The following is a 57671-nucleotide window of genomic DNA, read 5'->3' as shown; positions in this document are numbered from 1 at the left end:
TAACATTCGCACTCGGAGGAAACACCCATGGCCTTCACCGTCACCCGCCGCCTGATCGTCGCCGGCGCCCTGATGACCGCCGCGGTTGGCCTGACCGCCACGGCTCACGCCCAGAGCGTCGAGGACATCAAGGGCAAGGGCAAGCTGACCATCGGCATGCTGGTCGATTTCCCGCCCTTCGGCATCACCAGCTCGGACGGCAAGCCGGACGGCTATGACGCCGACGTCGCCAAGCTGATGGCCAAGCACATGGGCGTGCCGGTGGACATCGTGCCGGTGACCGGTCCGAACCGCATCCCCTACCTGCTGACCGGCAAGGTCGACGTTCTGGTCGCCTCGCTCGGCATCACGCCGGAGCGCGCCAAGCAGGTCGCCTTCTCCGAGCCCTATGCCGCCATCGAGATCGGGCTGCTCGCCCCGCAGAAGTCGACGGTCGCGAAGGCCGAGGATCTGTCGGGCAAGAGCGTCGGCGTCGCCCGCGCCAGCACGCAAGACCAGTCGCTGACCGCGGTGGCGCCGAAGGATGCCCGCGTCATGCGCTTCGACGACGACGCCAGCGCCGTGCAGGCCCTGCTGTCCGGTCAGGTCGATGCCCTGGGCGTCAGCAACGTGGTGGCCCAGCAGATCAAGACGATGGCGCCCCAGGCCAATTACGAGATGAAGTTCGTCCTGAAGAGCCAGGTCCAGGGCGTGGCCCTGCGACAGGGCCAGGACAAGCTGATGGGCTGGGTCAACGGCTTCCTCGACACCGTGAAGAAGAACGGCGAGCTGAACGCCATCCACCAGAAGTGGCTGGGCACCGACCTGCCGGCGGCGGTCACCGCCAGCAAGTCCTAAGACGAGCGTAACGCAAACCCCGGTGGAGGACAGGACCATGGCACTGGCGACCGAACCGACGCGCAACGGCACAGCGCCTGCGATGAGCGCGGATGTCGTCATCCGCATGGAGGGCGTCCAGAAATGGTACGATCAGTTCCAGGTGCTCAAGGACATCGACCTGGAAGTCCACCGGGGCGAGCGCATCGTCATCTGCGGCCCGTCCGGATCGGGCAAATCGACCCTGATCCGCTGCATCAACCAGCTGGAACGCCACCAGAAGGGCCGGATCACCGTCAACGGCGTCGAACTCGGCCCGCACCACCGCCAGCTCGACATGGTCCGGCGCGAGGTCGGCATGGTGTTCCAGAGCTTCAACCTGTTCCCGCATTTGACCGTGCTGGAGAACTGCATGTTGGCGCCGTTGAAGGTGCGCGGCACCACCAAGGCCGAGGCGAAGGCCACCGCCATGCGCTATCTGGAGCGGGTGCGCATCCCCGAACAGGCCGACAAATACCCCGGCCAGCTGTCGGGCGGCCAGCAGCAGCGCGTCGCCATCGCGCGGTCGCTCTGCATGAACCCGAAGGTGATGCTGTTCGACGAGCCGACATCGGCGCTGGATCCGGAGATGGTCAAGGAGGTGCTGGACACCATGATCGGTCTGGCGGAAGACGGCATGACCATGCTGTGCGTGACGCACGAGATGGGCTTCGCCAAATCGGTCGCCCACCGCGTCATCTTCATGGACCGCGGCGAGATCGTCGAGCAGAACACGCCGGAGGAGTTCTTCACCGCCCCGAAATCGGAGCGGACGCGGAGCTTCCTCGGCCAGATCCTCACGCACTGAGCACCCGCCGTTCCACCAAGGACACATTGCGATGAAGCCCGAAATTCTTCTCATCGAACCCATGATGCCCGCCATCGAGCAGGCTCTGGATGCGGCCTACACCGTCCACCGCCTGTCCGCCGCCCCGGACCGCGACCGGCTGATCGCCGAGGTCGCCGGCCGGGTGCGCGCCGTCGTCACCGGCGGCGGGACCGGGGTTAAGAACGCGGTGGTCGATGCGCTGCCCAATCTCGGGATCGTCGCCATCAACGGCGTCGGCACCGATGCGGTCGATCTGGAACATTGCCGCGGCCGCGGCGTGCGCGTCAGCAACACGCCGGACGTGCTGACCGACGATGTGGCCGATCTCGCCATCGGTCTGATGATCGCCGGGTCGCGCCGGATGATGGTGGGCGACCGCTTCGTCCGCGCCGGGCAATGGCCGACGGGCAAGCTGCCGCTCGCCCGCAAGGTCAGCGGCAAGCGGCTGGGCGTGCTGGGCCTGGGCCGCATCGGCGAGGCCATCGCCAAGCGCGCCGAAGCCTTCGGCATGACCATCGCCTACACCAACCGTAAGCCGCGCGACGGCGTGTCCTACCGCTTCGTCGCCTCGCCGGTCGATCTGGCGCGGGAGAGCGACATCCTGATGGTCGCGGCCTCGGCCGGGGCGGACGCCCGCAACATGGTCGGCCGCGCCGTGCTAGACGCGCTGGGGCCGGACGGGCTGCTGGTCAACGTCGCCCGCGGCAGCGTGGTGGACGAGCCGGAGCTGCTGGCGGCCTTGACCGAGGGCCGGATCGGCGGCGCCGCGCTGGACGTTTTCGCCGACGAGCCGAACGTGCCGGAGGGCTTCTACGGCCTCGACAATGTCGTGCTCCAGCCGCATCAGGCCAGCGCCACGGTCGAGACGCGCATGGCGATGGGCCAGCTGGTCCTCGACAATCTGGAGGCTTTCTTCGCCGGCCGGCCGCCGCCGACCGCCGTGGTGTGAGGCGCCCCCGCCGTGGCCAAGCCGCGCGATAGAGAAAAGCCGGGCAGCCGGAATCCGGGAAGCGTCACCCTGACCGAGGTCGCCGGCCATGCCGGGGTGTCGCGCTCGACCGTGTCGCTGGTGCTGCGCGGCAGCCCGCTGGTGGCGGCGGAAACGCGCGAGCGGGTCCAGGCCGCCATGGCGGCGCTCGGCTACATCTACAACCGCGGCGCCGCCAACCTGCGCGCCGCCCGCACCCAGACGGTCGGGCTGCTGGTCTGCGAACTGAACAACCCCTTCTATGCCGAGCTGACGGCGGGGGTCGACGACGTGCTGGACACCGAGGGCTTCGTCGCCTTCATCGCCAACACCGCCGAGCAGACCGACCGGCAGGACCGCTTCCTGCAACGGATGCGGGAGCACAATGTCGACGGGGTGATCCTCTGCCCGGCCGCCGGGACGGACGGCGAGCTGCTCGACCGGCTGGACGGCTGGCGGCTGCCCTGCGTGCAGGCGCTGCGCTTCGTCTCCGACAGCCTGGAGTCCGGCCGGGGGCGGGACTATGCCGGGGTCGATTATCAGGCGGGCATCGAGACGGTCATCGATCATCTCGTCGCGCTGGGCCATCGGCGGATCGCCTTCGTCGGCGGCACCTTGGACCATTCCGCCTACGCCGGGCGGCATGCCGGCTTCACCGCGGCGATGCGGCGGCACGGGCTGGCCGACGACCTGGTGCTGCGCTGCCCGCTGACCCGGCGGTCGGGTGCCGGGATCGCCGACGATCTGCTGAATAGGCCGCAGACACCCACGGCGGCGCTCTGCTACAACGACGTGGTGGCGCTCGGGCTGATGCTGGGTCTGGAGGCGCGCGGTCTCAGGGCCGGGCGCGATCTGGCCGTCACCGGCTTCGACGACGTGCCGGAAGCGGCGCTCAGCCGGCCGGCGCTGACCACCGTCGCCACCTCCGCAAGGCAGATCGGTCAGGAGGCCGCCCGGCTGCTGCTGCGCCGGATCGCCGATCCGCAGGGTCCGCCCGAGCGGATCATCCTGCCGGGCCGGCTGGTCGTCCGCCAATCCTGCGGCTCTCCCTCCTCTTCCCTCCATCACAGAGATTTGTCATGACCGATACCGTCGAGGCCCTGATCGAGGCGCGCGAGACCCGCCAGTGGCTGACCGGGCTGGACAACCGCCCCGCCAGCGAAGCGGAGGCCTACGAGATCCAGGACGCCGTCGCCCGCCGCCTGGGCCCCGTCACCGCCTGGAAGGTTGGCGCCGCCACGCCCGACGCCGAGCCGTTCCGCGCGCCGATCAACGCCGCCACCGTCTTCGAAGGCACCGATCACCTGCCGGCCAATCTGTTCCAGGTCATCGGCGTCGAGGCGGAGATCGCCTACCGCTTCGCCCGCGACCTGCCGGTGCGCGAGCAGCCCTACAGCCGGGACGAGGTTCTGTCCGCCGTCGCCTCGGTCCATCCCGCCTGGGAGATCGTCGACACCCGCTTCGCCGGTTTCGGCAGCCAGGACCGGCTGAGCCACATGGCCGACCAGTTCAACCACGGCGCCCTGATCGTCGGGCCGGCCATCGCCGACTGGCGCGCGCTCGATCCGGTGACGGAGACGGTGACGCTGGAGATCGATGGCGAGACCAAGGTCGATGTCGTCGGCGGCAACAGCGCCGGCGATCCGGTCCGCCTGCTGGTGTGGATGGCCAATGTCGGCGCCCGCAGCTTCGGCGGCCTGCATGAGGGCGAGGTGGTGACCACCGGCTCCTGCACCGGCACCATCTTCGTCGAGCCGGGCAGCAAGTCGGTCGCCCGCTACGGCACCATGGGCACCATCACGCTGAAGGTCGATTGAGGGGTATAAAGCCCTCTCCCGCCTCTCGCACAAACTTCGTTTGTGCTGACGGCGTCAGGCGGATCGAAGATCCGCTGAGAGCCCCGGGAGAGGGAGGGGACCCACGAAGTGGGGAGGGTGAGGGGTTGGTCAAGAATCAAGGAGCGCATGGTTCCTTGGATCGCCCCTCACCCTTCCCACCGCTTCGCGGCGGGCCCCTTCCCTCTCCCGGGACGGGAGAGGGAGCCGCCACTCACGGCAGCAGATGCCCCAGCCGCTGGCCGAGTGCGGTCAGGCCGCTGGAAGCCGGGACGTCGGCGCCGGCGACCAGATCGACCTGCCGGCGGACGGCGCCGTCATAGTCGATGCGCAGCCGGCCGACCACGTCGCCGCGATGGACCGGGCTCGGCAGCGGCTCGGCCAGGGTGGCGACGACATGCAGGCTGTTGCGGTCGGCCGGCGCCATGGTGACGGTGACGTCGTCGGCGACCGTCACCGGAACGCTGTCCTCCTCGCCCATCCACACCGGGGCCTGCTCCACCAGTTCGCCCTTGCGCAGCAGAGGGTAGAGCTTGAAGCTGTTCCACGCCCAGTCGAGCAGCCGGGTCGGTTCGTCGTTGCGGGCCTGCGGGCTGGGCAGGCCGTTGACCACTAGAACCAGCCGGCGCCCGTTGCGCTCCCCCGACGCGGTCAGGCCATAGCCGCCGACCTCGGTGTGGCCGGTCTTGATGCCGTCGACGCTGACGGGGTGGTAGAGCAGCGGGTTGCGGTTGCCCTGGCGGATGCCGTTCCAGGTGAAGTTCCGCTCCGACTCATAATGGTAGAATTGCGGAAAGTCGCGGATCAGGTGGGTGGCGAGGGTCGCCAGATCGCGGGCGGTGGTGTAGTGGCCCGGATCCGGCCAGCCGCTGGCGTTCATGAAATGGCTGTCGGCCATCCCCAGTTCGCGCGCCTTGGCGTTCATCATCGAGGCGAAGGCGGATTCGCTGCCGGCCAGCCCTTCCGCCAGCGCCACGGCGGCGTCGTTGCCGCTGTCGATCAGCAGGCCGCGCAGCAGATCCTCCACCCGCACCGTGCTGCCCAGCTTCAGGAACATGCGCGAGCCGCCCATCTTCCAGGCGGTCTGGCTGACCGGGACGCTGGTGTCGAGCGTCGTCCGGCCATGGACCAGCGCGTCGTAGGTCAGATAGGCCGTCATCATCTTGGTCATCGAGGACGGCGCCATGCGGGTCGTCCCGTTCTTGTCCAGCAGCACCTCACCGCTGGAGAGGTCGACCAGATAGGCCTGCTTGGCCGCCGTGTCCGGCTGGGACAGCGCGAGCGCCGGGGCGGACAGCAGGATGGCGGCCACGAGCGACAGGCAGCCGGCCAGAGTGCGGAGCAGCGGCCGCGGATTGACGACGATCACCCTTGTGGATCCCCTGAGGCGGACGGATGGGTCTTGTGACGGCCGTTTCCATGGACCATCGCCGCGCCCTCTGCATCACTTATTTTCGTGGGGGATTGCAGGTCTGTCCGGCGTAATCCCACACACCTGTCCTCAGGCCGGATCCAGCAGCCGCGGCCCGGCGCCGGCGTCGCCAAGCTCGTCCCACGGGTTGCGCAGGGGGCAGTCGCGGATCGACAGGCAGCCGCAGCCGATGCAGCCGTCCAGATTGTCGCGCAGCCTGGTCAGCTTGGCGATACGGTCATCCAACTCCTCCCGCCAGCGCTCCGACATGCGGCGCCAGTCGGCGGTGGTCCGGGTGCGGTCCTCCGGCAGGGCGTTCAGCGCGTCGGCGATGGAGGCCAGCGAGATGCCAAGCCGCTGCGCCACCTTGACCACCGCCACGCGGCGCAGCACGTCGCGGGAGAAGCGGCGCTGGTTGCCGGGATTGCGCCAGCTCCGGATCAGCCCCTGCGCCTCGTAGAAATGGATGGTCGAGACCGCCACGCCGGACCGGCGCGCCACCTCCCCCACCGTCAGGTCCTTGTCGTATTCCTCCGGCGACAGCATTGCGGTCCTCCCCTTTCCTGCAACCCTCCGTCCCGCCAGTCTGGCGGCTTTTCCGCTTGACCTCAAGTTCTGTTGAGGTTTTAGCCTGCCCCGACTTTGCCGCTTGAATGGGCAAAGTGCCGGTTGGGCAATCAAAATTTTGGGCCAGGGGAATGGGGACCGAATGACCAGGGGAAAGCTTGCCGCCCTGCGCGAGCGCTTGGCGGGCTTGGGTGCGGTGGTGTTCCGGCCGATCCTGCCCGGCGCCACGCTGCGCGACCGCCTGATCGCCTGCTGCGGCGCGCTGCTGGGCATCGCCGCGACGGGGCTGCTCTGCCGCAACATGCTGACCTACATGTCGAGCGCGCCGGTCCTGGTGGCGCCGATGGGGGCGTCGGCGGTGCTGCTGTTCGCCGTGCCGGCCAGCCCGCTGGCCCAGCCCTGGTCGATCGTCGGCGGCAACACGCTGTCGGCCATCGTCGGGGTGCTGGTCGCCGCCGTCATTCCCGACCCGATGCTGGCCGGGGCCGCCGCGGTGGCGCTGGCCATCGCCACCATGTCGCTGACCCGCTGCCTGCACCCGCCCGGCGGCGCCGCCGCGCTGACCGCGGTGCTGGGCGGGCCGGCGGTGACCGAGATGGGCATCAAGTTCGCCTTCTTCCCGGTCGCGGTGAATTCCATCCTGCTGCTGACCGCCGGGCTGATGTTCCACCGGCTGTCCGGCCACCGCTATCCGCACAAGGCGGTCAACACCCACCGCACCAACGATCCGCCGCCGCAGCTGCGCCCCGGCCTGACCCAGGGCGATGTCGACGGCGCGCTGCGCACGCTGGCCGAGACGCTCGACGTCAGCCGCGACGACCTGGGCGCCCTGCTGGTCAATGCCGAGCTGCACGCGCTGGAGCGGCTGCATGCCGACATCACCTGCCGCGAGATCATGTCGCGCGACCTCGTCACCGTCACGCCGGACACCCATCCCCAGCTGGCCCGCGCCCGGCTGCTGGAGCACGGCTTCCGCACCCTGCCGGTGGTCGATGCGCAGAATGCCGTGGTCGGCATCGTCGGGCACGAGCAGCTGTCGCATGGCGATGCCCTGCACCACGGATCGCGGGTCGCCACGGTGATGGCGCCGGCAGTGACCGAGCTGCCCGACACCCCGGTCTTCGGCCTGCTCGGCCGGCTGTCCGACGGCCGCACCCACGATGTGGTGATCGTCGACCAGAACCGGCGCGTGCTGGGGATGATCACCCAGACCGACCTGCTGGTGGTGCTGGCCCGAACCGCGCTCGCCCGCGCGGTGCAGACCGGGGTCGATGGGCTGAACGATGCCTTGCCCCGCGGTTACCTGCGCGATGTGACGGCGGGCCGGGCGTAACGGCCCGGCTGCGGGGGATCGGCGGCGATTCTTGAACTCTGGTGACGGGAGTCCGGAAGGCGTAGTCCGAAGGGTGGAGGCGTCACCAGAGTTCAAGAATCGGAGCGGTGCGCGTCACCAAAGTTCAAGAATCGGGGCGGCATCAGGCGATGCGCGCGACCACCCGCTCGTTGATCGGCGGACGCGACGGGTGGAGGATCAGCCCTTCGCCCGATTCCTCGACACGGGCGTCCGGATAGGCGGCCATGGCGTATTTCAGATTCGGGATGAACTTGGTCTTGAACTGGCGCACCAGGGCATAGCCGGCGCCGAACTGGCCGTGCAGCGCCGCCCAGGTGATCGGCGTCGGCTTGTCCAGCGAATGCAGGCGGTAGGCCAGCCAGATATAGACGTCGAGCGCCATCGACTTGCCGCTGATCGCCTTCAGCGCCTCTTCCGCCACCGGAACCGGGTGCTCGCGCAAGGCCTTGAAGAAGCTGTCGCTGAGCCGCACCGTCTCGGTGAACAGGGTGCCCTGGCGGTCGTCGGGCCGGCGCAGCTGGATGGCGTCGGCGACGATCGATTCCTTGCTCTGCCGCCGTCCGCCGTCGGCGTCGGTGAAAAAGGTCAGGTGGCAGGCCGACAGGCGCGCGGCCTGATCCTCCACGTCGCGATAGGCCTTGCCGCAGATCGGGATGTCCATGCGCTTCAGCCAGTCATGCATGGAGCCGCCAAGCTCGACCTCCGGATTCCCGGTCTGAATCGCACGGGTCTGGAGATAGAGCAGAATCATGCGCGCCCGGCTGCCGTAAGGAACGCCGATTCGGCGGGTGACGCCGTTGCGGTCCTCGATCACGCCGGGCTGGATGACCAGCTTCACCTTGTGGCCGGGCCGTTCCCAATGCTGGTCGTCGGGAAGCTGGCGGTGCGGCAGCGCGGTCTGGCAGAATCCGGCATAGGTGATGCCGAGCTTGCCGTTTTCCGCGGCCTGGACCGCCGCGGCGATGTCGATCAGCGGCCGTTCCTCGTCCGAAACGAGGGCCAGCGCGCCGTCGCGTCCGTGAGTCTCGATCAAACGATGAATGCTGCCCATGCCGACCTCCAGCTTTTGGCCAGCGTGACCGTCCTGTGACGGGCCGATGACCGAACCTGCCAGATACAACACCCCGGATCGCGCCGAAGGCAATTTGAACCTTGGTGACGCAGGCTATTTGGAACCTATTTGGAATCAACTATTAGATTCGTCACCAAAGTTCAGGGGATAAGTCCGAGTCGCGTCACCACAGTTCAAGCCAGGCGTCACCAGAGTTCATGGGGAAGACTGAGGCGCCTGTGGACGAATCGCGGCAGGGAACGGGCCGTTCGTTTGAACCTTGGTGACGCTGACCTTGTCGATTCGAGACCGGAGTCGGCCTTCGCTGCCTGTGGAGCGTCACCAAAGTTCAAGGATTCCAGGGAGCTGGTATGGGTGGAGTGACGGGCTGCGCGCCCTTTGCCCGGTCCGTTGCCTGTTGAAGGTCATGCGCTTTCCGTCATGCCCGCGAAGGCGGGGATCCGGGCGGATTCTCGTCAAGTGGTTGATTTGAATAGAAACATGCCTTTGCGGGGCTGGCGGAGGAGGTGAGGCGACGTTCGCTCCACCACCCGTCATCGGGTTCCACAGTCCGGGCGTCACCAAAGTTCAAACGCCCGGTCGAGTCGAATCCATGTCGAGTCGAGGCCCGGAGCGTCACCAAAGTTCAAACCCTGCAAGCGCCCAGCGTCACCAAAGTTCAGGAGTCACGCCGAGTCGGTCCGGCTGTCGGCGTCACCAAAGTTCAAACCCGGACCGGTCCCCCTTGCCCCGGAAGCGTCACCAAGGTTCAGGACTCCGGCTGCCAGGGAACAGGCCGGCCACGGCGGAGTTTCCTTGCCCTGGGGCCTGACTGGCCGGAGGGGGCGACAGGATGCGGGATACCATGGCTGAAACATCCGGGGCTGAAACATCCGGGGCCGAAACATCCGGGGCGGCATCGGCGGGGGACAGGGAAGACGGGGAGTCGGGGAAGGTCGTCCTTGCCGCCATCGCGGCCAATCTGGCGATCACCGTCACCAAATTCGTCGCGGCGCTGATCACCGGCAGCGCGTCGATGCTGAGCGAGGCGGTCCATTCCCTGGTCGATACCGGGAACGAGGCGCTGATGCTGGTCGGGCTGAAGCGGTCCAAGAAGCCGCCCGACGAGCGCCACCCGTTCGGTTACGCGCGCGAGCTATATTTCTGGACCTTCGTCGTGGCGCTGGTGATCTTCGCCGGCGGTGCGGTGGTCTCCATCTATGAAGGGGTGGAGAAGATCCTCCATCCGCAGCCGGTGGAGTCCGCCTGGATCAACTTCGTCGTGCTGGGCGTCGCCTTCGTGATGGAGGCGATCAGCTGGGTGGTGGCGCTGCGCGCCTTCAACGCCGACCGAGGCGAGGCCGGCGTGTTCGAGACCGTCCACGCCAGCAAGGACCCGACCGTCTTCATCGTCCTGTTCGAGGACAGCGCCGCCCTGGTCGGGCTGGTCATCGCCGCCGCCTGCCTGTCGGCCGATCTGCTGCTGGACCAGCCGGTCTATGACGGCGTCGGGTCGATCCTGATCGGGCTGGTTCTGGCCGCCACCGCCGCCTTCCTCGCCTATGAGACGAAGAGCCTGCTGATCGGCGAGGCCGCCCGCCCCGACCTCGTGCATGGGGTGCGTGCCCTGGTGCGGGAGGAGGAGGCGGTCGACCATGTGAACGAGGTGCTGACCATCCATCTCGGCCCCAAGGTGGTGATCGTCAATCTCAGCCTGGATGTGCGCGACGAGGTCAGCGCCGGTCAGGTGGAGCGGACGCTGGCCCGCATCGAGCGCCGGGTGAAGGAGCGTTTCCCAGAGATCCGCCGCGTCTTCACCGAGGTGCGGGCGGCCGGCGACCGTCCAAGCCTTGCAGACGGCTGAACCTTGCAATAGGCCGAACCGACACCACATGCCGGGCAGAGCGCAATCAGGATGGAGCAGCCCTGCCCGGCAGGCAGGGACCCGATGAACACTTCGCCAAGCGGCCCCAGACGGCCGCGGGGGATCGGATCTCCGGTCGCCCGCGGCGCACCCATATCTTACTGCATGAGCGATCCGGTCGTTCCCGTGCTGCCCGTCTTGGTGCATGGCCCGACCGATGCCTGACGCGCATTACGCTGCCGGCTCTTCTTACCGTCACCTGTTCTGTCGAACGCGGGGTGCCCCAGGCGCCGGCCGCGTGACGACTCATGCCCATTTTTCCAAGGAATCCTTCGATGCTCTCGTTTGAGATCGCCATCATCGTTGCGTTGACGCTCCTCAACGGGGTGTTCGCCATGTCCGAACTGGCCGTCGTCTCCTCGCGCAAGGCCCGGCTCCAGCATCTGGCCGACCAGGGCGACCGCGGCGCGCGGACGGCGCTGCGGCTGATCGAGGAGCCGAGCCGCTTCCTCAGCACCGTCCAGATCGGCATCACCCTGGTCGGCGTCGTCGCCGGCGCCTATGGCGGCGCCACGCTGGGCGACCGGCTGGGCCAGTGGCTGGACGGCTTCCCTGCCCTGGCCGGCAAGGGCGAGATCCTCGGCGTCGGCGGCGTGCTGGTCGTCATCACCTATCTGTCCATCGTGCTGGGCGAGCTGATTCCGAAGCGCATCGCCCTGAAGAACCCGGAGCGGATCGCCGCCCTCATCGCCCCGCCGATGCGCGCGCTGTCCCGCATCGCCGGCCCCTTTGTCTGGCTGCTCGGCGCCTCCACCGACCTGCTGCTGCGGCTGCTCGGCCTGCATGGCGCGCGCGAGGAGACGGTCACCGAGGAGGAAGTCCGCTCGATGATATCCGAAGGCACCGAAAGCGGCGTCTTCGCCCCGGCCGAGAAGGAGATGATCGACGGCGTGCTGCGGCTGGCCGACCGCACGGTGCGCAGCATCATGATCCCCCGCCCGGACGTCGCCTGGCTCGATCCGGGCAAGCCGCAGGCCGAACTGCTGGAGGCGATCCGCAGCTTCGGCCATTCCCGCTATCCGGTGTGCCGCGGCACGCTCGACGAGCTGGTCGGCGTCGTCCACACCCGCGACCTGCTGGGCATGGTCGTCGAGGGCCGCCCCTTCGACCTGGAGGCCGGGGCCGCCAAGCCGCTGGTGGTGCATGACGGCACGCCGATCCTGAAGCTGCTCGACCTGATGAAGAACTCCGGCCACCATCTGGCGATGGTCGTCGACGAGTATGGCAGCATCGAGGGGTTGGTCACCCTGACCGACATCCTGGAGATCATCGCCGGCGACCTGCCGGAGGCCGGCGAGGCGGTGGAGACCGCGGCGATCCGGCGCGAGGACGGCTCCTGGCTGGTCGAGGGCTGGATGCCGGTGGACGAGTTCGAGGACACCGTCGGCTTGCGCGGCTTGCGCGATGCCGGCGACTTCCACACGCTGGCGGGTCTGGTGCTGCACCGGCTGGGCCATGTGCCGCAGGCCGGCGAGTGGTTCGAGTGGAACGGCGTCCGCTTCGAGGTGGTCGACATGGACGGCCGCCGCATCGACAAGGTGCTGGTGATGCCCAGGGGCGAGCAGCCGGCCGACACGGAGGAGTGAGTCCAGTCGCCGACCGAGGGAGCGGGGGTGCATTTGTTGTTGCAACTCCGCACGGGCTCCATTGACAAAGTTCCGGCAACTTGCTCAGACTCCGCCCGGCCGCCGATGGGGGGCAGAGTCCAAAGCGGAATCACGGGAGTGCGGTCGATGGGTGGCGGGGGCGACGAGATGCGCCAGTTGCGCGAGCGCCGCGGCGAGAACCAGACGCAGTTCGCCGATTGGCTGAACGGGCAGCTCGGCCGCAGCTATACCAAGGCGCGGATCAGCCGCTGGGAAAGCGGGGCGGAACGCATCCCGCAGCAGCTCGTCGATTTCCTGACCCGCCACAAGGCGGACGGCCGGCCGCGCTCCGCCACATATCTGGCGGTGGCCAACCAGAAGGGCGGCGTCGGCAAGACCGCCACCGCCGTCAACCTCGCCTATGCCCTGACCGAGGGCGGGGCGCGGGTGCTGCTGATCGACTGCGATTCCCAGAGTAACGCCACCGTCCATGTCGGCATCGGCAACGCCGCCATCGTCGCCTTGGAGCAGCAGCGCAAGACACTCTATTATGTTCTGCGCTCGGAAGAGCCGCTGACCTCGGTGATCATGCCGACGACGGAGAGCGGGCTGGACCTGGCGCCGGCCGGGCTGTCGCTGGCCGATGCCGACGTGGAGCTGGCGGCCGATTCCACCGGCGGGCTGATCCTGCGCGAGAAGCTGGACGAGGTGCGCCACTCCTACGATTTCGTGGTGATGGACTGCGCGCCCAACCTGGGGCTGGTCACCGCCAACGCCCTGTCTGCGGCGGAGCTGGTGGTGGTGCCGGTGCAGACGGAGGCGCTGGCCCTGCTGGGCGTCAAGCGGCTGGTCGACACCATCGGCCGCATCCGCCGCCGGGTGAACCCGTCCCTGCGCATCGCCGGCATCATCCCGACCATGTACAACGACCGGCTGACCCAGGACCGCGCGACGTTGCAGGAACTGCACGAATCCTACGCCGGTCAGGTGCCGGTCTTCGATCCCATCCCGCGCGCCACCGTCTATGGCAAGGCGGCGGCGGCCGGCATGATCACGCTGGCCGGCGATCCCAAGGCGCCGGGGGCCGAGACCTTCCGCGAGGTGGCGCGCCAGATCCGCGCCTATGCCCAGAACCGGGAGACGACCCATGTCGCGTAAGTTCGAACGCAAGACCCGCGAGCTGCTGGGCACTGCGACCGAGCCTGCGGGCGCCGCGATGGGGGGTATGGCCGGCGGGCTGACGGTGGGCAGCGACCGGCTGTTCGGCACCTCGGCCGGCTTCCCGCATGTGGTGGAACTGGACCTTGCCCGCGTCCACCGCAATCCCGACCAGCCCCGCCGCCATTTCGACGAGGCGGAGCTGCGCGGCCTCGCCTCCTCCATCGAGCGGCACGGGCTGCAGAACCCGGTCTTGGTCCGTCCCCTGCCCCAGGGCGAGTATCTGCTGATCGGCGGCGAGCGGCGGGTTCGTGCGCACGAGATGCTGGGCCGCAAGACGGTCTTCGCCATCCTGACCTCCGGCGATCCGGACGAGATCGGGCTGATCGACAATGTCCAGCGCGTCGATCTGAACGCGGTGGAATATGCGGCGGCGCTCGCCCGGCTGATCGACAAGCACGGCTATACCCATGACGAGCTGGCCGCCGTCGTCGGGCGCGACCGCACCGACGTGACCAAGCTGCTGGCGATCATGGGGCTGCCGGATGAGATCCGGGAGGAGTATGCGACCGGGTTCGCCCATGTCTCCCGCTCGGTGATGATCGAGATCGCCGCCGCCCCCGCCGGGTTGCAGGCCGGGCTGTGGAAGCGGGCCAAGGAGGGCGCCAGCGTCAAGGCGGTGCGGCAGGCCAAGCGCGACCATGCCCAGGGCGGCGGCGCGGACGACACGCCGGCGCAGGAGCCGGATGCGAAGGAGGCGGTGCGGGCCTTGCAGGCCAGCGTGAAGCGCATTCTGCGCGACGTGGCGGTGGTGCGTGAACAGCGCCGCCATCTCGACCCCGACAACCGCGACCGGCTGGTCCGGCTGCGGGCCGAGATCGACGCCATTCTGGACGAGGGCGTCTAGAGTGTGATCGGTTCAAGCGGAATCGCTTGAAGCGTGAATCACACGGAAAGCCAAAAGCTTAGAATCTGTCTGACGCTCAATGAAGCATCAGACAGATTCTAAACGCCCTCCCCCATCAGCGACTTGGGTTCCAGGAAGGCGTCGAGGCCGAAGCTGCCATATTCGCGGCCGATGCCGGATTGCTTGAAGCCGCCGAAGGGCGCCTTCGGATCGTGGGCGAGGCTGTTGATCAGCACCCGGCCGGCGACGATGCGGTCGGCCACCCGGCGGGCGCGGGCGGTGTCGCCCGCCAGCACATAGGCCTGAAGGCCGTAGATTGTGTCGTTGGCGATGGCAACCGCCTCCTCCTCGTCGCCGTAAGGGATGATGGAGAGGACGGGGCCGAAGATCTCCTCGCGCGCGATGGTCATGTCGTTGCGGACGCCGGTGAACAGGGTCGGCCGTACGAACCAGCCGCCGGAAAACTCCCCTTGCCCCTCCGGCCGCCCTTCCCCGCCGGCCAGCAGGATGGCGCCCTCCCCCACCCCGATGCGGATGTAGCGCTGAACCCGGTCCCACTGGGTCCGGCTGACCATCGGACCGACGGTGGTTGCCGGATCGCGCGGGTCGCCGGTGCGCACCGCCTCGACCGCCGCCTTGGTCAGCGCCTCGATCTCGGCGAGGCGGCTGCGCGGAGCCAGCAGGCGGGTGCCGGCGATGCAGGCCTGTCCGCTGTTCATGAAGGCGGCGCTGACCGCCAGCGGGATCGCCCGCGACAGGTCGGCATCGTCGAGGATGATCGTCGGCGACTTGCCGCCCAGCTCCAGCGTCACCCGCTTCAGCGTGTCGGCCGCCGCGCGCAAGATCGCCTTGCCGGTGGCGGTGGAGCCGGTGAAGGAGATCTTGGCGACGTCCGCATGGCTGGAGATCGCCGCCCCCACCCGGTCGCCGCGTCCGGTCACGATGTTGACCAGGCCGGGCGGCAGGCCGGCGGCATGCAGCGCCTCGGTGACGATCTGCGTCTGGCGGGCGCTCATCTCGCTGGGCTTGATCACCGCGGTGCAGCCGGCGGCGATGGCGGTGGCGAGCTTGCCGCAGATGAAGCCGGCATTGCTGTTCCACGGCGTGATCAGCCCGGCGACGCCGAGCGGCTCCATGCTGACCTCGGCCGTGCCCATCCGGCGGACGAAGGGATGATCGGCCAGCAGCGCGGCGGTCTCGCGGAAGGCGTTCACCGGGTGGTCGACCATGAAGCCGGCGCGCGAGGCCGGGGCGCCATACTCCTCGATCACGGCGTCGAGCAGCTCGTCGCGCCGGGCGGCCACGGCATCGCCCATCCGATGCAGCAGGGCGATGCGCTCCGCCTTGGCCGTCCGGGAGAAGGCGGGAAAGGCGCGTTTGGCGGCGGCGATGGCGGCGTGCGCATCCTCCTCGTCGGCAAGGCGGACGCGGCCGGTGACGGCGCCAGTCGCCGGATTGTGCAGGTCGAACAGCTCCGTCCCATGCGGGGTGACGAAGTGGCCGTCGATATAGATGCTGTCGATCTGGTGCATCGGGCTCTCCCGGAACGGTGAATGGGGGGTGGCCATTCAGGTGGCACAGGGGCGGCCGGGTGATAAGGTGGACAATCCCGCATGCATCGGTGAACGGATCGGGACAATGAGTGTGACCGGACTGACGGAGCTGGAAGCCGTGCAGGCCGTTGCCCGGCATCGCGGTTTCCGTGCCGCGGCGGCCGAGCTGGGGATGTCGCGCTCGGCGCTCAGCCATGCCATCGCGGCGCTGGAGGAGCGGCTGGGGGTGCGGCTGTTCCACCGCACGACGCGCAGCGTGGCGCTGACCCAGGCGGGCGAGCAGTTCGTCGCCGACACCGCCCCTGCCCTGCGCGACATCCGCGCCGCCATCGACCGGCTGTCCGACCATCGGTTGGGGCCCGCCGGAACGCTGCGCATCAACAGCTCGGCCGGGGCGGCGCGGATGATCATGAAGCCGGTCATCTTGGAATATCTGCGCCGCTATCCCGAGATGACGGTCGATCTCGTCACCGAAGGGAAGCTGGTCGACATCGTGCTGGAAGGCTTCGATGCCGGGGTGCGGCTGGCCGAGCAGGTGCCGCAGGACATGATCGCCATCCCGCTCGGCCCCGACCTGCGCTTCGCGGTCGTCGGCACGCCAGAGTATTTCGCCGGCCGCGCTTTGCCGGAGACGCCGGCCGACCTCGTCGGGCACCGCTGCATCCGCAGCCGCCTGCCGAGCGGCGCCCTCTATCGCTGGGAGTTCGAGCGGCATGGCGAGGCGGTCGCCATCGACGGCACCGGGCCGTTGATCCTGGACGATGCCGACCTGATGCTCGACGCGGTGCGCGGCGGGCTCGGGCTCGGCTATCTGGCGGAATGGCATGTCGCCGACGACATCGCCGCCGGCCGCCTGCTGCGCGTGCTGGAGGACTGGACGCAGCCGTTTCCGGGCTTGTGTCTTTACTACTCAGGCCGGCGCCATCTGCCGCCGGGGCTGCGGGCGCTGGTGGATCTGGTGCGGGAGCTTGGCGGGCGGCGGTAGGGAGCGATGTGGACCCATGTGGGACGTCCCACAATCCCCTCTCCCTCGACCCGGTGGGACGCGCGGCAAAGGCAGCGGAGATGTCACTCTCCCGGTCGGTGTTGACCCTCCCCGCGCCGCTGCCGCGCACACCGCGCTAGCCTGCCGGGCGCCGTCCAGCCAGCGTCGGCTCTCTTTGGCCGCCACCGGCTTGCTCCGACGCTCCGTGCGCCGGCCAGCCTTACGCCGGAGAAAACACCCATGGATCCGCAATCGACGGCCGCCAGTTTCGACAAGACGGGACGGAAGATACTGAACCGTCCCTGGTTTGGCGGAGGATCTTTAGCTTGAGTTACGCCACCATGGCGACGTCCTTGGTTTGAGTATAGTCGCGCGTTTCGGCCTCGGCAGGAGGAATGTTACCGATGGGTTCGAGCAGGCGCCGGTCGTTGAACCATTCGACCCACTCCATGGTGGTGAACTCGACGGCCTCCAGGGTGCGCCACAGTCCGCGGCGCCGGATCACCTCGGTCTTGTAGAAACCCAGGGCGGTTCATGATGTTCAATCAAAAATAATAAGTGATTCTCGCAATTTTGCGACATTGGGGGAAATGATTTTGGCGATGATGTGTTTAGGTTGATCGCAGACAGGCTTGTTCGATGCGTTGATCCCCCTCAGGCATGCTCGTCGCGTCCGCTGGCGATGTGGGGCGTCCCACATTCGCTGCGGCTTTTCCGTCCCATGGCCTTTCTCCCCCCTGCCTTGCTCCCTACTGCCACCCCGCCCGTGTGTGATGGTCGATCCGTTCCCCAGGGATTCGACGAGAATGATCGACAACGCCTCCGACATCGTCGCCACGCGACTGCGTGCCGATGAACGCCCTCCGTGTTCGGCACGAGAGCAGTGGGCTGGGGGAGGGGCTCGTGCGTCAGCGAGAGGGCACCGACTCCATCCTATGCAGGAAAGAGCTTTCCATTCCAGTTTGCCGTAGATGATCGATGATGGATATGGCCGTTGGGCGATCCATTTGCTTGAGCATGGCGGAAAACAGGAGTGCGTATTCATTTTCGATGCGGGTCGCAAACACACCTGGATCGTCGGTGTTGATTGAGAACAGTCCGGCATCGTGATCGCAACGCAAATGCCGCAGCAACGGATGCTCCTCCATCGAGCCTACGGCGCCGGTGGCCAGATTGCTGGTTGGATTGGCTTCGATGACGATCCCCCTGGCGCGCAGATCGCGCACCACCGCGTCCTGCAAGCAGGTGGTGACCTCGTGGAGATCGTCCAGAATGTTTGCCCGCTCGGCGTCGGCCCAGTCATGCCGCCTACCTCTGACACCAGGATCGTACAGGTGACTTGCGAAGAGCCGGTCCTCGCGGGACGTCGCCGCACCGATGCTCGCCGGGGGCAGGCCGTACCGCCGCTTCTGGAGGCCGCTGAGCAGAGGGATATCCACCGGCGTGTCGTAGATCAGTTCCGACAGGCGGCAGATCGCGTTTTCGACCTTGATCGTCGCGGCATGGTCCAGGCAGCCGAAGCTTTGCCCCCGATGATACAGCCAGACGAGATTATCGAGCAGAATGCCGTTCATGATGTGCAGCGGCGCCCCGCGCTTACCCGCGGCTCCCTTGGCGTCGGCTCCGATGGCAAGGCCGTGGCCAAGCCGATCCCCGCTTTCCAGCAGGAAGCGGCCGACGCAGTCCATATGCCGAAGACCATCGACGATATGATAATAGTCCTCGCCGACATGATAGGTCTGTCCCAGAACCGGGAGTTCGAGGGGATGGCGGTGCGCGCCGCGTTCTCTCAGGCGTTCCCAATGTTCAAGCCGGATCATGCCCTTCTCCGACAGAATATCCTGTCCGCGAAGCTGCCTGAGGAATGGCGAGAAAATCTCGGGAGGGCAGCCACGCTCCATATTGGCGACGTCGATGCCGACGATGTGGCGGGCGAGGTCCCAATGCTGGAGGCGGAAGAGGTGAAGCACCGCGCTGTGGCGGTCCAGAAGACGCCGTAAGCCCGAAAACAGAGGGCCGTCCTTCGTTTCCTCCGGCTTCCGGATGAAATGAACGACGAACCCGATGCGAAGGCGTCCCTCCGCGCATCTCCGCTTCAGATCGGGATAATCATTCAGCAGTTTTTCCCAAAGGGAAAAGGCAGTGAAGTAATCACGCACATGTTTTTTTGGCGCGATCCGCAATTCTATGTGTTGCAGGTCGGATGGTTCGGTGGCGAAGTCGACGAGCCGCCGCATGCGCTCCAGGCGCGCTCGCTTGCAGCGTTTCTCCGCCCTGGCTTCGGTCAGGGATTCTCCGCGGTCGAGATATTGGCGGAACCGGCTGAGGCCCGCTCCCGATCCTGAAAACTGCTGCTGCTCGCTATGGAAAAGGTTCTTGGCGAACAGGTAGGTGTCCCAGAGGCGCAGTTCCTCGTCGCTGAAGAAGTCCTCCCGCACCTGGCGCCAGACCGTGAGCAGGAAGTACCGCTCATTCAGGAGATAAGTCGTGCCGGCCGCCCCCTGAGCCGGGGATGCGACATGCATCTTCACCCGGTCGATCAGATCCTTCCGGCATTGCACCGCTTGCTCGACGATCCGCCTCTCGAAGCGCCGCCGTTCCAGCCGCTCGGGATTGTTGACGATGGCCTGCATGTCGCGGTGGGAATAGCGGGGGATCGCCTCGATGCGGTCATGACCGTGCATCAGGCGCGCCCACAACAGGGGAATGGGATCGCTGGCCTCGAAATGCACATGGGTATCGGCGACCCCGCGCCGCAGGATACGCTCAAGATCATTGTCCTGGGCCGTGGGGAACACCCCCCAGCCCCGGAGCGATTCCAGGATCCGGCCGGGTTCGAGCGTGTCCGGCACCTGATCCAGCAGCGCGTAGGTCAGCAGCGCGTCATGATCGAGCCGGGCCGTCGCCATGCGCCAGGCGTGGAAGCTGTCGATGGCGATCCGGGGACGGCCCTGGAGAAAGGAAACCTTGATCTCCCCGGTCTTCAGCACCGCTCGATACCAGTCCGACAGGGTGGCGTGGCTCGCGGCAAAGTACTGCACGGACCCCTGCAGATCGTGCAGGTGCCTGCGCCTGTCGCGGTAAAGGAGATAGTCGGCGAAATCATCGAGCCACTGGCTTTTGCCCCGTGGCAGGCGGATCACCCCTTTTTCAAGGCGTGCCCGCCATGTGATGAGTTCGACCGCGATCTCAAGGTTGGTTAAGCCGCGCATAAATCGCCTCTGCGCTTTCGCGGCTCATGCGTGTCAGTTTGCTGAGCGTGTCAATGAATCTCTGCCCGTCCGCGTAAACGGTCTGCACGGGGATTTCGCTTTTGGACTCAGGATTGGAAGGGATCATCTCAATTGTCTTTTCAATATCCGCCTTGATGTCATTGAGGCGATCTTCCGCAAAATCTGGAAAATGCCATTGCCGGAGATCGGCCTTTTCCAGATAGCGCTCAGGCGCGTTCTCAGGCTCCGTATTTTCCGGTTCGGTTTTTGCGGAATGGTGGGAGTCCGGGCGCGTCGCGGATGGCTTACCCACCCGTCCATCCGCGCTGTCTCCGCTGTCCGCTTCGTTCAAGATCTCCGTCAGCAGCGCAAGCGCATGTTCAAGCGCCCCCCGGATCGTTGTCCATGACGCTTCCCGGTTATGGTCGCCTCCGCGATCGCAGCCGAGCCGCCACATCGGCTCCACCACCGGGGTCAGGCTCCAGGCCAGCAGGATGGCCGTGCGCCGGCTGCGCTTGCGGATGATGGTGTCCGTATGCTGCGCAAGTCGGGCGAGACGTCTGGATTCCTCTTCACGGAAGCTGAAACCCAAATCCGGGATGAATTCCTGCACTTTGATGGATTTGTAGTCGGTGCCCAGAAGACCGAGATGAACCGCCAGGATCCAGACGGTCCGGAAGAAATTGCGTTCCTGCTCCTCGGCATCCAGCGCCGTCCACGTGTCGAGATATTCATTGAAGCGGGTGAATTCGGTTCCTTGATATATTCTTTCTATCTTCGACCACTCAAGTGTTCCCCATCCTTCCGGAAACATGCTCTTCAAGCTTTCCAAGAGAGTCTGCCCCTCTTTTGGGCGAATCAGGGCAAAGAGTGCGAGATGGAGTGGGATGAAATTTTCACTCTTGCTGAAGTTTACTTCATCTTCGTCCAGATCGGACCTGAGCCGATGCGAAACACCTGTGCTGGATGAAGCCAGGAAGTCCATTGCCTGGTTCAGAGTAGACAGTTCGATTGAATAGCCGCTACGGTCATTCGGCACTTTGCTGATCTGTATCCGAGGGGTGGCTTCCGCCAGATCCCGGCGAATTTTCGCTGCCAGCATGTCGAGATGCCGGAACTGGTAGATATACAGACAGGATCGCGGCAGCAGCCCGTCACGGAAATGGCCGTTGATGCCCAACTCCGGTGTGGGCAAGAGGTTCTTGCCGGTTTTTTCGAGGGGAATGTCGATTTCCAGCGGCAACCAGCGCTGCAATGCCGGCACCTTGCGGCAATCGAGCTGAGTCATCGCGATCTTCACATCGAGCCAGAAGTCGATCAGATGCTCGGTGAAGGCATCCATGCGGGTGCCCGGCTGCCGTGAATTATCCCACTCCCATTGGGTTTCGCTTTGCCGCGCCACTTCGAACAAGTCATGGGAGTTCGCGCGGAGTTGATGAATCGACCAAGCCTTGTGATAGGTCAGCAGAACATCGAGGATCGGATTGTGTTCCGTGCACGGCAAGGCGACCTTCGCGCCGAGCCGGGTGAACTGGTCGTGGAACAGGCCGTTGAGGAATTGGACATAGCCCCGAACCGTGTCGGTGACCAGGGCACTGTGCGGCGCGTTCAGCAGCCACCATGCGATGCCTTCATCCCAGGCCGATTTCGTCACCTCTCTCGGATCCCTCTCCTTTCTCCGGTGAGCGAAGAAATGCATCACGCACAATTGCGTGAAGCTGAGCCCGAGTAGCCTGTCCAGTTGGACGCGGTCGCGCAAATCCAGATGAGACCTCAGGCCTGGCGGAAAGACCTTGTCGATCTTGGCGAGAACCATCTGACGACAGTCGTTGTAGAACGACTGTACATTCGTGCTCCGCCGGCCGGAGCCATACTGCCAATCATTGTCGAGCCAGCCCAGCGCCTTCGTCAGGCGCGGATTGGCCACCAACGCCTCCTGGACCATGCCTTCGACGAGCCGGTCGAGATCGGCGGCGACGATGGTCACGGTGCGGGGATGCACCATGTATTGGCGGATATCCTCGACGACCCGCTGCCCGGCCTCGGGCTGCAAATCCATGTCGTCGAAAACCAGCACCAGGATCTCATATCCCAGCGTATCCAGAAACCGGTCGACGAAGCCCAGCCAGGCGTCGATGCGCATGTGGGCGTGCAGATTGAATTTGGCCCGGTTCTTGGCGTAGTCATCGAAATCCAGCGCATCCTGCGCAAGAGCCTTCATACCTTCGCGACGGGAGAAGGTCCAACCGACCAGAACTTCGTCCCGGAACTCCTGTTGCGTCGCCTCCAGATTCTTCCTGTCGTCCGACTCCCCGGGGATACGGGTGATTTCCTTTATGAGGCGGTCCTGCACCGCGGCGAACACAGCTTCCATCGGCGATTCGTGCGCTTCGAGATTGTTCGGAAGCGCCACGCGCAGCAGCAGGGCGGTGCGCGGCGGCTGAGCACCGCCACGTCGATCGCTTTCTTCCAGCGTGAAGATTTGCCTCTCGATGCAGCCGACGAGGTAATTCAGGACCGTGGTCTTGCCGCTTCCCCGCCCACCATTGATCAGAAAACAGTTGTGTGGCCGGCTGTGCGGCATGCCGGACGAGCGCCACCTTGCGGTGCGCTCCATACGGCCGGCCCGATAATCTTCACCGTTCGGCGAATGGGTCGTGCGCCCGTTCAGCCGTGTCGTTCGGTAACGCTCCTCGTCCGTTTTGCGGGGCGAGGAGCGGTCCAGCTCCGACTCTCCGGCGATGGTCTGGATGCTGCCAAGAATCCGTCTTACCGCATCCCTCTGGGACTCGAACAGGCGATCGGCGTCAATGGATGGTACGGCTGCCCTGGAAAGCTGACCAACATGCTTGAGGAACTCGAAAGCCTTACCATCATCCACGACCATTATCGGCACCATATGTGACTGGCGGTTGACGGAATGATGCATAAATCGTTCTGGATTGTAAACCTCGTGAGCGGCACCGCGCATAGCGCGAGATGAGGCAGATTCATTCTGCGGACCGAAGAAGCGCCACGACCGCCCGTCCGAAGAGAGCGCACAATAAAAAAGCTGCGGGGGAGACCCGCAGCTTTGTAGAAAGCGATGGACTTGAGGGCTTACCTGATCTTGGCCTGTAGAACGATGTCGGCCAGCTTGCTGCCCTTCAGCGCGTCTGCGCGCGAACAGACACCGAGTTCGATCTGGTTCGACGTTTTTTCCGCTGCCGGCCTTGAATTGTCCAGAACCACGAGGCCGACGTCATGATTCCTGTCGACGAAGGGCATCACCACGTCCTGATAGCCGACCCCGGTCCGGCCAAACCACTTGTCGGTCACCACGACATCAGGCTTGAACCGCTTGATCGCCTCGCCGACCACCTCCGGCGACGTCATCGCCCGCACGCGGATACGGCCGTCACGGCCCAGTTTTTCCGCCATGTTACCGGCGGCGGTGCTGTTTTCGCTGACGATCAGTACGGATGCCGTATGCGATTGGGCCGTGGACAGGGAACGACGACCGTATCCTTCGATGACCCGCATTGGGTGGCTGCCTGAACTTCTGGTTTCCGGAGTCTGGAAGGTGGCGATAGACGACTTTGACATCATACCGTCCTTCCCACATGTGACTGATCACCCGCAAGGACGCATAACCCTGCGAGCCAGCCGCATGAATGGCGGCTTGGATACACCAGGATGTGGCCTTGTTCAACTGAAATGAACAAGGGGGGCTTGCGGGCTAACCCTATCAAGGCAGGATCAGCCGGAAAGCGCCAAGATGGGGGCCTGCCGCCAGTGGCTGGTGGTGGATGCGCCGGAGATCTCTGCCCTGTCCCGTTTATCGTCACCCGCATACATTTCCCCCCGGCGGATGGATGACTGTTCCTACAATATGTTGTGTGCACGCGGTGGCACAACGCAAAAAACCTATCCCGCCGAAATTTTGCGCGATTGAGTCAAAAGAACAAAATAATTTGTCTAAATTTATAAATGCCTCTTTGGCTTAATGAACAATTCCGCTGTGATCAGGTAAGCGCGGATCATTGTCAACAACAGCATGGCAATTTCGGCATACTGGTGGATGAGGGGTGGGACGATGCCGGCCCGATCCCAGGGGGGAAGGGGTGGTGCGGCCCGGCGGGTCGCCCATTCCGCCGCGTCAGGCATCGATACAGCGCTCTGGTTCCACCAGCAGCCACGCCGCCTGGATCAGCGTGTCAGCGTCACCCCGCGGGCGCCTGAATGGCACTGAGCCACTGCGCCGTTGGCTCGTCGACGATGCGCTCCTCCACATCGTTCGGTTCCGGTTCGGCTGGCGGGGCGGTAGAACCGCCTTTTTCTGCAAGTAAGAATCGCTTGCATAGACAGGGGCGGTACTGCGTTTTTCCGGCGGATGGGCAGCAACCGCCACAGGTGCGCGGCAGGGTGGAGGTGGGGGAAGCACAACATCGTCCGCGGATGTTGCTTGCACCGTCCTTCAGCTGGACTGACCGTTAGCTTGCTAAAAATAACATTGCAAATAAGAATTAATCTCATTATGTAGGGCGCGGAACTCGACATTCTCGGGGCGCCAATCCCAAAAACGATTATCGCGCCCGCGCCCCTCGCCTGAGGGGGCTTCGGCCGCGACCAATACGATGCTCTCCGGGCAGGGCGGGGAGACAGGGGCATGGCCAACAAATCCGCGAATTGACATCAGCACAGTGACGTATGGGGGAGCATCGGAATGACGATTGACAGGCAGCCCGGACGCCGTGCGGGACAGAACAGGGGGCGCGTCCGCCTGCTGGCGTCGGTTGCGGCGGCAGCCCTGCTGCTGCCGGCCCTGGCCTTGGCGCAGGCGACGACGAGCACGGGGGATGCTGCCCCGTCGGGGGCGACGTCGTCGGGGGCGATGACGTCCGGGGCGATGACGCTGCCGACCATCGACGTTGGCGCCGACCGTCAGCGCGACGCCAACCCGCCGACCACCGTCGGCTCCAAGCTGCCGCTCGCCCCGCGCGAGGTGCCGCAGACCGTCACCACGGTCCCGCGCGAGCGTATCGAGGAACAGAAGCTCATCACGCTCGAAGATGCGATGAAGCAGACGCCGGGCGTCACGGTGGAGCCGATCGACGGCAACCGCCTGCAATTCTATTCGCGCGGCTTCGAGATGACGAACCTGCAGTTCGACGGCGTGCCGACCACGCTGGACAGCCGCATCTTCGCCTCGCCCGATCTGGCGATGTATGAGCGGGTGGAGGTGCTGAAGGGACCGGCCGGGCTGCTGAACGGCATGGGCGGTCCCGGCGGCGCCATCAATCTCGTCCGCAAGACGCCGAAGAAGACGCTGGAAGGCTATGGCGAGCTGACCGCCGGCTCCTATGCCAACTACCGCGGCGAAGGCGACATCACCGGGCCGCTGAACCAGTCCGGCAGCCTGCGCGGACGCTTCGTCGGCGCCTATCAGGACCGCAACGGCTTCCAGGACTGGACGACGCAGGACCGGGCGGTCGCCTATGGCAGCATCGCCGCCGACCTGACGCCCGACACCACCCTGACCGCCGGCGCCTGGTACCAGCGCATGAGCTACAAGGGCGCCTGGAACCTGCCGGGCTATGCCACGGTGGTGAACGGACAGCCGCAGTTCCGGCTGCTCGACGTCGACCGCTCGACCTCGCTTGGCGAGGAATGGAACCGCGACATCTTCACCAGCAAGGGCGGTTTCGCCGATCTGGAGCACAAGTTCGACAATGGATGGGCGGTGAAGCTGGCCACCCATTACATCGACAATGAGATGGACCGGAAGATGGCCTACGCCTACTCCCCGGTCACGCCGGGGGTCAACCGGACGACGCTCTACGCCCAGAAGGTCCGTTACGATCAGGATCAGATCGGCGCCGACCTGTCGGCCAGCGGCAATTTCGGGCTGTTCGGCCAGACCCACGAGGCGGCGGTCGGCGCCAATTACGAGCGCTGGACCTTCCGCCACCGCGCGGCCAACCCGGTCGGCAGCTGGTCGGTGACGCAGAACATCTTCGCCCCCAACGCGTCGGTCGCCGAGCCGGCCTGGCGCGACTGGCAGCGGGACACCAAGACCACCACCGACAGCTGGGGCACCTACGGCGTCCTGCGCCTGAAGCTGGCCGATCCGCTGAAGCTGATCGTCGGCGGGCGGATGAACTGGTGGCAGACCAAGGTCGATGCCGACGCGCTGGCCCGCACCGCGGAGAGCAGCGCCTCCGTCCGCGGCAAGGTCACGCCCTATGCCGGCCTCGTCTACGAGGTGAATCCCACCTACGCGCTCTACACCAGCGTGACGCAGATGTACCAGCCGCAATCCTTCGTCGATGCGTCCGGCAAGGTGCTGGAGCCGCTGAAGGGCCGGCAGTACGAGGCCGGCGTCAAGGCCGATTACTTCGGCGGCCGCCTGCACGCCACCGCGTCGGTCTTCCACATCGAGGAGGAGAACCGGCCGCAGGCCGACCCGCGCTATCCCAACCAGTCGATCTACATTTCCGGCGGCAAGGCGCAGAGCCGCGGCTTCGAGCTGGACGTCTCCGGCGAGATCCTGCCGGGCTGGGACGCCTATGCCGGCTACACCTTCACCCGCGCCAAGAGCCTGGACAGCAGCGCCAACTCCGGCAGCGCCTTCACCGCCATCGCGCCGATGCACCAGTTCAAGCTGTGGACCAACTACCGCCTGCCCGAGAGCATCGACGACCGTCTGAGCGTCGGCGGCGGCATCAACGCCCAGACCTCGATGTACAACGAGTTCCCGTCGCTGGGCGGCGCCCGCCTGACCCAGGGCGGCTATGCGACGGTGGACGCCCGCGTCGGCTATGACGTGACCGAGAAGGTGACGGCGGCGGTGAACGTCAAGAACCTGTTCGACCGCACCTATTACCAGCGCATCAACAACGTGCAGTCGGGCAACATCTACGGCGAACCGCGCACCGTGATGCTGACCCTGCGGGCCAAGCTGTAACGGCGGCTTTGCGGGGGTGGGGGCCGGCCGGGCTCCACCCCCGCAAGTCTCCGAGAAATCGCTTGTCCATCGCGGCGGGCGGGCGCAAAGCTCAGGTCTTCCGCCGGCCCTACCCCTTTCGAGGGGAGGGGCCGGCTCCGACCTTTGCCCCGACCTTTTCCCAAGTGCCACCGCGATGATGACCCTGTTCCGCCGTGCCGTCCTGCCGCTCGGGCTGGCGGCAGCCCTGCTGTGCCTGCCGGCTTCCGTCATGGCGGGCCAGCGCAGCTATGCCGCCACCCATGGGGCGGCGCCCTTCGTGACCCGGCATCTGATCCCCGGATCGGACATCGACCTCGCCCAGGTCGACCTGACGCTGCCGACGGCAAAGGTGGTGGCGTTGACCATCGACGACGGGCCGGACGGCCATGACCCCCACATCCTCGACATCCTGCGGGCGCATGGGGCGAAGGCGACCTTCTTCTACATCGGCGCCAAGATCCCGGAGCATCACGACATCGCCAGGATGGTCGCCACCTCCGGCAACGAGGTCGGCAGCCACACCCAGACCCATCCGATGACCACCGACCTGAAGCCGGCCGAGCGCGAGTGGAACCTGGCGCAGGCGGAAAAGGCGCTGGCGTCGGTCGGGGTGACGGCGACATGGTTCCGGCCGCCCTATGGCGACGTGGACGATGCGCTGGCCGCACTGGCGCGCCGCCACGGCATGGCGACGGTGCTGTGGACCGCCGACAGCCAGGACTGGAAGGACACCGGCCCCGACATCATCCGCCAGCGCATTGTCGAGCGGCTGGCGCCCGGCGCCGTCGTGCTGATGCACAGCACCAAGGCGGCGACCGTCGCGGCGCTGCCGGCGATCCTGGAGGAAGGGGAGAGGCGGGGCCTGCGCTTCGTCACCATGAGCGACTGGGACGCGGCGATGCGGCAGTCGGTGACCCCGGAGCTGGCGCTGCTGCACCCGGCCCCGCGGCGGCGCTGAGCGGCAGGGGCGAAGAGCAGGGGCGGGCGGCACGGCGATCTGGATTTCCCCTGATTTGCCGCCTGCCGCCGGCGTCAGGTAGACTTGGATCGGCGGTGAGCCCGGTAGGCAGGGGGAATTGGGCATGGCGGCAAGGCTTGCGGTTGGCGTGGTCATGGCCCTGGCGCTGGGGTGCGCCCCGGTCGCCGCCTTCGCCGCCGATCCTCTGGAATCGTTCAACCGGACCATGTTCGCGGTCAACAAAGGGTTGGTCGACTGGGTCGTCAATCCGGCCGTCGACCGCATCGGGCCATGGGTACCCGCCCCGGTCTCGGCCGGCCTGTCGAACGCCTATGCGAACCTGACCGAGATCGAGATGGTTCTCGACAACGGCTTGCAGGGCAAGGCGGGCGGTGCCGCCGCCTCGGCGGCGCGCTTCGGGATCAATACGACGCTCGGCGTCGGCGGCCTGTTCGATGTCGCCACGCGGCTCGGCCTGGAGCGCCGGGAGGAGAATTTCGGCGCGTCGCTCTGCAAGACCGGCCTTGCGCCCGGATCGTACCTCGTGCTGCCTTTCGTCGGCCCCACCAACACGGTGGCGGCGGTGGCCCTGACGGCGGGCATCGCCGCGGAGGTCTATGCGCTCAGCTTCATCTCGACGACGCTGGCGGCCGTCGATTTCGTGGTCATCGACCTGGGCGGCTCGGCATCGGCCCTGCGGCATGCCAAGAACATTCCGGCGGCGGGCGAAGACCTCTATGCCGTCCAGCGCGACGAATACCGGCAGTACATCGAGACGGGATGCGGTCCGGCCCGTCCGGCCCAGGCCCGTCCGGCAATGAAGGCGGAGCTGTAGGAGACGGAACAAGGCTGTGCCCCCAGCGATGCCCCCAGAGATGCAAGGATGTCCCATCGGCGGACGGAGCCTGCGGGTGTAAGATGGCGCGGAGCAGCGCCGGTCCCGTAAGGCCGCTGCCGGGAAAACCGCCATGCCTGTCGAGCCCTTCACCCTGGTCCTCTCGCTGCTCCAGCAGATGTGCGTCTATCTGGTGATCGCCTATCTGCTGAGCCGGACGCCGCTGTTCCTGCCCTTGACCCATGTGACGGTGCGCTGGCCGCACAAGCTGGCCTGCTACGTGATCTTCTCGATCTTCTGCATCATGGGGACCTATTTCGGCCTGCACATCGACGACAGCATCGCCAACACCCGCGCCATCGGCGCCGTGCTGGGCGGCATCTTCGGCGGGCCGTCGGTGGGGCTGGCGGTCGGGCTGACCGGCGGGATGCACCGCTATTCGCTGGGCGGCATGTCGGCGCTGGCCTGCGCCATCTCCACCATGGCGGAGGGGCTGATCGGCGGGCTGGTCCACCGCCACATGGTGCGCCAGGGCCGGATCGAGCCGCTGTTCAACCCGCTGCGCGTCGGCGCCGTCACCTTCGTGGCGGAGGTGGTGCAGATGCTGATCATCCTGGCGGTGGCCCGGCCCTTCGAGGCGGCGATGCATCTGGTGGAGGTGGTGGCGGCCCCGATGATCGTCGCCAATACCCTCGGTGCGGCGCTGTTCATGCGCATCCTGCTGGAGCGCCGCGTGCTGGACGAAAAGCAGTCCAGCGCCTTTTCCGCCAAGGCGCTGAAGATCGCCGCGCGCTGCGACGGCGTGCTGCGCGGCGGCTTCAACAGCGAGAACAGCACCCGCGTCGCCCGCATCATCTTCGAGGAGACCGGCGTCGGCGCCGTCGCCATCACCGACCGGGAAAAGCTGCTGGCCTTCATCGGCATGGGCGACGACCACCATCTGCCGGGCACGCCGATCAGCTCAAGGCAGACGCATCAGGCCATCGCCAGCAACCAGGTGATCTATGCCGACGGCAACGAGGTGGCCTATCGCTGCTCGATCAGCCCGTCTTGCCGGCTGGGGGCGGCGCTGGTCATCCCGCTGGTCGGCGAGGATGGCGGGGTGATCGGCACCATCAAGCTGTACGAGCCGAAGACCAAGATCTTCTCCACCATCAACCGCACGCTGGGCGAGGGGGTGGCGCGGCTGCTGTCGAACCAGATCCTGGCCGGCCGCTACGAACAGCAGAAGGCGCTGCTGGCGCAGTCGGAGATCAAGCTGCTGCATGCCCAGGTGAACCCGCATTTCCTGTTCAACGCGCTCAACACCATCTCCGCCGTCATCCGCAACGATCCGGAGCGGGCGCGGCAGCTGGTGCAGAACCTGTCGACCTTCTTCCGCAAGAACCTGAAGCGCCCCAGCCAGATGGCGACGCTTGCCGACGAGGTCGAGCATGTCAGCGCCTATCTCCAGATCGAGCTGGCCCGCTTCACCGGGCGGCTGGCGGTCGAGATCGAGGTGCCGGACGAGCTTCGCCACGCCCGGCTGCCGGCCTTCTCGCTCCAGCCGCTGGTGGAGAACGCGATCAAGCACGGCACGGCCCAGCTTCTCGGCGATGGCCGGGTGCGCATCGCGGCGCGGCGCGACGGCGGCGACCTGCTGCTGGCGGTGGAGGACAATGCCGGGCTCTATGAGGCCAGGCCGGGCGGCGACGGGCTGGGCATGACCATCGTCGACCGCCGCATCCGCAACCGCTACGGTGAGGCGTACGGCGTGTCGGTCGCCTGCGAGCCCGATGCCTTCACCCGCGTCACCCTGCGCCTGCCCCTTGAGGAAACCGTGCCCGCATGACGGCTCCCGCACTGCCATCCGCCATCACCGTCCTGATCGTCGATGACGAGCCGCTGGCGCGGGAGGAGCTGCGCCGCCTGCTGGAGGAGGCAGCCGACATCCGCATCGTCGGCGAATGCGCCAACGCCATCGAGGCCATCGGCGCCATCAACCGGCAGGCGCCCGACGTGGTCTTCCTCGACATCCAGATGCCGCGGGTCAGCGGGCTGGAGATGCTGAGCATGCTCGATCCCGAGCGGATGCCGCGCATCGTCTTCCTGACCGCGCATGACGAGTATGCCGTCCAGGCCTTCGAGGAGCACGCCTTCGACTATCTGCTGAAGCCGGCCGATCCGGCGCGGCTGGCGAAGACGTTGCAGCGGCTGCGCCGCCAGCATGCGCCGCAGGAGCTGTCGGTCCTGCCGGGGGCGGCGGAGCTGCGCCACATCCCCTGCACCGGGGTCAACCGCATCACCCTGATGAAGCTGGCCGACGTCGAGTATGTCGTCTCCCGCCCCGCCGGCGTCTATGTGGTGGGGGAGGACGGGCAGGAGCGCTTCACCGAGCTGACGCTCCACACCATCCAGGAGAAGAGCCCGCTGTTCCGCTGCCACCGCCAGCATCTGGTCAACCCGGACCGCATCCGGGAAATCCGCTTCGCCGATGGCGGACTGGCGGAAATCCAGACCACCGGCGGCCATGCGGTTCCGGTCAGCCGGCGCTTCCTGGGGGCGCTCAAGGAGCGGCTGGGGATGGGGTGACGCCGGCACCCATCATAGGGGCTGGTCAAGACGACAGGGAACCTCGGGGGGCGTTGAAAACCCCATTTTGGACGGTTCCTCTGTTTGGTTGAAAACACGATAAGGGTACCATCGGCCCAACATGACAGGAAAGAAGGTGTTTTAATTTTCTGTCGGATTTCTTTCTTTTCGGCAGTGATGGAAATGGCAAAGAAACTTTCAGATATTCTGCGTGAATGGGATGGGCTCACCAAGAAGCATCGCGAGCATTTGGTGAAGCATAAATTCAGCAACAAGTTCGCTGTCGTGTCGAAGGACATCGACGGGCTCCTCGACGATTACAAGACCTACACCAAGCTGGTGGGCGAGCAGGGCAAGGTCGTCGATTCCATAAAGTTGCAGGTCTTGGCCCAGGCGGCGGCTTTGGGCAAGAAACTGAAGGCCAGGCTGATTGCCACAAAAAAGGAAAAAGAAGAGGGGCTCGCGTCTCTCGATGATTTTTGCAAATGCATCACCCACGAATCGTACGAAGTGGACCCGAAGCTGCTCGGCAAGGAGTGGGTGGAACTGTGGAAGGAAAGCAAGGGCAAGAACAAGGCCCTGAATGCCATCCTCCTGGACGATTCGAAAATGGTCCCGCTGCTCAAAAAGCTGGCCGACGAGTCCAGGAAATACGACGGCCTTGCTGCCAAGCAGGGAACCGCAAACGCGCTCCTGAACCGCAAGACCGATCTGGAGATCAAGCCTGACATTGCAAGGAACATAAAGTCCTTGTCGAAGTGGGAAGACAGGAAGGCCGCGGAAGAGGTGTCGGCCTTTCTGAAGAATTTCGAGAAAACCCTGAATGTCGTGATCTTCTGAAGAACGCCGTCCGGGCAAAGTCCAATCTGGATCAGGTTCGCCGCACTGTCTTGAAGTCGGTCGTGCGGCATCCCGGCCCATCCCTCGCAGGCCGCCGACGCGGGTTTCTTCCCGTCGCGGGCGCTCTCCGGTCCTCCGACCATGGCCGAATGGCCGCCGCCGGTGTTACCGGGGGAGACGGTGCAGGATGGGAGGGGGCGATGGGCAGCGTGCGAAGGGGATGGGTGATCGTCGTCGATGCGGCCTATGGCTGGATGAACGACGACGCGATGAGCATGGCGGCCTCCATCGCCTTCTACACCATCTTCTCGCTGGCGCCGCTGGCGATCCTGGTGATCGCGCTGGCCGGGCTGGTGTTCGGCGACGAGGCGGCGCGCGGCGCGCTGGTCGACCAGTTGACGGCGCTGGTCGGGCACGATGCCGGTGAAACCCTTCAGGACCTGATCGCGCGGGCCGGCGCGAAGGAGACCGGCATCGTCGCCAGCGTCATCGGCATCGGCACCATCCTGGTCGGCGCCACCACCGTCTTCGTCGAGCTTCAGGCCGGGCTGAACCGCATCTGGCGGGTGGCGGCCCCCCAGGAATCGACCATCACCTGGCTGGTGCGTGTGCGGCTGAAGGCGCTGGCGCTGATCGGCGCCATCGGCTTCCTGCTGATCGTCTCGCTGGTGGTCAGCGCCGGTCTGGCGGCGGCCGGCCGCTGGGCCTCGGCCTATCTGCCGGCGATGCCGTCGCTGCTGTGGCTGTTCGACGTGCTGGTGTCCTGGACGGTGCTGACCGGCCTGTTCGCGCTGATCTACCGCATCCTGCCCGACGCCTACATCCGCTGGGCCGACGTCTGGCTGGGGGCGGCGGTGAACGCCTTCCTGTTCGCGGTGGGCAAATTCCTGATCGGCTTCTACATCGCCACCAGCGGCGTGGTGTCGGTCTATGGCGCGGCCGGCTCCTTCGTGCTGATCCTGCTGTGGGTCTATTATTCGGCGGTCATCTTCCTGTTCGGGGCGGAGCTGACCCGCGCCTATTCGGAACGCAGCGGCAGCCGGGCGCGGCTCCCCGGACTGAAGCCCGAGGCCGGTCCCGGGGTGGGGGAGGGGGCTACCGTCCGCAGCAGCCCCGTCCCAGAGTCATCAGGATCTGCCGCGCCTTGAAGGACCGGGGGTCGAGCGGCGGCTCGTCCGGGGCGAGGCGGGCCTGGGCCTCGCGGTAGCGGTCGTAGCTGTCGTCGTTGAACAGGCGGCGCAGGTTGGCAAGCGCCTTGCGCAGGGGTGTGCGGGGGCAGGGCTCGGTCATCGGAGATCTCTGGCGAAAGCCGGCGCGGCGTTGTGGGACGTCCCACCTTAGCGCCATCGCCGCACGCGCGGGACCGCTTTCCGGCGAGCGGCGCTCCGGCGGCCCGAGCGGCGCATTCCGGGGCTTGAGCGGTTTTGGGGGCATGCCGCCGGCTCGCGGTCACACTGGCCCTTGCGCCTCGCCGACCAGCCAGTCGACGAAGCCGGCGACCAGCTTTCCCGCATCGGCCTGGGGTGGAACGAGCGCCACGTACCCCGTTCTCGGAACTCGGATCTCCGGCAGCGGCGTCATCAGCTTTCCGTTGGCGAGGTCGATGTCCAGCATCGGCAGCGGGCCGATCCCGATGCCGAGCCCGTCCTCCACCGCCTGACGGGTGACGAAGAAATGATCGAAGATCTGGCGGGGATGACCGGCCAGATGCTGGAGCCCCGCCGCTTCGAGCCAGCCCGCCCAATCGCCCGGACGGGTTTCGCTTGCCAGCAGGGTGTGGCCCTCGATGTCGGCGGGCTTGCGGATCGGCCGCCGCGCGAACAGCGCCGGGCTCATGATCAGCGTGTCCACATCGTCCAGCACCGGAACGACGCGGTGCTGGGGCCACACATGCTCCCGCGCGGCGCCGCGCCGGATCGCCACGTCGACGCCGCCGCGCAACTCCTCCAGCACGGTCGAAACCGTGGTGACCGCCACCTCGACCTGCGGGTGGCCGGCATGGTAGCGGCCGAGCCGCGGGATCAGCCAGCGCATGGCGAAGCTGGTCGGAGCGCTGACCCGCAGGATGCGCCGCGCGTCGGGCCGGCCGCAGGCTTCCGCCGCGACGGCCAGCCGGTCGAAGGATAGCCCGACCTCGGACGCGAAGATCCGCGCCATCGGCGTCGCCACCATGCGGCGCCCGTCCTTGGTGAACAGCCTCTGCCCGAGCCAGCTTTCCAGCGCGGCGATCTGCCGGCTTACCGCGCCGTGGGTGAGGCCGAGTTCGGCCCCCGCCTCGGCATAGCTGCCGGTCCGGGCCGCGACCTCGAAAATGCGCAGGGCGTTCAGCGGAGGAAGGCGGCGCATGAGCGGTCCTTTGGGAAAACCCGTGAGGAAAACGAACGCTATCCGTGATTCAAACCATACTAGTCGATGAATCATCACGGGTATACCCTGCCTGCCCATTCAGACCAGCCGGGCAATGCCTGTGGCGCCTCCGGGAAAGCCATCGAAGATGATTGCGAGACAGTGGTGGACAGAGAAGAAGAAAAGCCTGACGGGCGCATGTCTCGCACATGCGGTGCATGACGGTTACACCGACGCCCTCTATGTCTTCCTGCCGGTGTGGCAGGCCCAGTTCGGCCTGTCCTATGCGATGCTTGCCGTCATCCGCGCCCTTTACTCCGGGACGATGGGAGGGCTGCAAATCCCGGCCGACCGGGCCCTTCGCGGCCTGTCGCCGCGGGCGTCGCTGATCCTGTCGACCGTCCTTGCCGCGGCGGGCCTGCTGATCATGGCGTTGCCGCTCGGCCTGCCGGGTCTGTGCGTCGGCCTCGTCGTCGCCGGCATCGGATCGAGCATCCAGCACCCCTGCGGCTCGATGCTCGTCACCGTCAGCTATGGCGCGGCATCGCGCCATCCGCTCGGCATCTACAACTTCTCAGGCGACCTCGGGAAGGCGGCGTTGCCGGCGCTCGTCGCCGTGCTGCTGCCGACGGTCGGCTGGCAGCCGGTGCTGGGGATGATGGCGGCCATCGGACTCGTCCTGTCGGCCGCCCTGCTGCCGCTGCTGCCGGCGGTCCCCATCACCAGAGCCGCCAAGACGAAGGCGGCGGGTCGCGGCCGCGGCGGCTTCGGCATCCTGACGGTGATCGGTGCGCTCGATACCGCGACCCGCATGGGCTATCTGCTCTTCCTGCCCTTCCTCATCCATGGCCAGGGCGGGGACTCGGCGACGGTCGGGCTGGCGCTGGCCCTGCTGTTCATCGGCGGCGCGCTGGGGAAGGCGACATGCAGCCTGCTCGGGGAGCGGCTGGGGGTGGTCGGCTGCGTCATGGTGACCGAAGCCGCCACGGCCCTGCTGATCGCGGCGACGCTGTTCACCTCGCTGACGCCGACCCTCATCCTGCTGCCGCTGCTCGGCATCGTGCTCAACGGCACCTCCTCGGTGCTCTACGGCACGGTGCCGGAGCTGTCCAACGGCGACACCGGCCGGGCCTTCGCGGTCTTCTACACCAGCGTCATCGGCTCCGGCGGACTGGCCCCGATCCTCTACGGCGCCATCGCCGACCACAGCAGCCAGACGACCGGCGTGCTGGCTTCTGCGGCGACCGCCGCCCTGATCGTTCCGCTCGTCCTGATGCTGAGGCCGCATCTGAACGCCTCCGCCGCGGAACCGCAGGGCGGGTCCGGCCTGCCGCGCTCCGCCTGACCGTTTCCCTGCCATAAGGAGATCCTTGCCAATGACCACCGTCTCACAGGCGCCGCTGATCCTCATAACGGGCGGCGGGCGCGGCATGGGGGCCGCGACCGCAAGGCTCGCCGCGGCCCAGGGCTATGACGTCGCGATCAGCTTCGTCTCCGACGAGGCCGCCGCCCAGGCCGTGGTGGCGGATGTCGACGCCCTGGGGCGCCGGGCTTTGGCGGTGCGCGCCGACAGCGCCGATCCGGCGCAGGTCGCGGCACTGTTCGAGGCCATCGACCGCGAGTTCGGCCGCATCGACGTGCTGGTCAACAACGCCGCGGTGCTGGCGCGCCAGTGCCGGACCGAGGATCTCGGCTTCGAGCGGATGCAGCGCATCTTCGCGGTCAACGCCATCGGCCCGATCCTCTGCGCGCAGCAGGCGGCCAGGCGCATGTCGCATCGCCACAACGGGCCGGGCGGCGTGATCGTCAACATCTCGTCGGCATCGGCCCGGCTCGGCAGCCCGAACGAGTATGTCGACTATGCCGCCTCCAAGGGTGCCTTGGAGACCTTTACCATCGGCTTCTCCAAGGAGGTCGCGCGGGACGGCATCCGCGTCAACTGCATCCGCCCCGGCCACATCTACACCGACATGCATGCCAGCGGCGGGGAGCCGGGACGGGTGGACCGCGTCAAGGATTCGATCCCGATGGGGCGGGGCGGCCAGCCCGAGGAGGTCGCGCGGGCGATCCTGTGGCTGGCTGGCCCCGAGGCCTCCTTCATCACCGGCACCTTCCTGGACGTCACCGGCGGCAAGTGAGCATAAGCGGGGCGGCGGCCGGGGAGGCGTTTGAGCGCCGCCGCTCGGCCCCTGCCGGCTGCCGCTCGGCACGTCCCGGCTGCCGCTCGCGGCATTCCACCACACGGGAGCAAGCGGCGGGATTACACCGGCGGCATATCCTTTTCAGGAGAACCGTCATGGATCACGCCCTAACATTTGTGATCGCGACACTCTGCATTCTTGCGCTCTGCTACCGCTTCTACGGCGTGTTCTTCGTGCGCAAGGTTCTCCGTGCCGACGATTCGGAAGTCACCCCGTCCCACATCCTGGCGGACGGCAAGAACTATGTGCCCACCAAGAAATGGGTGAATGCCGGCCAGCATTTCGCCGCCATCGCCGCCGCCGGCCCGCTGGTCGGTCCAGTGCTGGCCGCGCAGTTCGGCTACCTGCCGAGCTTCCTGTGGCTGCTGATCGGCTGCGTCGTCGGCGGTGCGGTGCATGACACCGTCGTGCTGTTCGCCTCGATGAAGCACAAGGGACAGTCGCTGTCCGAAGTCGCCAAGGCCGAACTCGGCCCGGTGGCCGGCTGGTGCACCGGTCTGGCAATGCTGTTCATCATCACCATCACCATGGCCGGCCTGTCGATGGTCGTCGTCCATGCGCTGGAACGCAACGCCTGGGGCGCCTTCGCGGTGTTCATGACGATCCCCATCGCCATCGCGCTCGGCCTCTACGAGAAGATCACCGGCTCGTCCAAGGGCGCCACCCAGGTCGGCATCGCCGCCATCGCCGCCTCGGTCTTCGCCGGCCCCTACATCCAGGGCACGCTGCTGGGCGAATGGCTGACGCTGCATGCCGAGACGGTCGCCGTCATCCTGCCGGTCTATGCCTTCTTCGCCACGGCGCTGCCGGTCTGGCTGCTGCTGACCCCGCGCGGCTACCTGTCCAGCTTCATGAAGGTCGGCGTGTTCGGCGCGCTGGTCGTCGGCGTCGTCTTCATCAACCCTGAAATCCGCTTCCCCGCCCTGACCGACTTCATCCATGGCGGCGGCCCGGTGCTGAACGGCCCGGTCTGGCCCTTCATCTCGATCACCATCGCCTGCGGCGCCATCTCCGGCTTCCATGCCTTCATCGGGTCGGGCACCACGCCCAAGCTGATCGACAAGTGGAGCGACATCCGTCCGGTGGCCTTCGGCGGCATGCTGGCGGAATGCCTGGTCGGCGTCATGGCGCTGATCGCCGCCACCGCCCTGCATCCGGCCGATTACTTCGCCATCAACTCTGCGCCGGCCGCCTTCAAGGCCCTGGGCATGAACGTGGTGGACCTGCCGCGGCTGAGCCAGGACATCGGCCTCGACCTCTACGGCCGGACCGGCGGCGCGGTGACGCTCGCGGTCGGCATGACCGAGATCTTCACCCGCGTGCCGTGGTTCAACAGCCTCGCCTCCTACTTCTTCCAGTTCGTCGTGATGTTCGAGGCGGTGTTCATCCTGACCGCCGTGGACAGCGGCACCCGCGTCGCCCGTTACCTGATCCAGGACCTGCTGGGCGACGTCTATGCCCCGATGAAGCGGCTGGACTGGGTCCCCGGTTCGATCATCGCCAGCGTCATCGCCTGCGTGGCCTGGGGGTATCTGCTGACGTCGGGCGACATCAACTCGGTCTGGGCCCTGTTCGGCGTGTCGAACCAGCTGATGGCCTCGGTCGGCCTGATCATCGGCGCCACCATCATCCTGCGGCTGGCCCAGAAGCGGATCTACATGCTGACCTGCCTGATCCCGCTGGCCTACCTGTTCGTCACGGTGAACGTCGCCGGCTACTGGATGATCGCCAACGTCTATCTGAACAAGGCGGCCAAGGGCTACAACCCCTTCAACGCCGGCATCTCGATCATCATGCTGGTGCTGGGCTTCATCATCCTGCTCGCCGCCTTCCGCAAATGGAAGGAACTGCTCCAGGCCCGCGCCATCGAGGTTCCGATGGTCGCCACCCCGGCCGAATGACCGTTCAAGCATCTTAGAAATGCGAACGGGCCCTGTGGAGTGTTCCACAGGGCCCGTTCGCTTTTGTCCGTTCAGCGCTTCTGCGGCAATCAGGCCGCCGCGACGAGCGTCTCTTCCGCCGGCAGTTCGGCGGGGATCCAGGAGATCAGCTCCCGCCCGGTGTTGGCGAGGCGCTTCGGCTCGATGCGGCCGATGACGCGGGTGCCTTCCCTGGCGATGCGCAGGATGTCGCCATCCTCCGGAACCAGCGCGCGTTCGACGCCGCAGCTGCGGGCGAGGCGGGCGTGGGCTTCCATATGCTCGATGGTGCCATGGACCGGCACAGCGAAGCGGGGACGGACCAGCCCGTACATGCGGGCGAGGTCGTCGCGCTTGGGGTGGCCGGAGACATGGACCGGCGCCTCGGCCGGGGTGACGATCTCGACGCCCATGCCGCGCAGATGCCCGTGGATTTCGGCCAGGGCCTCCTCGTTGCCGGGGATGATGCGGGCGGAGAAGATGACGGTGTCGCCCTCTTCCAGCCACAGCTCGCGGTGCTCGTTGCGGGCCAGACGGCTGAGTGCGGCCCGTTCCTCGCCCTGGCTGCCGGTGCACAGGAACACGAGGTTGTCACGCGGGGTCCAGGAGGCCTCGCGGACATCCATGAAGTCCGGCACATGGTCGAGATAGCCGCAGGCCTGCGCCGCCTTTTCCATGCGCAGCATGGAGCGGCCGACCAGCACCACCTTGCGCCCGACCGCCGCCGCCGCTTCCGCCACCGCGGTCATGCGGGCGACGTTGGAGGCGAAGCCGGTCACCGCGATGGCGCCCGAGCGGTTGGCGAAGGCGCCGATCAGGCCGGCGCGGGCGTCGGCCTCCGACCCGGTCGAGCCGGGCACGTCGGCGTTGGTGCTGTCGCACATCATGGCGAGCAACCCCTCGTCGCCCAGCCGCTTGAGGGCGGCGAAATCGGTGCTGCGGCCGACCAGCGGGTTGGGGTCGAACTTCCAGTCGCCGGTGTGCAGGACCGTGCCGGCCGCCGTGCGGATCGCCAGCGACATCGGCTCGGGGATCGAATGGGTGACGGCGATGGTCTCGATCCGGAAGGGACCGATGGTCAGCGTGTCGCCGATCTCGAAGGTCTGCACCTTGGCGGCGCGGTGGGCGCCCTTTTCCTTCAGCCGGTCCCGGATGATGTGGGAGGCGAAGGGGCTGGCATAGATCGGGCAGCGCAGGCGCGGCCACAGATGGTGGATCGCGCCGATATGGTCCTCGTGCGCGTGGGTCACCACCAGCCCGACGACGTCCTGCATCCGCTCTTCGATGAAGGCCGGATCGGCCATCAGGCTGTCGATGCCGGGCATCTCGTCGCCGACGAAGGCGACGCCGGCATCGACGATCAGCCATTTGCCGGCATGGCCGTAGAGCGCCATGTTCATGCCGATGCGGGAACAGCCGCCCAGCGGAAGGAACAGGATCTCGTCCTTGCCCGGAACCGGACCGGTGGGGCCGCCGCCATGGACCGGATTGGCCGGCGGGCGGGAGCTGTCGAAATCGTCACGCGGACGCGGGTTGCGGTTGCGTGCGCGGTTGTTCGGCGCCATCCGGCGCCGCTTTGAATCAAACGTCATGCCTCTGTCGTACGTCTCACTTAGGCCGGCATTCGACGCTGCCGGACGGGCGTGCATCGCTCGTCGATGCGGATCCCGGTGTGGACGATCCCTGCCGGAGGCGCCGTGCGGCGGCCGTCTGGACGGCTGGGATCGAATGTTTCGTCAGGGCTTATGTGGGCAAAGCGGGACGCACGTCAAGGGTGGCCGTGAAAGGTCACACGAAATGGTGGGGCATTGCTGGGATGCGTGGGGGAAACGGGAGTCACGAATTGAGCGCAGAGCGCATCTCGAGTCTTGCTCTGGATGATTGTCCACGGGCGTGCCCGCGAGGCGTCGTACGGTTCTAGACAACTCGAGTGTGTTTCAATGGCAGTCAAAACTCTTATTTCGCTCCCGCTGAGGTGATGTGGTGGATGGCCCTTTCGGCGCAAGAGGGATTCCGCGCTGACTGGCTGAGAAGGATGCATCCATGTGTCCGGCCTGTTGTCGCAGCCGCCGGTTGCTGGCCTTGATGAATTCCGCGGATCGACGCCCAAATCGCCTTATCGCGCTCGGTGGCGCTTGGTTCCCGTGGGTCTGGCCGATCCCTGCTCCTCCCGGTTCCTCATCACGTCTCATCACCCTTGCCCCCAGTCCACCGAGCCATCCGACGCCGGCGAGATGGATGTTGTCTACGCTGCGCTCGGCGTCGCGTAGGTCACTCCCTGCGTCATCACCACCCAGGCGATGCGCGCGGTTCTGTTGGCCAGAGCTACGGCGGCCACCCCACGCGTCACCTGAATTCACAATCTGCTAGTGTGTTTCAGTGGCTGGGAGCGCTTATTCTGCTGATTGGCCGCTTGATATGAATTTCAAGTTTGATTAAAATATAAAATCTCTTCTTAAAAGAGATGCCATTCAGGTTAAGTGATATTAATTATGAACAAAAAACGCAAAATGCAATCCTATGACGATCCGGTGATCGTAGCACAGAAAATTGTCACCGATTCTGAAGCTGAATTGCATCAGGAAATTGCAAGGATATGGAAGCGCCTCGATTGGACGGATCCGAGCGTGGCGTTTTACGGAGAGACGAACGCCGGCAAATCAACCTTGATCGAGGCGCTGTTGCTTCTGTTCGGCTCTGCCGGAGACAAACCCGGCGACGCAATTGGGGATGGCTCTCCAGATTACACGCGCAAAGCCAGCGCTTATCCGTGTCTGTATGACGGTACAGGTTTCAACTTAATCGACGTACCGGGTATCGAGGGCGACGAGGCGAAAGTCGCCATTGAAATAGAGAACGCTCTGCACCGTGCCCATGTGGTCTTTTTCGTTACCGCCGATGCCCGTCCGCCACAGGGCGGCGATGATGGTCGGGACGGGACGCTGGAAAAAATCAAGCGGCAACTGCAGCCGCAGGCAAAGGTCTGGGCCGTTTACAATAAGAAGCTGAACAACCCGCGGCAGATCGGCTCTTCGCTTGTCAACGACGATGAGAAGCAGAGCCTTGCCGACGGAGTGAATTCGCTCGATGGGAAGATGCGCGAAGTACTGAGTTCTGATTATCAGGGGCATGTTGTTCTAAGCGCCTTGCCCGGCTTTCTAGCATTGGCCGATAACCTGCCGTCCGACAGCCGCTTCGCCAGCCAGCGAGAAAAATTTCTCAAAAGCGTAAGTTCCACTGACTTGCTGGCGTTCAGCAACGTCAAAAAATTCGGGCGATTGTTGAGTGACAATGTCCCGTCCCGGAGTGAAATCGCTCAGGCCAATCTCGATAAGCTGCTTCCACCCATCACGGAGGCGGTCGCTTCTCTGGAAAAGAAGGCTGAGCACCACTTCGCTAAACCTGCCAGAGAGTTGGAGAAGCAGCTTAAAATCCTGAGACCGGAACTGGAACTGATCGCCGAGGATGCGTCGAAAGCCCTGAAGCGCCTCACCGATGAGGTGACAAATGGGTGTGTCATGCGTGTGCGGAAGGAGATGTTGCAGGCGATTGAAAAAGGGCTGAGCGGGGATGACGAACTGAAGAAAAAGCTCGAGCAGGTTCTTGCTGAGGAACGTAATCGACTTCCGGAAACCGTTAATAGCAGGGTGGGGAGTACCGTTCGGAACGCCCAAAAATCCTGTAAAGAAGCGCTTCATCTCGTCGAGAAATATCTCAAGGATACCCATGCATTTGACAGTAAGGTTTTTGTCTCTTCCTTCTCTCACGCTGCAGATGTTAACACAAATAGTGGTGTCGACTGGGGTGAGGTTGTTGGAACTGCCGTAAATGTGGCGGTAACTTGGCTGGTTGGCGGGCCAATATTGGCTGGAATTACCGCGGTCTTTGGCCTTTTTCGCAGCTTCTGGAATTTCTTCAGCAGCGATTACCACAAAGATCAGCAGAAAATGTCTCTAAATAAGAATATCGACGAGATAAAACCGAAATTACGCAAAGATGTAAATAAAACGCTGGAACAGATTGAGAGAGATCTCAGGAAATATGTTCTTGATATGATGCTTCCCCTGCAGGCAATGGAAAAGAATTTCCGGGCTGCAGCCAATTCGATGAAAGAATCAGTTGGCGACCTGAGGCAACTCGCTGAAGACCCCTCCTACCTTTACCGCTATGCCGAGGTGTATTCGTCAACCGGCTGAGAGATGTCGCAGGTGTCCGCGACGAGCAGTCAGCCCAACCCATTTCACCCTTTAGGAATGATCATAATGGCCTCCCACCAGACCCATGACGTCAGCGATATTCTGACTTTTCTCGAAGCCGGCGAGAAGCTGGGCGTCGCACTTCCTCCGCATTTGAGAGAGAAGCTCGACAAGCTCAGCGTCGCCGGGGCCGGGAAGCTGAAGGTTGCGCTGGTTGGAGGGTTCTCCGAGGGCAAGACGTCGCTCGCGGCCGCTTGGCTCGGCATGGTGCCCGGCGACATGAAGATCAGCCAAAGCGAGTCATCGAACGCGGTCACGGTCTATGATGCCAGCGACAAGGTCGAATTGATCGATACGCCAGGCCTGTTCGGCTTCAAGGAAAAGAATATTGGCGATGGCATCGCGGAAAAATACAAGGAGCTGAGCCGTAAATATGTGAGCGAGGCCAATCTCGTTCTTTATGTCTTGAATCCATCCAATCCGTTGAAGGACAGTCATCGGGACGAATTGAATTGGCTTTTTCGCGAGCTTGCACTGCTTTCGCGTACGGTCTTCGTCATCGGCCGCTTCGACATGGTTGCCGACGTCGAGGACGATGCCGATTACAAACGCAATCTCGAAATCAAGAAAGCGAACATCAGGTCCCGCCTGCGGGATTTGATCGGGCTGACGTCCGATGAGGAAGCAAGCCTGTCCATCGTCGGCGTCGCGGCCAATCCGTTCGATGAAGGCATCGCCAACTGGCTGGAGCGTCCCGACGAATACGTACGGCTGTCCCATATCGACGATCTGCGTACAGCCACTGCGGAGAAGGTCGATGCCGTAGGCGGAGCGGAGGAGGCAAAGCGCCAGACCTGCCTCTCGATCCTTCGGGATGTGACGGAGCGTCTGCTGTTGCCGGCGCGTCAAGCGGCGGAAGAGGCCGAGCAGTTGGCCGCCATCGCCGATGGGAAAGCCAAGGAGGAAGAGCCGCGCCTTGCCCGCTACAAGCGGGAGGCCGCAGAGGCCCAGATGGCGCTTCGCCGGGAGGTGGACGATTATTTCGCCGATCTGATCACCGAAGCCAAGCATACCGGCATGGACGGTTTCGAGGAATTTTTCGACCGCAAGATCGGGCGGGATGGGGTTGCCGTGACGGCGGCGATCAAGAACGCCTTTACGCGGGAACTCGGTCCGATCAGTCAGCAGATCGTCACGATGAGCGCGAATTTCGTTGCCGACGGTTCAGGCGAGACCGCGTTGACAAGCACACTCGGCAAAGTGGCCGGCAAGTTCGGGGGCAGCGCCACGATCAGCAACACGATGATCCTGAAAGCCCGCGACTGGGTGATGCCCGCGTTCAAGTTCAAGCCCTACGGCGCCATCAAGGCGGCGCGCTTCGCCAATGGCGCTCTGGCAGGGATAGGTATCGCGCTGGAAATCTGGTCGATGTGGCGGGAGTCGCAAAGGGTTGAAAAATTCGAAGAGGATCGTCGAGAAATCGTGAAGGATTTGGAGGACCAGCGCTCCAACCTCCTCGCGCATATCGATGCACCCGAGTTCATGTCGACTTATTTCCCTCAGATCGACGCGATGCACAGCCTGTTTGAAGCTTTGCGCGACGCGTTCCTCAAAGCTGCGGAACGCAATAGCGCGATGCGTGACTGGGCGAGGGAGGCGGAAACCCTGCACCTCCGTTACGGGGGTGAACCGCCGCGGTTGGCCGGAGCAAAGGTTACTATCGACATGTAGAGAGGCATCGTAGATCAGGAAAATATAACTTCCATGTTGGAGGATCGACGCCGCCCCCCCAGTGCAGGAGAGCGGCATCCGGATCGGAAGCTCCCAGCCGTCAGTGGTTGTCGCGCGGGATCCCCATGGTCTGCGCCACGCGCTGGTACTTGACCGCCGGCTTCAGGACCATGCCCTCGTCCAGCTGGTCGACGATGCCGCGCTGGATTTCCTGCCACGGGGTCTGCGACGGCGGGGCGGGGTAGCCGCCGGCGGCCTCCAGCGTGGCCTTGCGGTCGGCAAGCTCCGCTTCGGAGATCAGGATGTCGGCGCTGCCGCGGCGCAGGTCGATCCGCACGCGGTCGCCCGAGCGCAGAAGGCCGAGATTGCCGCCGGCCGCCGCCTCCGGCGAGGCGTTGAGGATCGAGGGCGAGCCTGAGGTGCCGGACTGGCGGCCGTCGCCGATGCAGGGCAGGGAATGGATGCCCTGCTTGATGAGATCGGCGGGCGGACGCATGTTCACCACCTCCGCCGCGCCGGGATAGCCGATGGGGCCGGCGCCGCGGATGACCAGGATGGTGTAGGCGTCGATGCCAAGCGACGGGTCGTCGATGCGGTGATGGTAGTCCTCCGGCCCGTCGAAGACGACGACCTTGCCCTCGAAGGCTTCCGGATCCGCTGGATTGGACAGGTAGCGCTCGCGGAACTCGTCGGAGATCACGCTGGTCTTCATGATGGCGGCGTTGAACAGGGTGCCGCGCAGCACGACGAAGCCGGCGTTGATCTTCAGCGGGTCGTCGATCGGGTGGATGACGCGGGTGTCGAGGATCTCGGTGTTGCGGCAGTTCTCGCCGATGGTGCGGCCGTTGACGTTGGGCGCATCCTCGCGGATCAGGCCCTGGGTCATCAGCTGGCCGACCACCGCCGGCACGCCGCCGGCGCGGTGGAAGTCCTCGCCCAGATACTCGCCGGCCGGCTGGAGGTTGACCAGCAGCGGCACGCCCAGCCCGTGGGTCTGCCAGTCGTCCACCGTCAGCGGCACGCCGATGTGCTTGGCGATGGCGTTGATGTGGATCGGCGCGTTGGTCGAGCCGCCGATGGCGGAGTTGACGACGATGGCGTTGAGGAAGGCGTCGCGGGTCAGGATGTCCGACGGCTTGATGTCCTGGCGCACCATCTCGACGATGCGCTTGCCGGTCTCATAGGCAGCCTGCTGGCGCTCGCGGTAGGGGGCGGGAATCGCGGCGGATCCCGGAAGCTGCATGCCCAGCACCTCCGCCAGCGAATTCATGGTCGACGCGGTGCCCATCGTGTTGCAGTAGCCGGTCGAGGGGGCGGACGACGCCACCAGCTCGATGAAGCCCTGATAGTCGATCTCGCCGGCCGCCATCATCTGGCGGGCCTTCCACACGATGGTGCCGGAGCCGGTGCGCTCGCCGCGGAACCAGCCGTTCAGCATCGGGCCGACCGACAGCGCGATGGCCGGGATGTTGACGGTCGCCGCCGCCATCAGGCAGGCCGGCGTGGTCTTGTCGCAGCCGATGGTCAGCACGACGCCGTCCAGCGGATAGCCGTGCAGCACCTCGACCAGCCCGAGATAGGCGAGGTTGCGGTCGATGGAGGCGGTCGGCCGCTTGCCGGTCTCCTGGATCGGGTGGACGGGAAACTCGATGGCGATGCCGCCGGCGGTGCGGATGCCCTCGCGCAGGCGCTCGGCCAGCACCAGATGGTGGCGGTTGCAGGGGCTGAGGTCGGACCCGGTCTGGGCGATGCCGATGATCGGCGCGCCGGATTGCAGCTCCTCGCGCGTCAGGCCGAAATTCAGGTAGCGCTCAAGATAGAGCGCGGTCATGTCGGGGTTGGCGGGGTTGTCGAACCACGCGCGCGAGCGCAGACGCCGTTCTGAACCGGAGGCTGAACCGTCGGCATTGGCGGGGAAGGGGGGCTTCGTCTCGGACATATCGACACCGGTTTCAGGTTGGGGCGCGGACCGTAGGCCCGGCGCCGGAGTTGTGGTTGCGTCTCTTTGGCCTTGCTCAAGGCCGTGGTTGGGTCAGGCAGCGCGCATGTCGGCCAGGAAGCGCGACACGCAGCCGCGCAGGTCGTCGGCCTCGCCGGACAGGCCGTCGGCGGCGGTCTTGACCTGGCGCGAGGCGTCGCTGGTGGCCTGGAAGGCGTGGGTCACGCCGGCGATGCTGTCGCGGACATCCTGGGTGCCGCGGGCGGCGCGCTGGATGCTGCCGCTGATCTCGCTGGTCGCCGCCCGCTGCTCGCCGATGGCGGAGGCGATGGTGCCGGAGACCTCGTTGACCTCGCCGATGACCTTGACGATCTCGGTGATGGCGCCGGCCGCCTCGCTGCTGACGCGCTGGACGGCGGCGATCTGCGCCTCGATCTCCTCGGTCGCCTTCGCGGTCTGGGCGGCGAGGCTCTTGACCTCGTTCGCCACCACGGCGAAGCCGCGTCCCGCCTCGCCGGCCCGCGCCGCCTCGATGGTGGCGTTGAGCGCCAGCAAATTGGTCTGGGCGGCGATGGAGCCGATCAGTTGCACCACATCGCCGATCTGGCGGGCGACGCCGGTCAGGCTGCGCACCGTCTCGTCGGTGACGCGGGCGATGCCGACCGCCTGTTCGGTCACCTCGGCACTGTGGGCGACATGCTGGCTGATGGCGACGATGGAGACGGCCAGCTCCTCGGCGGCGGCGGCCACCGTCTCGACGCTGCCGGTGGTCTCGCCGGAGCTGCGGACGGCGTCGCCGGCAAGCCGGCTGGTCTCGTCGGTGGTCGACTGGATGGTCTGGGCGGTGGACTGGAGCTGTGTGGCGGCGCTGGCGACGCGGCCCAGCGTGTTGTCCACCATCCGCTCGAACTCGCGGGTCAGGCGGTCGATGCGCTCGCCGCGGCGGACGCGGGCCTCATGCTCGGCGGCCTTGTCGGCGGCCATGCGGTCGGCCTCGATCAGGCCGGCCTGGAAGACCTGCACCGCCTTGGCCATGCCGCCGATCTCGTCGCGGCGGTCGAGGCCGGGGACGGTCACCGAGCGGTCGCCGCCGGCCAGCCGGGTCATGGCGTCGGTCATGGCGACCACCGGCCGTGACAGGCTGCGGGCGATCAGCAGCGCGGCGGCAAGGCCGAGGATCAGCCCGGCGGCCGACGCGCCGGCCATCGCCTGCCGGTAGCCGGCGATGTCGGATGTGGTGTCGGCGCGCAGCTGATGTTCGTCGGCGATGCCCTGGTCGGTCAGGCCACGCGCCTGATCGCCGATGGCGGTGCCGAGCGGGGTCAGAGTGTCGTTGACCAGGGCGTCGCGGCGCTGGGTGGTCTCCACCAGCCGGTCGAAGCCGGCGGCATAGCCGTCGAGCGTCTTGAGGAAGGCGGACACCAGACCGCGCAGCGCCGGGTCGGTCACCGTCTTCGCCATGGCGTCGCCATTCTGGGCGGCGGTCTTCAGCTCGGTCTTCGTCGCGGTGGCGAGGCCGGCGCTGCCCTCCCCCTGGAAGCGGGCGGCGACGGTGCGGGCGGCCTGGACATGCATCGCCGCCTGGGCCGCGAGGTTCAGGGCCTCGACATTGCCGCCGCTCTTGGCGTTGGTCAGGATGGTGCTGAGCATGGTCTGGAGCTTCGACCCGAACTTCGCCACCTCGGCCACCGCCTCGCTGCGCTGGCCGTGGGCCTCGCGGACAGCGGCGAAGCTGTCGCGGTACTGGGCGACGCGGGTCTTCATCTGCTGGACGGCTGCGGTGTCGCCGCTGCCGGACAGGCGGGAGTCCACCGCGGCGACCAGGGTTGCAGCCTCCGCCGACAGGTTGGCGACGGCGTCGGCATCCTCGTCGCGGCCGTTCAGCAGGAAGGCGGCGGTCTTGAGCCGCATGTCCAGCATCAGGGTCTGCATGCGCCCGAGATCGACCACCTGTTCCGCCAGCACGCCGTTGCGGCGCACCACTGTCTCCGTTTCCGACAGGGCATTGATGCCCACGCCGGCGACGGCGGCGAGGAACAGCAGGATGCCGGCGCTGCCAGCGGTGATCCGGTGGCCGATGCGGGTGCCGAGTTTGATGCCGGCTGCGGTGGGCATGCGGGGGGACCTCCCAGTTGCGGGGGCTGCTACCAGTCGAAGGCGTCGGTGCGGTGCCAGCGGCCGACCATGCAGGCGTCGGCGACCAGCGACAGCGGGCGGCCGTCAACGTCGCTCGTACCGTCCGTCACCAGCCGATGGAAATGGCGGTAGATGCGCTGGTATTCGGTGTCGGGTTCGGCCAGCACCGGCACGCCGTCCGCGAACAGGCGGGTGCCGCCATGGGTGAGGTCGAGGCGCCCGTCCGTCGTTTCGATGACGATGGACCAGGTCTGCTCGCCCTGCTGGAGGAAGTCGAAGTCGGCGGTGACGCGGCCGATGCGGGAGCCGGGGGCGGCGCCCATCTCCAGCGTCGCCGCGATGGGCGTGTCGCGGTTGGCCGGGACATGCAGGTCGGCGGCGCGGACGAAGACCGGGGCCGGCAGGATGTCGGTCAGGATCGACAAGGCGTTGATGCCGGGATCGAAGACGCCGAAGCCGCCCGCCGCGAAGATCCAGTCCTGGCCCGGATGCCAGCGCCGGACATCCTCCTTCCAGGTGATGGCGACGCTGCGGATGTCGGCGTCACGGGAAACGATGGCCGCCAGCCGGCGCCTGGTCTCCTCGACCGCCGGGTTGAACTGCGAATGCCAGGCGGTGAACAGGGTGCGGCGTGCAGCCTCCGCCTCCGCCGCCAGATCGTGAAGCTCCGACAGGGTGGCGGCGGGCGGCTTCTCGATCAGCACATGTTTGCCGGCACGCAGCGCCTCGACCGTCAGGCCGTGGCGGACGGCGGGCGGGGTGCAGAGTGCCACGGCGTCGAGGCCGGGCAGTGCCGCCAGCATCTCGGCCTGGGAGCGGAAGCTCGGCACGCCCTCGACACTGGCACCGTCCGGGCTGACCACGGCGGCCAGATTGAACAGGCCGGTGGCGGCAATGGCGGGGATGTGCTGGTCGCGGGCGATCTTTCCCAGACCGACAAGTCCGAGGGTGGGGAGCGTCATGGCGATATGTCCGGTCGGGGAAGGGGAGGCGGCGGTCACAAGACCGCCGTCAGGCCTTGCCCTTGTTGTAGACGTCGAAGCAGACGGCGGCGAGCAGCACCAGACCCTTGATCACCTGCTGCCAGTCGATGCCGATGCCGACGATCGACATGCCGTTGTTCATCACGCCCATGATGAAGGCGCCGATCACCGCGCCGGTCACCCGGCCGACGCCGCCGGAGGCCGAGGCGCCGCCGATGAAGCAGGCGGCGATCACGTCCAGCTCGAACGACACGCCGGCCTTCGGCGTCGCGGTGTTGAGGCGGGCGGCGAAGATCAGGCCGGCGAGCGCCGCCAGGACGCCCATGTTGACGAAGGTGTAGAAGGACAGGCGGCGGGTGTCGATGCCCGACAGCTTGGCCGCCTTCTCGTTGCCGCCCAGCGCGTAGATGCGGCGGCCGATGGTGGTGTCGCGGGTGACGAAGGCGTAGAGGCCGATCAGCAGCGCCATGATGATCAGGACGTTCGGCAGGCCCTTGTAGGTCGACAGCAGCCAGCCGACATAGGCGACCACCGCGAACAGCCCGGCGCTCTTCAGCAGGAACAGGACCAGCGGTTCCTGTTCGATGGCGAAGCGGTGGCGGCGCAGGCGGGCGGCGACGCTGAAGGCGATCAGGATCGCCGGGGTGGCGAGGCACAGCACCATCGTGGTGGTGTGGAAGCCCTCGGTGCCGAAGATGTCGGGGATGAAGCCGGAGCTGAGGCGCTGGAACTCCACCGGGAAGGGGCCGACCGACTGGCCGGCCAGCAGCGCGAGGCTGAGGCCGCGGAAGACCAGCATGCCGGCCAGCGTCACGATGAAGGACGGAATGCGGAAATAGGCGACCCAATAGCCCTGGGCGGCGCCGATGGCGGCACCGGCGATCAGGCTGACGATGGCGGTGGGGATGAAGTGCCAGTGGAACTGCACCATCAGGATGGCGGCCAGCGCGCCGATGAAGCCGACGATGGAGCCCACCGACAAATCGATGTGCCCGGCGACGATCACCAGCAGCATGCCCAGCGCCATGATGACGATGTAGCTGTTCTGCAGGACGAGGTTGGTCAGGTTCAGCGGCTGCAGCAGCGTGCCGTTGGTCATGTACTGGAAGAACGCCACGATCGCCAGCAGCGAGATCAGCATGCCGTAATCGCGCATGTGGCTCTTCAGGAACTTGGCCATCGAGGCCTGGCGCGGCGGTGCTGCCGGCAGGTTCAGTTCGGCGCTCATTGCAGGGACTCCCGGGCACCGTTGTTCAGGGCGGCAGCGGCCACGGCGGCGCGGGCTGCCGTGGCTTTCGAGGCGGACGACATGATGGCGTGCATGATCTTTTCCTGGCTGGCCTCGGCCGCCGGCATCTCGGCGACCAGTGCGCCTTCGTTCATCACATAGATGCGGTCGGCGACACCCAGAAGCTCCGGCAGTTCGGACGAGATCAGGATGACGCCGCGGCCCTCGGCCACCAGCTGGTTGACGATGGTGTAGATTTCATATTTGGCGCCGACGTCGATGCCGCGGGTCGGTTCGTCCAGGATCAGCACCTGCGGGTCGGCGAACAGCCATTTGCTGAGCACGACCTTCTGCTGGTTGCCGCCGGACAGGTTGACCGTCTGCTGGAACACGTCGGAACAGCGGATGCGCAGGCGGCGGCGGAACTCGTTGGCGACCTCGATCTCGCGCTCGTGGTGGATGACGCCGCGCTTGGCGACGCCGTCCAGATTGGCAAGCGTCACGTTGTGGCGGATGTCGTTGTCGAGCACGAGGCCGTAATGCTTGCGGTCCTCGGTGGCGTAGGCGAGCCCGTTGCCCATCGCCTTGCTGATCGTCGAAACGTCGATTTCGCGCCCGTCGAGGAAGGCCTGGCCGCGGATGTTGCGGCCGTAGGAGCGGCCGAACAGGCTCATTGCGAATTCGGTGCGGCCGGCGCCCATCAGCCCGGCGATCCCCACCACCTCGCCACGACGGACATGCAGGTCGATGTCCTTGACCACGCGGCGGCCGGCATGGATGGGGTGGTCGGCGCTCCAGTCCTTCACCTCGAACAGGATCCTGCCCGGGTTGCTGGTGCGGCGCGGATAGCGGTCGGCAAGGTCGCGGCCGACCATGCCCTTGATGATGCGGTCCTGGCTGATCGGCGCGTCGTGGCAGTCCAGCGTCTCCACGGTGGTGCCGTCGCGCAGGATGGTGACGCGGTCGGCAACCTTGGCGATCTCGTTCAGCTTGTGCGAGATCAGGATGGAGGAGATGCCCTGCTCCTTGAAGCGCAGCAGCAAAGCCAGCAGCGCGTCGCTGTCGCTCTCGTTCAGGCTGGCGGTCGGCTCGTCCAGGATCAGCAGCTTGACCTGCTTGGACAGCGCCTTGGCGATCTCGACCAGCTGCTGCTTGCCGACGCCGATGTCGGTGATCAGCGTCTCCGGCGAATCGGTCAGCCCGACCATGCGCAGCAGTTCGCGCGCGCGGGCGGTGGCGGCGACCCAGTCGATCCGGCCGCGTTTCGCCTGCTCGTTGCCGAGAAACAGATTCTCGGTGATCGACAGCAGCGGAACCAGCGCCAGTTCCTGGTGGATGATGATGATGCCCAGCTTCTCGCTGTCGGCGATGCCGCGAAAGGCGACGGGCTGGCCGCCGAAGCGGATTTCGCCCTCGTAGGTGCCGTGCGGGTAGACGCCGCTCAACACCTTCATCAGCGTCGATTTTCCGGCGCCGTTTTCGCCGATCAGCGCGTGGATCTCCCCCTCGCGGACCGAGAGGTTGACGTTGTCCAGGGCCTTGACGCCCGGAAACGTCTTGGTGATGCCGCGCATCTCAAGAATGCTGTCCATGGATAAAACCTCTGACCGCCCGACCTTCCGCAAGGCGAGGCGCGGGAGGGGATGCCGGATGGCGCCCCGCTCCCGCGCCGTTCACTCACTTGATCTGCGATTCCTTGTAGTAGCCGCCGTCGACCAGGACCTGCTTCCAGTTCGAGGAGTCGACGCTGACCGGCTTCAGCAGGTAGGACGGGACGACCTTCTTGCCGTTGTCGTAGGTCTTGGTGTCGTTGACCTGCGGGGTGCGGCCGGCCAGCAGGTCGTCGACCATGCCCACCGTGACCTTCGCCAGTTCGCGGGTGTCCTTGAAGACGGTGGAGCGCTGCTCGCCCGCCAGGATCGACTTGACCGACTGCACCTCGGCGTCCTGGCCGGTGACGACCGGCATCGGCTGCGCCGCCGAACCGTAGCCGACGCCCTTCAGCGACGAGATGATGCCGATGCTGAGCCCGTCATAGGGCGACAGCACGGCGTCGACCCGCTTGTTGCCGTAATAGGCGCTCAGCAGATTGTCCATGCGGGCCTGGGCGACGGCGCCGTCCCAGCGCAGGGTCGACACCTTGTCCATGCCGACCTGGCCGCTGCCGACCTTCAGCTTGCCGCTGTCGATGTAGGGCTGCAGCACCGACATCGCGCCGTTGTAGAAGAAGTAGGCATTGTTGTCGTCGGGCGAGCCGCCGAACAGCTCGATGTTGAACGGACCCTTGCCGTCCTTCAGCCCGAGCGCCTTCTCGATGTAGGAGGCCTGGAGGACGCCGACCTGGAAGTTGTCGAAGGTGGCGTAGTAATCGACATTGGCCGAGCCGCGGATCAGGCGGTCGTAGGCGATGACCTTCACGCCGCGCTCGGCGGCCTTTTGCAGCACGTCGGTCAGCGTCGTCCCGTCGATGGCGGCGATCACCAGAACCTTGTCGTTCTTGGTGACCATGTTCTCGATCTGGGCGAGCTGGTTGGGGATGTCGTCCTCTGCATATTGCAGGTCGGTCTTGTATCCCTTCTCCTGGAAATACTTGACCATGTTGTTGCCGTCGTCGATCCAGCGCGCCGACGACTTGGTCGGCATGGCGATGCCGACGGTCGGCTTGTCCTGGGCCATGGCCGGGACGGCGGCGCCGGTGGCGACGAGGATGCCGACTGCGAGGCCGGCGAATTTCGAAGTGAAGGAAGTGCGCTTGGCAGACGACATGGACCGGAATCCTCCCCGTTACTACGGCACGCTATACGCAGCCCCCGCGTTCTGTGGCGCGGATGGCGTTGGGCGCGATGGTTGGTGTCCCTAGCAATCCTCCCTTTTCCCATAACTGTCAAATATGATTATTCAGCAAATCGATATGCATTTCGGTATCGATCGTCACTGTGCCGCGGCGGTGGCGGCGGGGCTCGCGGCGACGAGGCGCATCTTGAGTTCCGAGGCCGCGCGGACGGCCGACAGCACGGTGCGGGCGCCGGGCGACAAAGGCCGGTCCTTCAGCCAGAAGATGCCGTAGGGCTCGACGCTGAACCGCTTGTGGAAGGGCATGATGGCGCAGCAGCCGCTGGGCGAGAACACCTGGGCGAGAGCGCGGGCGAAGACGGTGATCGACTCGGTTTCCGCCACCATCGCCATCGAGATGACCGGGGACGCGCTCTCGATCACCTTGTGCGGCAGCCGGGCGCCCTCGGCGCGGAACAGGGCTTCCACCCGGTCGCGCAGCAGCGTGCCGACGGGCTGGAGGATCCAAGTGGCGTCGGACAGATCCGCCGCGGTCAGCGGACGGCCGAGCCGGAGCAGCGGGTTGGTGTCATGGCAGATGAAGCACAGCTCCTCGCTGCTGATCTCCTGATACTCGAAGGCGGTGGGATCGTAATGGCCGGGCAGGCGGCCGATGGCGAAATCCATCACCCCCTGGTGGACGCGGTCGGCCAGCACGTCGCTGGTCTCCACCGCCACGGCGACCTTCAGGTTGGGATGGTCGCGGGTCAGGCTGCTGATGACCGGCACCACCAGCTCCACCGCCGGGGCCATCACCGTGCCGATCGACACCCGGCCGCTGTGGCCGGCGAGCAGGGCGTTCAGCTCCTCGCCCGTCTCCTGCAACTCGCTGAGGATCATCCGGGCGTGGCGGATCATCAGGCTGCCGTACCAGTTCGGTTCGATCCCGCGGCCATGGCGGTCGAACAGCTCGATGCCCAGCGTTTCCTCCAGATCGCCCAGCAGTTTGGAGGCGGCGGGCTGCGACATGTTCAGGCTGGCGGCGGCACGGTGCAGGTTGCGGTGTTCGTCGAGCGCCGCGAAGAGCTGGAGATGGCGCAGCTTCAGCCGCGCCTTCTGGAACCAGTTCGGCGGAAAACGTTGGGGGGTCACGGGGGAAGCCTCCGACTGGGGCGGTGGCGCCTCGATGGCAGATGTCGTGATACGACATTTGGTATCGCAAGCGCCGATCTTCATATTGGACGATTATCAAGAGGCCTCTTATCGTTTGCGCCGTCAACAAATTTAAAAATTCACCGGTGACGGCGATTTGCCGGGGGCGATCTCCGGGACGAAAAGAGCGAAGCGAGGGGGAGTTAAGCGGGATGGCGCAGGAAGCGCGTTGCGTCTGGCAGGCCCGGGCTGTGCTCGGGGAAGGTCCGCTCTGGTCCCCGCGGCAGGATGCCGTCTATTTCGTCGATATCCGCGGATCCCGCATCCTGCGCCACGGCCTGTCGGACGGCTCGCAGGCGGGGTGGGATCTCGATGACGCCGCCTGCTGGCTGGTGGAGAGCGCCGACGGCGACGGCTTCATCGCGGGCTTGCGCTCGCGCCGGGTGGTGCGGCTGCGGCTGGAGCCGGGGCAGGCGGCGGTCGTCGGCGAGGAGATCGCCCGGATCGAGCCGGACAAGCCGGGCAACCGCCTGAACGACGGCAAGGCCGACCGCGACGGCCGGCTGTGGGCCGGCAGCATGGACGATGCGGAGGAGGCGCCGGCCGGCAGCTTCTACCGCATCGACGGCGATGGCGCGGTCACGACGGTCGACGAGGGCTACACCGTCGCCAACGGGCCGGCGCTGGCGCCGGACGGACGGACGATCTACCACACCGACAGCGCGGCGCGGACGGTCTACGCCTTCGACATCGGCGCCGACGGCAGCCTGTCGGGCAAGCGCGTCCACATCCGCTTCACCGAGGCCGACGGCTATCCCGACGGCATGACCTGCGACGCCGAGGGCGGGCTGTGGGTCTGCCATTGGGACGGCGGCCGCGTCAGCCGGTTCCGCCCCGACGGCACGCTCGACCGCGCCATCGCCCTGCCTGTCTCCCGCGTCACCTCCTGCGTCTTCGCCGGTCCGGATCTGGACCGGCTGTTCATCACCACCGCGGCGCACGGCCGGCCGGACGAGCCGTTGGCCGGTGCGCTGTTCGAGTGCGACCCCGGCGTCCGCGGCCTGCCGCCCGGACGGTTCGGGTCTCCGTCGCCCTGATTCCCGACTGCCGACTGCCGATTTGAATTCGAGGAAGGACCTTACCGCCATGCCGTCCAGCGCCCGCCCCTATCGCGGCGTCTTCCCCGTCGTCCCCACCATCTTCACCGAAGCGGGAGAACTGGACCTCGACGGCCAGAAGCGCTGCGTCGATTTCATGATCGACGCCGGCTCCACCGGCCTGTGCATCCTCGCCAACTTCTCCGAACAGTTCGTGCTGACCGACGACGAGCGCACGCTGCTGATGGAGACCATCCTCGCCCATGTCGCCGGCCGGGTGCCGGTGATCGTCACCACCACCCATTTCAGCACAAGCACCTGCGCCGACCGCAGCCGCCGCGCCCAGGATCTCGGCGCCGCGATGGTGATGGTGATGCCGCCCTACCATGGCGCGACCATCCGCGTGCCGGAGGCCGGCATCGTCGAGTTCTTCAGCCGCGTGTCCGACGCCATCGACATTCCGATCATGATCCAGGACGCACCCGTGAGCGGCACCTCGCTGTCCGCCCCGCTGCTGGCGCGGATGGCGCGGGAGATCGCGCAGGTCTCCTACTTCAAGATCGAGGTGCCGCAGGCGGCGGCCAAGCTGCGCACACTGATCGAGCTGGGCGGCGACGCAATTGAGGGGCCGTGGGACGGCGAGGAGGCGATCACCCTGCTGGCCGACCTCGACGCCGGGGCGACGGGGGCGATGACCGGCGGCGGCTATCCGGACGGCATCCGCCAGATCGTCGATCCCTATCTGGCGGGCGACCGCGAGGCGGCGGTGGCGGCCTATGGGCGCTGGCTGCCGCTGATCAACCATGAAAACCGCCAATGCGGCATCGCCACCGCCAAGATCCTGATGAAGGAGGGCGGCATCATCGCGTCCGACGCGATGCGCCACCCGACGGCCAACCCGCACCCGATGAGCCGCGACGGCCTGCTGGACGCCGCGAAGCGTCTCGATCCGCTCGTTCTGCGCTGGGCGCGCTGAGCGGCATCCGAGCAAGCAGTTTCGGGCAAGGAGACCCCATAAGATGACCATCACCGGCGAGATGCTGATCGGCGCCACGGCGCACCGCGGCGGCCAGGGCGAGTTCCGCGCCGTCGACCCCGCCACCGGCGAAGCGCTGGAGCCCGTCTTCGGCGGCGGCGGCGCGGCGGAAGTCGAGCGCGCCTGTGCGCTGGCCTGGGCCGCCTTCGACGCCTTCCGCGAGACCGGCCTGGAGCAGCGCGCCGCCTTCCTTGAGGCGGTCGCCCAGAACATCCTCGACATCGGCGACGGGCTGATCGTCCGCGCCATGGCCGAAACCGGCCTGCCGCGCGCCCGGCTGGAGGGCGAGCGCGGCCGCACCGTCGGCCAACTGCGCCTGTTCGCCCAGGTCGTGCGCGAGGGAAGCTGGATCGAGGCCCGGATCGACCCGGCGATGCCGGCGCGCACGCCGCTGCCGCGCGCCGACCTCCGCCAGCGCCACATCGCGCTGGGGCCGGTCGCCGTGTTCGGGGCCTCCAATTTCCCGCTCGCCTTCTCGGTGGCCGGCGGCGATACCGCCTCGGCCTTCGCCGCCGGCTGCCCGGTGGTGGTCAAGGGCCATGGCGCCCATCCCGGCACCTCGGAACTGGT

43 protein-coding genes and 1 pseudogene are annotated in these 57671 nt (G+C 66.2%); 26 read left to right on the top strand and 18 right to left on the bottom strand.

Annotation, left to right across the window (positions count from 1 at the left end):
* The first annotated feature begins 27 nt into the window (after positions 1–27).
* From CRT60_RS05465 to CRT60_RS05445, 5 genes are read left to right on the top strand one after another with little or no spacing between them, the layout of a single operon-like run.
* On the top strand, positions 28–837 hold the full coding sequence (locus CRT60_RS05465) for a transporter substrate-binding domain-containing protein (RefSeq protein WP_098735417.1): 810 nt from the start codon (positions 28–30) through the stop codon (positions 835–837).
* A gap of 37 nt (positions 838–874) precedes the next feature.
* Entirely contained in the window at positions 875–1663 is a 789-nt protein-coding gene (locus tag CRT60_RS05460) for an amino acid ABC transporter ATP-binding protein (protein ID WP_161957979.1), read from the top strand.
* A 31-nt stretch (positions 1664–1694) separates the two neighbouring features.
* On the top strand, positions 1695–2633 hold the full coding sequence (locus CRT60_RS05455; protein WP_098735416.1) for a 2-hydroxyacid dehydrogenase: 939 nt from the start codon (positions 1695–1697) through the stop codon (positions 2631–2633).
* 12 nt (positions 2634–2645) lie between these two features.
* Entirely contained in the window at positions 2646–3734 is a 1089-nt protein-coding gene (locus CRT60_RS05450) for a LacI family DNA-binding transcriptional regulator (protein ID WP_098735415.1), read from the top strand.
* Positions 3731–4468, top strand: coding sequence for a 2-keto-4-pentenoate hydratase (locus tag CRT60_RS05445; protein WP_098735414.1), 738 nt, complete (start codon positions 3731–3733; stop codon positions 4466–4468). The genes CRT60_RS05450 and CRT60_RS05445 overlap by 4 nt, the downstream gene beginning before the upstream one ends.
* A gap of 232 nt (positions 4469–4700) precedes the next feature.
* Here CRT60_RS05445 and CRT60_RS05440 read toward each other — a convergent pair whose 3' ends face one another.
* Both CRT60_RS05440 and soxR read right to left on the bottom strand, forming a co-directional pair.
* Complete coding sequence (locus CRT60_RS05440) at positions 4701–5855, bottom strand: D-alanyl-D-alanine carboxypeptidase family protein (protein WP_098735413.1); 1155 nt, start codon at positions 5853–5855, stop codon at positions 4701–4703.
* Positions 5856–5987: 132 nt separating this feature from the next.
* Entirely contained in the window at positions 5988–6443 is a 456-nt protein-coding gene (gene soxR / locus CRT60_RS05435; RefSeq protein ID WP_098735412.1) for a redox-sensitive transcriptional activator SoxR, read from the bottom strand.
* A gap of 163 nt (positions 6444–6606) precedes the next feature.
* Between soxR and CRT60_RS05430 the strand changes: the two genes are divergently transcribed.
* Positions 6607–7797, top strand: coding sequence for an HPP family protein (locus CRT60_RS05430; protein WP_098735411.1), 1191 nt, complete (start codon positions 6607–6609; stop codon positions 7795–7797).
* A 142-nt stretch (positions 7798–7939) separates the two neighbouring features.
* On the opposite strand, the gene CRT60_RS05425 is transcribed toward CRT60_RS05430, so the two are convergent.
* Positions 7940–8869 carry a replication protein RepA gene (locus tag CRT60_RS05425; protein ID WP_098735578.1) on the bottom strand — a complete coding sequence of 310 codons (930 nt, stop codon included), beginning with the start codon at positions 8867–8869 and terminating at the stop codon, positions 7940–7942.
* 865 nt (positions 8870–9734) lie between these two features.
* Here CRT60_RS05425 and CRT60_RS05420 point away from each other — a divergent pair.
* The 4 genes from CRT60_RS05420 to CRT60_RS05405 all read left to right on the top strand — a co-directional run bounded on the left by CRT60_RS05420 (position 9735) and on the right by CRT60_RS05405 (position 14444).
* The gene (locus tag CRT60_RS05420) at positions 9735–10733 is read left to right on the top strand and encodes a cation diffusion facilitator family transporter (RefSeq protein ID WP_098735577.1); all 999 of its coding nucleotides are present in this window, start codon (positions 9735–9737) and stop codon (positions 10731–10733) included.
* Positions 10734–11068: 335 nt separating this feature from the next.
* The gene (locus CRT60_RS05415; RefSeq protein ID WP_098735410.1) at positions 11069–12379 is read left to right on the top strand and encodes a hemolysin family protein; all 1311 of its coding nucleotides are present in this window, start codon (positions 11069–11071) and stop codon (positions 12377–12379) included.
* A gap of 147 nt (positions 12380–12526) precedes the next feature.
* On the top strand, positions 12527–13537 hold the full coding sequence (locus CRT60_RS05410) for an AAA family ATPase (protein ID WP_098735409.1): 1011 nt from the start codon (positions 12527–12529) through the stop codon (positions 13535–13537).
* Positions 13527–14444, top strand: coding sequence for a ParB/RepB/Spo0J family partition protein (locus tag CRT60_RS05405; protein ID WP_244592286.1), 918 nt, complete (start codon positions 13527–13529; stop codon positions 14442–14444). Before CRT60_RS05410 ends, CRT60_RS05405 begins: the two co-directional genes overlap by 11 nt.
* A gap of 98 nt (positions 14445–14542) precedes the next feature.
* On the opposite strand, the gene CRT60_RS05400 is transcribed toward CRT60_RS05405, so the two are convergent.
* The gene (locus CRT60_RS05400) at positions 14543–15976 is read right to left on the bottom strand and encodes an aldehyde dehydrogenase family protein (RefSeq protein WP_098735408.1); all 1434 of its coding nucleotides are present in this window, start codon (positions 15974–15976) and stop codon (positions 14543–14545) included.
* A 106-nt stretch (positions 15977–16082) separates the two neighbouring features.
* Between CRT60_RS05400 and CRT60_RS05395 the strand changes: the two genes are divergently transcribed.
* Positions 16083–16982, top strand: a complete 900-nt coding sequence (locus CRT60_RS05395; protein ID WP_098735407.1) for a LysR family transcriptional regulator — start codon at positions 16083–16085, stop codon at positions 16980–16982.
* 331 nt (positions 16983–17313) lie between these two features.
* Here CRT60_RS05395 and CRT60_RS05390 read toward each other — a convergent pair.
* The 4 genes and pseudogenes from CRT60_RS05390 to CRT60_RS05375 all read right to left on the bottom strand — a co-directional run.
* Positions 17314–17514 (bottom strand): annotated as a pseudogene (locus CRT60_RS05390) (IS3 family transposase); the annotation flags it as partial.
* Positions 17515–17890: 376 nt separating this feature from the next.
* A complete protein-coding gene (locus CRT60_RS05385) occupies positions 17891–20194 on the bottom strand; it encodes an amidohydrolase family protein (protein WP_098735406.1) in 2304 nt (767 codons plus the stop codon).
* Complete coding sequence (locus CRT60_RS05380; protein ID WP_143273095.1) at positions 20172–23123, bottom strand: hypothetical protein; 2952 nt, start codon at positions 23121–23123, stop codon at positions 20172–20174. Before CRT60_RS05380 ends, CRT60_RS05385 begins: the two co-directional genes overlap by 23 nt.
* 170 nt (positions 23124–23293) lie before the next feature.
* Positions 23294–23716: a response regulator gene (locus CRT60_RS05375; protein ID WP_098735404.1), complete on the bottom strand. Its 423-nt coding sequence runs from the start codon at positions 23714–23716 to the stop codon at positions 23294–23296.
* Positions 23717–24899: 1183 nt separating this feature from the next.
* Between CRT60_RS05375 and CRT60_RS05365 the strand changes: the two genes are divergently transcribed.
* From CRT60_RS05365 to CRT60_RS05335, 7 genes are all read left to right on the top strand, one after another.
* On the top strand, positions 24900–27140 hold the full coding sequence (locus CRT60_RS05365) for a TonB-dependent siderophore receptor (protein ID WP_098735402.1): 2241 nt from the start codon (positions 24900–24902) through the stop codon (positions 27138–27140).
* Positions 27141–27315: 175 nt separating this feature from the next.
* Positions 27316–28119 carry a polysaccharide deacetylase family protein gene (locus CRT60_RS37480; protein ID WP_098735401.1) on the top strand — a complete coding sequence of 268 codons (804 nt, stop codon included), beginning with the start codon at positions 27316–27318 and terminating at the stop codon, positions 28117–28119.
* Between the two features lie 124 nt (positions 28120–28243).
* Positions 28244–28954: an MlaA family lipoprotein gene (locus CRT60_RS05355; protein ID WP_098735400.1), complete on the top strand. Its 711-nt coding sequence runs from the start codon at positions 28244–28246 to the stop codon at positions 28952–28954.
* A gap of 133 nt (positions 28955–29087) precedes the next feature.
* Entirely contained in the window at positions 29088–30785 is a 1698-nt protein-coding gene (locus tag CRT60_RS05350; RefSeq protein ID WP_098735399.1) for a sensor histidine kinase, read from the top strand.
* A complete protein-coding gene (gene btsR, locus CRT60_RS05345; RefSeq protein ID WP_193548406.1) occupies positions 30782–31525 on the top strand; it encodes a two-component system response regulator BtsR in 744 nt (247 codons plus the stop codon). The genes CRT60_RS05350 and btsR overlap by 4 nt, the downstream gene beginning before the upstream one ends.
* Before the next feature lie 183 nt (positions 31526–31708).
* Entirely contained in the window at positions 31709–32365 is a 657-nt protein-coding gene (locus CRT60_RS05340) for a hypothetical protein (protein WP_143273093.1), read from the top strand.
* 200 nt (positions 32366–32565) lie between these two features.
* Positions 32566–33513 (top strand): YihY/virulence factor BrkB family protein, encoded by a 948-nt coding sequence (locus CRT60_RS05335; protein WP_098735397.1) that lies wholly within the window; start codon positions 32566–32568, stop codon positions 33511–33513.
* Here CRT60_RS05335 and CRT60_RS05330 read toward each other — a convergent pair.
* Together CRT60_RS05330 and CRT60_RS05325 are read right to left on the bottom strand one after the other, a co-directional pair.
* Positions 33461–33655, bottom strand: a complete 195-nt coding sequence (locus CRT60_RS05330) for a YbdD/YjiX family protein (RefSeq protein WP_098735396.1) — start codon at positions 33653–33655, stop codon at positions 33461–33463. The two genes, CRT60_RS05335 and CRT60_RS05330, sit on opposite strands and share 53 nt — an antisense overlap.
* 159 nt (positions 33656–33814) lie before the next feature.
* A complete protein-coding gene (locus CRT60_RS05325; RefSeq protein WP_098735395.1) occupies positions 33815–34711 on the bottom strand; it encodes a LysR substrate-binding domain-containing protein in 897 nt (298 codons plus the stop codon).
* A gap of 214 nt (positions 34712–34925) precedes the next feature.
* Between CRT60_RS05325 and CRT60_RS05320 the strand changes: the two genes are divergently transcribed.
* The 3 genes from CRT60_RS05320 to CRT60_RS05310 all read left to right on the top strand — a co-directional run bounded on the left by CRT60_RS05320 (position 34926) and on the right by CRT60_RS05310 (position 38813).
* Positions 34926–36056, top strand: coding sequence for an MFS transporter (locus tag CRT60_RS05320; protein WP_244592285.1), 1131 nt, complete (start codon positions 34926–34928; stop codon positions 36054–36056).
* A 31-nt stretch (positions 36057–36087) separates the two neighbouring features.
* A complete protein-coding gene (locus CRT60_RS05315) occupies positions 36088–36849 on the top strand; it encodes an SDR family oxidoreductase (RefSeq protein WP_098735393.1) in 762 nt (253 codons plus the stop codon).
* 158 nt (positions 36850–37007) lie between these two features.
* Positions 37008–38813 (top strand): carbon starvation CstA family protein, encoded by a 1806-nt coding sequence (locus CRT60_RS05310; RefSeq protein WP_098735392.1) that lies wholly within the window; start codon positions 37008–37010, stop codon positions 38811–38813.
* 89 nt (positions 38814–38902) lie between these two features.
* Here the strand turns inward: CRT60_RS05310 and CRT60_RS05305 are convergent, their stop codons facing one another.
* Complete coding sequence (locus CRT60_RS05305; RefSeq protein WP_244592284.1) at positions 38903–40423, bottom strand: ribonuclease J; 1521 nt, start codon at positions 40421–40423, stop codon at positions 38903–38905.
* A 900-nt stretch (positions 40424–41323) separates the two neighbouring features.
* Between CRT60_RS05305 and CRT60_RS05300 the strand changes: the two genes are divergently transcribed.
* A complete protein-coding gene (locus CRT60_RS05300; protein WP_098735390.1) occupies positions 41324–43027 on the top strand; it encodes a GTPase domain-containing protein in 1704 nt (567 codons plus the stop codon).
* A gap of 66 nt (positions 43028–43093) precedes the next feature.
* Positions 43094–44758, top strand: a complete 1665-nt coding sequence (locus CRT60_RS05295) for a LeoA/HP0731 family dynamin-like GTPase (protein WP_161957978.1) — start codon at positions 43094–43096, stop codon at positions 44756–44758.
* Between the two features lie 100 nt (positions 44759–44858).
* On the opposite strand, the gene CRT60_RS05290 is transcribed toward CRT60_RS05295, so the two are convergent.
* The 7 genes from CRT60_RS05290 to CRT60_RS05260 form a co-directional block, all read right to left on the bottom strand.
* Complete coding sequence (locus tag CRT60_RS05290) at positions 44859–46697, bottom strand: IlvD/Edd family dehydratase (RefSeq protein ID WP_098735388.1); 1839 nt, start codon at positions 46695–46697, stop codon at positions 44859–44861.
* A 93-nt stretch (positions 46698–46790) separates the two neighbouring features.
* On the bottom strand, positions 46791–48812 hold the full coding sequence (locus tag CRT60_RS37475) for a methyl-accepting chemotaxis protein (protein WP_098735387.1): 2022 nt from the start codon (positions 48810–48812) through the stop codon (positions 46791–46793).
* 29 nt (positions 48813–48841) lie between these two features.
* Positions 48842–49795 carry a Gfo/Idh/MocA family protein gene (locus CRT60_RS05280; RefSeq protein WP_098735386.1) on the bottom strand — a complete coding sequence of 318 codons (954 nt, stop codon included), beginning with the start codon at positions 49793–49795 and terminating at the stop codon, positions 48842–48844.
* 49 nt (positions 49796–49844) lie between these two features.
* Positions 49845–51044 carry a multiple monosaccharide ABC transporter permease gene (mmsB, locus tag CRT60_RS05275; RefSeq protein ID WP_098735385.1) on the bottom strand — a complete coding sequence of 400 codons (1200 nt, stop codon included), beginning with the start codon at positions 51042–51044 and terminating at the stop codon, positions 49845–49847.
* Positions 51041–52636 carry a multiple monosaccharide ABC transporter ATP-binding protein gene (gene mmsA / locus CRT60_RS05270; RefSeq protein WP_098735384.1) on the bottom strand — a complete coding sequence of 532 codons (1596 nt, stop codon included), beginning with the start codon at positions 52634–52636 and terminating at the stop codon, positions 51041–51043. The genes mmsB and mmsA overlap by 4 nt, the downstream gene beginning before the upstream one ends.
* An 85-nt stretch (positions 52637–52721) precedes the next feature.
* Positions 52722–53810 carry a multiple monosaccharide ABC transporter substrate-binding protein gene (gene chvE, locus CRT60_RS05265; protein WP_098735383.1) on the bottom strand — a complete coding sequence of 363 codons (1089 nt, stop codon included), beginning with the start codon at positions 53808–53810 and terminating at the stop codon, positions 52722–52724.
* A gap of 165 nt (positions 53811–53975) precedes the next feature.
* Positions 53976–54968 (bottom strand): LysR family transcriptional regulator, encoded by a 993-nt coding sequence (locus tag CRT60_RS05260; protein WP_098735382.1) that lies wholly within the window; start codon positions 54966–54968, stop codon positions 53976–53978.
* 212 nt (positions 54969–55180) lie between these two features.
* Here CRT60_RS05260 and CRT60_RS05255 point away from each other — a divergent pair, with 212 nt between their 5' ends.
* The 3 genes from CRT60_RS05255 to CRT60_RS05245 all read left to right on the top strand — a co-directional run.
* A complete protein-coding gene (locus tag CRT60_RS05255) occupies positions 55181–56065 on the top strand; it encodes an SMP-30/gluconolactonase/LRE family protein (RefSeq protein ID WP_098735381.1) in 885 nt (294 codons plus the stop codon).
* A gap of 49 nt (positions 56066–56114) precedes the next feature.
* Entirely contained in the window at positions 56115–57041 is a 927-nt protein-coding gene (locus CRT60_RS05250; RefSeq protein WP_098735380.1) for a dihydrodipicolinate synthase family protein, read from the top strand.
* Positions 57042–57084: 43 nt separating this feature from the next.
* A partial coding sequence (locus CRT60_RS05245) for an aldehyde dehydrogenase family protein (RefSeq protein ID WP_143273103.1) occupies positions 57085–57671 on the top strand: 587 nt, incomplete at its 3' end.

Origin of the sequence: Azospirillum palustre (assembly GCF_002573965.1) — a bacterium.
GTDB classification, from domain to species: domain Bacteria; phylum Pseudomonadota; class Alphaproteobacteria; order Azospirillales; family Azospirillaceae; genus Azospirillum; species Azospirillum palustre.
This window is presented reverse-complemented; position numbering and strand designations above follow the sequence as displayed.

What these genes read in the sequence shown, in the direction of transcription:
- CRT60_RS05455 (WP_098735416.1), top strand. Translation starts at nt 1,695, where the DNA reads ATGAAGCCCGAAATTCTTCTCATCGAACCCATGATGCCCGCCATCGAG.
- CRT60_RS05415 (WP_098735410.1), top strand. Translation starts at nt 11,069, where the DNA reads ATGCTCTCGTTTGAGATCGCCATCATCGTTGCGTTGACGCTCCTCAAC.
- CRT60_RS05355 (WP_098735400.1), top strand. Translation starts at nt 28,244, where the DNA reads ATGGCGGCAAGGCTTGCGGTTGGCGTGGTCATGGCCCTGGCGCTGGGG.
- CRT60_RS05315 (WP_098735393.1), top strand. Translation starts at nt 36,088, where the DNA reads ATGACCACCGTCTCACAGGCGCCGCTGATCCTCATAACGGGCGGCGGG.
- CRT60_RS05460 (WP_161957979.1), top strand. Translation starts at nt 875, where the DNA reads ATGGCACTGGCGACCGAACCGACGCGCAACGGCACAGCGCCTGCGATG.
- CRT60_RS05340 (WP_143273093.1), top strand. Translation starts at nt 31,709, where the DNA reads ATGGCAAAGAAACTTTCAGATATTCTGCGTGAATGGGATGGGCTCACC.
- CRT60_RS37475 (WP_098735387.1), bottom strand. Translation starts at nt 48,812, where the DNA reads ATGCCCACCGCAGCCGGCATCAAACTCGGCACCCGCATCGGCCACCGG.
- CRT60_RS05405 (WP_244592286.1), top strand. Translation starts at nt 13,527, where the DNA reads ATGTCGCGTAAGTTCGAACGCAAGACCCGCGAGCTGCTGGGCACTGCG.
- btsR (WP_193548406.1), top strand. Translation starts at nt 30,782, where the DNA reads ATGACGGCTCCCGCACTGCCATCCGCCATCACCGTCCTGATCGTCGAT.
- CRT60_RS05310 (WP_098735392.1), top strand. Translation starts at nt 37,008, where the DNA reads ATGGATCACGCCCTAACATTTGTGATCGCGACACTCTGCATTCTTGCG.
- CRT60_RS05280 (WP_098735386.1), bottom strand. Translation starts at nt 49,795, where the DNA reads ATGACGCTCCCCACCCTCGGACTTGTCGGTCTGGGAAAGATCGCCCGC.
- CRT60_RS05365 (WP_098735402.1), top strand. Translation starts at nt 24,900, where the DNA reads ATGACGATTGACAGGCAGCCCGGACGCCGTGCGGGACAGAACAGGGGG.
- CRT60_RS05380 (WP_143273095.1), bottom strand. Translation starts at nt 23,123, where the DNA reads ATGCATCATTCCGTCAACCGCCAGTCACATATGGTGCCGATAATGGTC.
- CRT60_RS05335 (WP_098735397.1), top strand. Translation starts at nt 32,566, where the DNA reads ATGGGCAGCGTGCGAAGGGGATGGGTGATCGTCGTCGATGCGGCCTAT.
- chvE (WP_098735383.1), bottom strand. Translation starts at nt 53,810, where the DNA reads ATGTCGTCTGCCAAGCGCACTTCCTTCACTTCGAAATTCGCCGGCCTC.
- CRT60_RS05465 (WP_098735417.1), top strand. Translation starts at nt 28, where the DNA reads ATGGCCTTCACCGTCACCCGCCGCCTGATCGTCGCCGGCGCCCTGATG.
- CRT60_RS05295 (WP_161957978.1), top strand. Translation starts at nt 43,094, where the DNA reads ATGGCCTCCCACCAGACCCATGACGTCAGCGATATTCTGACTTTTCTC.
- CRT60_RS05325 (WP_098735395.1), bottom strand. Translation starts at nt 34,711, where the DNA reads ATGCGCCGCCTTCCTCCGCTGAACGCCCTGCGCATTTTCGAGGTCGCG.
- CRT60_RS05445 (WP_098735414.1), top strand. Translation starts at nt 3,731, where the DNA reads ATGACCGATACCGTCGAGGCCCTGATCGAGGCGCGCGAGACCCGCCAG.
- mmsB (WP_098735385.1), bottom strand. Translation starts at nt 51,044, where the DNA reads ATGAGCGCCGAACTGAACCTGCCGGCAGCACCGCCGCGCCAGGCCTCG.
- CRT60_RS05330 (WP_098735396.1), bottom strand. Translation starts at nt 33,655, where the DNA reads ATGACCGAGCCCTGCCCCCGCACACCCCTGCGCAAGGCGCTTGCCAAC.
- CRT60_RS05430 (WP_098735411.1), top strand. Translation starts at nt 6,607, where the DNA reads ATGACCAGGGGAAAGCTTGCCGCCCTGCGCGAGCGCTTGGCGGGCTTG.
- CRT60_RS05350 (WP_098735399.1), top strand. Translation starts at nt 29,088, where the DNA reads ATGCCTGTCGAGCCCTTCACCCTGGTCCTCTCGCTGCTCCAGCAGATG.
- soxR (WP_098735412.1), bottom strand. Translation starts at nt 6,443, where the DNA reads ATGCTGTCGCCGGAGGAATACGACAAGGACCTGACGGTGGGGGAGGTG.
- mmsA (WP_098735384.1), bottom strand. Translation starts at nt 52,636, where the DNA reads ATGGACAGCATTCTTGAGATGCGCGGCATCACCAAGACGTTTCCGGGC.
- CRT60_RS05290 (WP_098735388.1), bottom strand. Translation starts at nt 46,697, where the DNA reads ATGTCCGAGACGAAGCCCCCCTTCCCCGCCAATGCCGACGGTTCAGCC.
- CRT60_RS05255 (WP_098735381.1), top strand. Translation starts at nt 55,181, where the DNA reads ATGGCGCAGGAAGCGCGTTGCGTCTGGCAGGCCCGGGCTGTGCTCGGG.
- CRT60_RS05425 (WP_098735578.1), bottom strand. Translation starts at nt 8,869, where the DNA reads ATGGGCAGCATTCATCGTTTGATCGAGACTCACGGACGCGACGGCGCG.
- CRT60_RS37480 (WP_098735401.1), top strand. Translation starts at nt 27,316, where the DNA reads ATGATGACCCTGTTCCGCCGTGCCGTCCTGCCGCTCGGGCTGGCGGCA.
- CRT60_RS05420 (WP_098735577.1), top strand. Translation starts at nt 9,735, where the DNA reads ATGGCTGAAACATCCGGGGCTGAAACATCCGGGGCCGAAACATCCGGG.
- CRT60_RS05300 (WP_098735390.1), top strand. Translation starts at nt 41,324, where the DNA reads ATGAACAAAAAACGCAAAATGCAATCCTATGACGATCCGGTGATCGTA.
- CRT60_RS05410 (WP_098735409.1), top strand. Translation starts at nt 12,527, where the DNA reads ATGGGTGGCGGGGGCGACGAGATGCGCCAGTTGCGCGAGCGCCGCGGC.
- CRT60_RS05400 (WP_098735408.1), bottom strand. Translation starts at nt 15,976, where the DNA reads ATGCACCAGATCGACAGCATCTATATCGACGGCCACTTCGTCACCCCG.
- CRT60_RS05305 (WP_244592284.1), bottom strand. Translation starts at nt 40,423, where the DNA reads ATGACGTTTGATTCAAAGCGGCGCCGGATGGCGCCGAACAACCGCGCA.
- CRT60_RS05395 (WP_098735407.1), top strand. Translation starts at nt 16,083, where the DNA reads ATGAGTGTGACCGGACTGACGGAGCTGGAAGCCGTGCAGGCCGTTGCC.
- CRT60_RS05385 (WP_098735406.1), bottom strand. Translation starts at nt 20,194, where the DNA reads ATGCGCGGCTTAACCAACCTTGAGATCGCGGTCGAACTCATCACATGG.
- CRT60_RS05250 (WP_098735380.1), top strand. Translation starts at nt 56,115, where the DNA reads ATGCCGTCCAGCGCCCGCCCCTATCGCGGCGTCTTCCCCGTCGTCCCC.
- CRT60_RS05375 (WP_098735404.1), bottom strand. Translation starts at nt 23,716, where the DNA reads ATGCGGGTCATCGAAGGATACGGTCGTCGTTCCCTGTCCACGGCCCAA.